41 protein-coding genes, 1 pseudogene and 1 riboswitch are annotated in these 51,380 nt (G+C 44.0%); of the genes and pseudogenes, 12 read left to right on the top strand and 30 right to left on the bottom strand.

The window, feature by feature from the left end:
* Window positions 1-105 precede the first annotated feature (105 nt).
* The gene (locus JGK14_RS12790; protein ID WP_293190291.1) at window positions 106-3,774 is read left to right on the top strand and encodes a PAS domain S-box protein; all 3,669 of its coding nucleotides are present in this window, start codon (window positions 106-108) and stop codon (window positions 3,772-3,774) included.
* Between the two features lie 215 nt (window positions 3,775-3,989).
* Here the strand turns inward: JGK14_RS12790 and JGK14_RS12795 are convergent, their stop codons facing one another.
* From JGK14_RS12795 to recQ, 7 genes are all read right to left on the bottom strand, one after another.
* Entirely contained in the window at window positions 3,990-5,381 is a 1,392-nt protein-coding gene (locus JGK14_RS12795) for a hypothetical protein (protein WP_293229463.1), read from the bottom strand.
* Between the two features lie 172 nt (window positions 5,382-5,553).
* Complete coding sequence (locus JGK14_RS12800) at window positions 5,554-6,657, bottom strand: site-2 protease family protein (protein ID WP_293182447.1); 1,104 nt, start codon at window positions 6,655-6,657, stop codon at window positions 5,554-5,556.
* A 344-nt stretch (window positions 6,658-7,001) separates the two neighbouring features.
* Window positions 7,002-8,642 (bottom strand): AAA family ATPase, encoded by a 1,641-nt coding sequence (locus JGK14_RS12805; RefSeq protein ID WP_325315144.1) that lies wholly within the window; start codon window positions 8,640-8,642, stop codon window positions 7,002-7,004.
* Between the two features lie 261 nt (window positions 8,643-8,903).
* Entirely contained in the window at window positions 8,904-9,143 is a 240-nt protein-coding gene (locus tag JGK14_RS12810; RefSeq protein WP_325315145.1) for a DUF2470 domain-containing protein, read from the bottom strand.
* Between the two features lie 349 nt (window positions 9,144-9,492).
* Window positions 9,493-10,206, bottom strand: coding sequence for a hypothetical protein (locus JGK14_RS12815; protein WP_325315146.1), 714 nt, complete (start codon window positions 10,204-10,206; stop codon window positions 9,493-9,495).
* Window positions 10,203-11,336 (bottom strand): AAA family ATPase, encoded by a 1,134-nt coding sequence (locus JGK14_RS12820; protein ID WP_293182453.1) that lies wholly within the window; start codon window positions 11,334-11,336, stop codon window positions 10,203-10,205. Before JGK14_RS12820 ends, JGK14_RS12815 begins: the two co-directional genes overlap by 4 nt.
* A 60-nt stretch (window positions 11,337-11,396) precedes the next feature.
* Window positions 11,397-13,592 (bottom strand): DNA helicase RecQ, encoded by a 2,196-nt coding sequence (recQ, locus tag JGK14_RS12825; RefSeq protein ID WP_325315147.1) that lies wholly within the window; start codon window positions 13,590-13,592, stop codon window positions 11,397-11,399.
* Window positions 13,593-13,689: 97 nt separating this feature from the next.
* Here recQ and JGK14_RS12830 point away from each other — a divergent pair, with 97 nt between their 5' ends.
* The gene (locus JGK14_RS12830) at window positions 13,690-13,974 is read left to right on the top strand and encodes a DUF427 domain-containing protein (protein WP_293182457.1); all 285 of its coding nucleotides are present in this window, start codon (window positions 13,690-13,692) and stop codon (window positions 13,972-13,974) included.
* 288 nt (window positions 13,975-14,262) lie between these two features.
* Here JGK14_RS12830 and JGK14_RS12835 read toward each other — a convergent pair whose 3' ends face one another.
* Entirely contained in the window at window positions 14,263-14,928 is a 666-nt protein-coding gene (locus JGK14_RS12835; RefSeq protein ID WP_293182459.1) for an L-threonylcarbamoyladenylate synthase, read from the bottom strand.
* A 75-nt stretch (window positions 14,929-15,003) separates the two neighbouring features.
* Between JGK14_RS12835 and larC the strand changes: the two genes are divergently transcribed.
* Entirely contained in the window at window positions 15,004-16,488 is a 1,485-nt protein-coding gene (larC, locus tag JGK14_RS12840; protein WP_293313285.1) for a nickel pincer cofactor biosynthesis protein LarC, read from the top strand.
* Between the two features lie 221 nt (window positions 16,489-16,709).
* Here the strand turns inward: larC and JGK14_RS12845 are convergent, their stop codons facing one another.
* From JGK14_RS12845 to JGK14_RS12860, 4 genes are all read right to left on the bottom strand, one after another.
* Window positions 16,710-17,558 (bottom strand): energy-coupling factor ABC transporter ATP-binding protein, encoded by an 849-nt coding sequence (locus tag JGK14_RS12845; protein ID WP_293190295.1) that lies wholly within the window; start codon window positions 17,556-17,558, stop codon window positions 16,710-16,712.
* A gap of 233 nt (window positions 17,559-17,791) precedes the next feature.
* Window positions 17,792-18,940, bottom strand: a complete 1,149-nt coding sequence (locus JGK14_RS12850) for an SAM-dependent methyltransferase (protein ID WP_293185353.1) — start codon at window positions 18,938-18,940, stop codon at window positions 17,792-17,794.
* Window positions 18,941-18,978: 38 nt separating this feature from the next.
* Window positions 18,979-19,533, bottom strand: a complete 555-nt coding sequence (locus JGK14_RS12855) for a hypothetical protein (protein WP_293185355.1) — start codon at window positions 19,531-19,533, stop codon at window positions 18,979-18,981.
* The gene (locus JGK14_RS12860; protein WP_293185357.1) at window positions 19,530-19,901 is read right to left on the bottom strand and encodes a hypothetical protein; all 372 of its coding nucleotides are present in this window, start codon (window positions 19,899-19,901) and stop codon (window positions 19,530-19,532) included. Before JGK14_RS12860 ends, JGK14_RS12855 begins: the two co-directional genes overlap by 4 nt.
* Before the next feature lie 429 nt (window positions 19,902-20,330).
* On the opposite strand from JGK14_RS12860, the gene JGK14_RS12865 reads away from it, so the two are divergent.
* From JGK14_RS12865 to JGK14_RS12875, 3 genes are read left to right on the top strand one after another with little or no spacing between them, the layout of a single operon-like run.
* Window positions 20,331-21,395, top strand: a complete 1,065-nt coding sequence (locus tag JGK14_RS12865; protein ID WP_293185359.1) for a metal ABC transporter substrate-binding protein — start codon at window positions 20,331-20,333, stop codon at window positions 21,393-21,395.
* Between the two features lie 41 nt (window positions 21,396-21,436).
* Window positions 21,437-22,213, top strand: a complete 777-nt coding sequence (locus tag JGK14_RS12870; RefSeq protein ID WP_293185361.1) for a metal ABC transporter ATP-binding protein — start codon at window positions 21,437-21,439, stop codon at window positions 22,211-22,213.
* Window positions 22,213-23,067 (top strand): metal ABC transporter permease, encoded by an 855-nt coding sequence (locus JGK14_RS12875; protein ID WP_293229459.1) that lies wholly within the window; start codon window positions 22,213-22,215, stop codon window positions 23,065-23,067. The genes JGK14_RS12870 and JGK14_RS12875 overlap by 1 nt, the downstream gene beginning before the upstream one ends.
* A 52-nt stretch (window positions 23,068-23,119) precedes the next feature.
* Here the strand turns inward: JGK14_RS12875 and JGK14_RS12880 are convergent, their stop codons facing one another.
* The 9 genes from JGK14_RS12880 to JGK14_RS12920 form a co-directional block, all read right to left on the bottom strand.
* Window positions 23,120-23,713, bottom strand: a complete 594-nt coding sequence (locus tag JGK14_RS12880; protein WP_293229456.1) for a Uma2 family endonuclease — start codon at window positions 23,711-23,713, stop codon at window positions 23,120-23,122.
* Between the two features lie 206 nt (window positions 23,714-23,919).
* Window positions 23,920-26,070: a leucine-rich repeat domain-containing protein gene (locus JGK14_RS12885; RefSeq protein ID WP_293252025.1), complete on the bottom strand. Its 2,151-nt coding sequence runs from the start codon at window positions 26,068-26,070 to the stop codon at window positions 23,920-23,922.
* 90 nt (window positions 26,071-26,160) lie between these two features.
* Window positions 26,161-28,257 (bottom strand): SPFH domain-containing protein, encoded by a 2,097-nt coding sequence (locus JGK14_RS12890; RefSeq protein ID WP_325315148.1) that lies wholly within the window; start codon window positions 28,255-28,257, stop codon window positions 26,161-26,163.
* A gap of 231 nt (window positions 28,258-28,488) precedes the next feature.
* A complete protein-coding gene (locus JGK14_RS12895) occupies window positions 28,489-29,541 on the bottom strand; it encodes a DUF2207 domain-containing protein (RefSeq protein ID WP_325315149.1) in 1,053 nt (350 codons plus the stop codon).
* A gap of 270 nt (window positions 29,542-29,811) precedes the next feature.
* On the bottom strand, window positions 29,812-30,006 hold the full coding sequence (locus tag JGK14_RS12900; protein ID WP_293185374.1) for a hypothetical protein: 195 nt from the start codon (window positions 30,004-30,006) through the stop codon (window positions 29,812-29,814).
* The gene (locus JGK14_RS12905) at window positions 29,924-30,814 is read right to left on the bottom strand and encodes a DUF2207 domain-containing protein (protein ID WP_293185375.1); all 891 of its coding nucleotides are present in this window, start codon (window positions 30,812-30,814) and stop codon (window positions 29,924-29,926) included. Before JGK14_RS12905 ends, JGK14_RS12900 begins: the two co-directional genes overlap by 83 nt.
* A 194-nt stretch (window positions 30,815-31,008) precedes the next feature.
* Window positions 31,009-31,809, bottom strand: coding sequence for a cobalt ECF transporter T component CbiQ (gene cbiQ / locus JGK14_RS12910; protein WP_325315150.1), 801 nt, complete (start codon window positions 31,807-31,809; stop codon window positions 31,009-31,011).
* A complete protein-coding gene (locus JGK14_RS12915; RefSeq protein WP_325315151.1) occupies window positions 31,806-32,138 on the bottom strand; it encodes an energy-coupling factor ABC transporter substrate-binding protein in 333 nt (110 codons plus the stop codon). The genes cbiQ and JGK14_RS12915 overlap by 4 nt, the downstream gene beginning before the upstream one ends.
* Window positions 32,139-32,142: 4 nt before the next feature.
* Window positions 32,143-32,901 carry an energy-coupling factor ABC transporter permease gene (locus JGK14_RS12920; protein WP_293199114.1) on the bottom strand — a complete coding sequence of 253 codons (759 nt, stop codon included), beginning with the start codon at window positions 32,899-32,901 and terminating at the stop codon, window positions 32,143-32,145.
* 22 nt (window positions 32,902-32,923) lie between these two features.
* Window positions 32,924-33,087, bottom strand: a riboswitch (cobalamin riboswitch).
* A 194-nt stretch (window positions 33,088-33,281) separates the two neighbouring features.
* Here JGK14_RS12920 and JGK14_RS12925 point away from each other — a divergent pair.
* A complete protein-coding gene (locus tag JGK14_RS12925; RefSeq protein WP_293185379.1) occupies window positions 33,282-33,956 on the top strand; it encodes a Uma2 family endonuclease in 675 nt (224 codons plus the stop codon).
* 249 nt (window positions 33,957-34,205) lie between these two features.
* On the top strand, window positions 34,206-35,780 hold the full coding sequence (locus JGK14_RS12930) for an FAD-dependent oxidoreductase (protein ID WP_293220847.1): 1,575 nt from the start codon (window positions 34,206-34,208) through the stop codon (window positions 35,778-35,780).
* Between the two features lie 203 nt (window positions 35,781-35,983).
* Here the strand turns inward: JGK14_RS12930 and JGK14_RS12935 are convergent, their stop codons facing one another.
* Both JGK14_RS12935 and JGK14_RS12940 read right to left on the bottom strand, forming a co-directional pair.
* The gene (locus JGK14_RS12935; RefSeq protein WP_293199119.1) at window positions 35,984-38,140 is read right to left on the bottom strand and encodes a pentapeptide repeat-containing protein; all 2,157 of its coding nucleotides are present in this window, start codon (window positions 38,138-38,140) and stop codon (window positions 35,984-35,986) included.
* 25 nt (window positions 38,141-38,165) lie between these two features.
* Window positions 38,166-38,480, bottom strand: a complete 315-nt coding sequence (locus JGK14_RS12940) for a hypothetical protein (RefSeq protein ID WP_293185382.1) — start codon at window positions 38,478-38,480, stop codon at window positions 38,166-38,168.
* Window positions 38,481-38,764: 284 nt separating this feature from the next.
* On the opposite strand from JGK14_RS12940, the gene JGK14_RS12945 reads away from it, so the two are divergent.
* On the top strand, window positions 38,765-39,214 hold the full coding sequence (locus JGK14_RS12945; protein WP_293193162.1) for a hypothetical protein: 450 nt from the start codon (window positions 38,765-38,767) through the stop codon (window positions 39,212-39,214).
* A 50-nt stretch (window positions 39,215-39,264) separates the two neighbouring features.
* On the opposite strand, the gene JGK14_RS12950 is transcribed toward JGK14_RS12945, so the two are convergent.
* The 4 genes from JGK14_RS12950 to folK form a co-directional block, all read right to left on the bottom strand.
* Entirely contained in the window at window positions 39,265-39,912 is a 648-nt protein-coding gene (locus JGK14_RS12950) for a Uma2 family endonuclease (protein WP_293210994.1), read from the bottom strand.
* Window positions 39,913-40,474: 562 nt separating this feature from the next.
* A complete protein-coding gene (locus JGK14_RS12955; RefSeq protein WP_293220841.1) occupies window positions 40,475-41,926 on the bottom strand; it encodes an FAD-binding domain-containing protein in 1,452 nt (483 codons plus the stop codon).
* Window positions 41,927-42,206: 280 nt separating this feature from the next.
* Window positions 42,207-42,755 (bottom strand): NUDIX hydrolase, encoded by a 549-nt coding sequence (locus JGK14_RS12960; RefSeq protein ID WP_293152783.1) that lies wholly within the window; start codon window positions 42,753-42,755, stop codon window positions 42,207-42,209.
* 202 nt (window positions 42,756-42,957) lie between these two features.
* A complete protein-coding gene (gene folK, locus JGK14_RS12965) occupies window positions 42,958-43,446 on the bottom strand; it encodes a 2-amino-4-hydroxy-6-hydroxymethyldihydropteridine diphosphokinase (protein WP_293185390.1) in 489 nt (162 codons plus the stop codon).
* 134 nt (window positions 43,447-43,580) lie between these two features.
* On the opposite strand from folK, the gene JGK14_RS12970 reads away from it, so the two are divergent.
* Window positions 43,581-44,048: a hypothetical protein gene (locus tag JGK14_RS12970; protein ID WP_293220838.1), complete on the top strand. Its 468-nt coding sequence runs from the start codon at window positions 43,581-43,583 to the stop codon at window positions 44,046-44,048.
* 254 nt (window positions 44,049-44,302) lie between these two features.
* Window positions 44,303-46,654 carry a PhoX family protein gene (locus JGK14_RS12975; protein ID WP_293193160.1) on the top strand — a complete coding sequence of 784 codons (2,352 nt, stop codon included), beginning with the start codon at window positions 44,303-44,305 and terminating at the stop codon, window positions 46,652-46,654.
* A gap of 124 nt (window positions 46,655-46,778) precedes the next feature.
* Here JGK14_RS12975 and JGK14_RS12980 read toward each other — a convergent pair whose 3' ends face one another.
* Entirely contained in the window at window positions 46,779-47,120 is a 342-nt protein-coding gene (locus JGK14_RS12980) for a DUF5615 family PIN-like protein (RefSeq protein WP_293185393.1), read from the bottom strand.
* A gap of 3 nt (window positions 47,121-47,123) precedes the next feature.
* The gene (locus JGK14_RS12985; protein WP_293185394.1) at window positions 47,124-47,465 is read right to left on the bottom strand and encodes a DUF433 domain-containing protein; all 342 of its coding nucleotides are present in this window, start codon (window positions 47,463-47,465) and stop codon (window positions 47,124-47,126) included.
* Window positions 47,466-47,705: 240 nt separating this feature from the next.
* Between JGK14_RS12985 and JGK14_RS12990 the strand changes: the two genes are divergently transcribed.
* Window positions 47,706-49,859 carry an SPFH domain-containing protein gene (locus tag JGK14_RS12990; protein ID WP_293185395.1) on the top strand — a complete coding sequence of 718 codons (2,154 nt, stop codon included), beginning with the start codon at window positions 47,706-47,708 and terminating at the stop codon, window positions 49,857-49,859.
* A 156-nt stretch (window positions 49,860-50,015) separates the two neighbouring features.
* Here the strand turns inward: JGK14_RS12990 and JGK14_RS12995 are convergent.
* Window positions 50,016-51,282: pseudogene (locus JGK14_RS12995) on the bottom strand (IS5 family transposase); the annotation flags it as partial.
* Window positions 51,283-51,380: the final 98 nt, after the last annotated feature.

Raw genomic sequence — 51,380 nt, forward strand, 5'->3', positions numbered from 1 at the left:
CCGTTGGTGCCGCACCCTTAGAAGTATTGAAAGAGTATATTAGAAATCAAGAAAAGCCGTCCTAAAAGGACGGGGCTTGTATCCCATTTTCTTGGTCACCAGCCTATGCCGTTGTCCCGATTCGCCTTTCAAACTGTCCGACAACCCACAAAAATACCTCTGCGCTGCGTTCTAGTCGGCTCTTTTGTGGTGCAAATCGTCGCAGCAGTCGGGATGGTCGGATATTTTTCCTTTCGCAACGGACAAAGAGCAGTCGAAGAGCTCGCCCAGAAATTGATCGGGGAGACGGGGAAAAGAGTTGAAGAAAAGCTGAGTGGTGTTCTCGAAAATACTCACTGGGTAAATCAACTCAACGCTGAAGCGATCGATCGCAAGGAATTAAACTTACAGTTAGAAAGCCGCCAGCCTCGGGCAGAAAAGTTCCTTTGGCAGCAAATGCAATCGTTTAAAAGCATTCAGTGGATGTCCCTCGGTTCTGAAAAATCAGGAGAATGTCTCGCCATTTGGCGCAACCCTAAGGACAAGAGCTTGCAAATTGTCGTCGCTAACAAATCTACCAACTCTCAGAACATTTACTACGCTACAGACAACAGAGGAACTCGCACGGTTCAATTAAAAGTAGAAGCAGGAACCTACGATGCTCGCCAGCGCCCTTGGTACAAAGAAGCTGTCGCAGCTAACAAACCAATTTGGACGAGCATTTACCCCGGTTTTACTCCGGGGACTGTGTTTATTGCTGCGAGTCAACCGATTCGCGATCGCAATGGTAAATTGCTGGGAGTTAGTGCGGTAGACTTTTCGATCTTGGAAATTCAGCAATATCTCCATCGCCTCAGGTTTAGCAAAACGGGGGAAATTTTCGCGATCGAACGATCGGGCTTGCTGGTTGCCAGTTCGAGTCAAGAATCACCCTTTAGAAAGTTGTCGGGAAAGCACCAGCCGGAGCGGCTGAATGTTTTAGACAGCCAAACTCCTGTTATTCGTACCGCAGCTAAGCATTTGTACGAATACTTCGGGGGCTTTGGCGAGATTAAGCAGCAGCATCAACTGAAATTTAACCGAGACGGGCAGGATTATTTTGTGGCAGTGGTGCCTTTTTCTGATAGTTACGGTTTGAACTGGCTGATTGCGATCGCAGTTCCCGAATCCGATTTCATGGGGCAAGTTAACAGAAATACCCGCAATACGATTGTACTTTGTGTGGCCGCGCTACTGCTATCGACCATTGCCGGAGTTCTGACAGCTAGGTGGGTAACGCTGCCGCTGCTGCGTCTCAACGCAGCAGCTAAAGATATTGCCCAAGGAGAATTCGATCGCACTGTTGGTGTGAGCAGGCTGGATGAAGTCGGTAAATTAGCCCAGTCTTTTAATGAAATGGCCGCTCAATTGAAAAAATCTTTTGAAGCTTTGGCGTCTAGTGAAGAAAAATTTGCCAAGTTGTTAGAAAGCTTGCCCGTTGGAGTCACAGCCCTGACTCCCACAGGTAGCACTATTTTTATGAATTCGGTGGGAGAAGAGCTCACTGGCAAAAGGGCAATGCCAAGTACAACCGCAGCAGGGCTCTCAGAAACTTATCAGCTTTATGTAGCAGGCACCGATCGGCTGTACCCGATCGATAAGTCCCCGTTTGCACGGGCTGTGAGGGGTGCAACAATGATTGTTGAAGATATGGAAATTCGCCTCGGTGGGAAAATTATTCCTTTGCAAGTGCGATCGATGCCGGTGTTTGACGCTCTTGGCAATGTCCTGTATGTGATTATTGTTTTTCAAGATATCACCGATCGCAAACAAGCAGAAAAAATATTGGCTGACTACAACCGGACTCTGGAAATTGAAGTAGCTTCGCGCACAACCGAGTTAGCCGAAATCAATGCCCGCTTGGAAATCGAAATTGAGGAGCGCAAGCAAGCTACAAAAATTATCCGCAAAGAGCGCGACTTTAACTTCAAGATTATCGAAAATTCTCCGATATTTTTTGTGGCGATCGACTGTGAGGGTAAAATCCTGCGGGTGAATGACTGTATGCTGCAAGCTGTGGGCTATACTGCCGCAGAAGTTATCGGCAAAGATTATTTAGCTATATTTGTACCCGAGGGCGATCGAGCCGGATTGCACTCGATTTTTAAGGCCGTCAAAGCCAGCCCGCAAACGGTTAATGAGCACCGGATTGTCACCAAGTCGGATCGGGGTTTGTTAGTCGAGTGGCACGGTACGCCCGTTTTGGATGAAAATGGCAATTTTGACTTTCTTTTTGGATTTGGGATTGATATTGGCGATCGCAAACAAGCACAATTAGCCTTGCAAAAAAGCGAAGCTCTGTTTCACAAATTAGCGATCACGGTTCCCGGAGAACTTTACATATTCGTGCAACATCCCGACGGCTCAGTCAAGATGGAATATATCAGTCCTATGTGCCGAGAAATTCAAGAATTAGAGCCGGAGGAAGTCAAAAACAACTCTGCTTTACTCTACGAACAAATGCACCCGGACGATCGCCCCAGCCACTTCGAGGCAATTGTCAACAGCGCCACAAATCTTGAACCATTTTCCCACGAGTGGCGGATTGTGACAGCATCGGGAAAACTCAAATGGCTGCAAGGCTATTCTCGCCCAGAATTGCGCGAAAATGGAGATATCGTCTGGCACGGCATAATACTTGATATTAGCGATCGCAAACAAGCAGAACAAGAACTCAAACAAGCCAAAGAAGCCGCAGAAGCTGCCAACAAAGCTAAAAGCATCTTTCTTGCCAACATGAGCCACGAATTGCGAACACCCCTCAACGCCATTCTCGGCTTTGCTCAATTAATAGAACCCAGTGCTAATTTAACTTTGCAGGAACAAGAGAATATTAAAATTATTCGTCGCAGCGGAGAACACTTGCTTCAACTCATTAATCAAATATTAGACTTATCTAGAATTGAAGCTCGACGCATGACACTCAACCCAAAAAACTTTGACTTGTACCGTTTGCTGGGCGACGTGCAAAATATGTTTCAACTTCCCGCACAAAATAAAGAATTGCAATTAATTGTCAACCGCTCGCCCGATGTTCCTCAGTACGTACAAGCTGATGATGTTAAGTTGCGACAAGTGCTGATTAATTTGTTAGATAATGCCGTTAAATTCACCCAAAAAGGCTCAATTTCAGTAACAGTAAGACCCAGAATAGAAGTAGCTATATCTCCAGAACCAAATAATAATATCAATCTATCAGAAGCTCAAAAAAATAATGCTTTTATTTACTTTGAAATTGCCGATACAGGGTTAGGAATTATCCCCGAGGAATTAGACAGTATATTTGAATTATTCGTGCAAAGTTCATCTGGTCAAAAAGTTCAAAAAGGTACAGGTTTAGGATTAAGTATCAGCCGCGAGTTCATCAAATTAATGGGCGGTGACATTACCGCCCAGAGCGAAGTTGGACGCGGCACAGTCTTCAAATTTGATATTCAAGTTGTGACGGGAGTCGGCCCTGTTGAACTTATCAATAAATATGTTACAGTAAATAATGTATCGGAGAGTTCAACTATTGTTACCGAAAAAATATCTGATAGTGCTGCAATATTTACGTTGGACTCTAAGCCGCAAGTTTCCCCAGAATGGACGCGCAATCTCAAACAGGCAGTCCATCAGGCTGACTTCGATTTTATTGCCAAAACAATTGAGGAAATTCGCAGCGATAATCCTATTTTTGCCGAAGTTATGATGAATTATTTAGATAATTTTGATTATCAAAAGATACTGGATTTGATTGCAAAATTTGAGCTGTAGGGTACACCTAATGACTAATGACTAATACCAGTTCTCCCCGAAAAAATCAACATTTGCTCTCCTCTACTTTACCATGTATGAGCGTGTACCTTCATAGTGAATTGGTATAAGGTGCGTCGCTATCAGATTGCCGATTAAGTTTAGGGATTTTTCATGGCGACGCACCCTACGAATACATCGCTAATAATGTTCGCGAGCGGGGACAGCGCTAATGACTAATCTCGATTTTTGGGTGTTTGTTTGTGTTGAGAAAAAACTCGACAGTTATTGAGGTCGATAAACAAATGTTCCTCTTGATTGTTGTCTGACATATTCACTAGATTGTATTGAACATTGTCTCCATAAATAGTTAGAGCAATCTGGCAAACTTCTAAAAATTTAATTAGCCACTGACATTCAGCAGCGGAGTTATCTTGATAGTATTCAATTAATCGAGCAAAACAAAGTTCTAAGTAGGTTTGGGAATACGGTGAGATTAAAATTATCTTTAGCATCAAAATCGCTAGCGTTAAAGGATTTAGTTGAGTCACGAAAATTAGAAATAAGGCGGTTGGTTCCCCAGAATTTTCCACTGTCAAACATTTGATTAGATAATTGCAAGTTCTGAGCAACAGGCTACTGTTCAAACTTTCTTCGTCATTCTGGGGATGAAAATTATCTAAAATATTGATGAGTTGTTGGTGATAAATATCAGAACTATTTTTTTTTTCATTGTAATAACATAAATACTTAATCAGAGATTCCTTGAACTGCTTGTAGGTAATATTTTGACTGTGACTGATAAAAAGATTGGCTAAGCTGCGATAGTTCAACGAGCCTCGGTTGACCAAAATTATTTTGATTAAACGCAGGGCTTCCTCTCCTAAAAGTGTGGGATTATGATAATTTTTAAATTTGAATGTGGCTGACTGAGAGCGAGATGTATACATTGCTAGGTCAAACTTATACTTGTCTTTTAACTTCTGGGACAAGAGTTTGGCAGTTTGGCGTGCTTCGAGGGTGTTTTTAGTATCGAGATATTGAGTGGCTAGCAAATAAGGCTGATAGCGAGAAGTCCAGTGCTTTTCTACGGGCCGGTAGTCGCCGTACTTCAATACAAATAATTTGATGTTTTCATAGTCTTGGCTGCTGACAAAGTTTGTCAGCCACACTTTCAGTCTTTTGAGAATATTGTCTGCGTGAGGCTCGCTGAGGGTTCTCTCGCTAATAATTGTAATTAATTTCCGAGCAAGTTCGTATTGTTTGTTGGATATCCAGTTATTTAATAAGATGTAAGAGCAGCGTTTAAATAAGTTGTTAAATTCTTGTTGACTGTTAAATTCAATTATTATGTATAGGGATTGAATTAATTTAGGGTTAACTGGAGCAATTAGTTCTATAAAGATTTTTTTGAATTCCTGGAGACTAACTTCTGGTTCCGAGTTGTTGATGTGATATATGAAAAATTTGTAAACGATCTCTTGAGCTGCGAAAACTGTCAGCTCTGATTTTTGTAATTGAGCTGTTGGTTGAGACGATCGCGCCTCGGGCAATATATTGTTTGTTAGAGTAGGTAGAACTTTTGACTCTTGGGTTTCGGATTGAGAGGTAACGTTCTGAGATGGCATACCGTCCTCGCTCAGATGATCAATACACTATTATAGTTATTTATTGCTGCTTTGCAGCTAATAATTTAGTATTTTACTTGACTTTTGGGTAGCTACAGTTAAGCCCCCCGATCGCCCTTTTGGTAAGGCAAATCGAGGGGGTTAACTGTTATTTGTCAAGTATCTGAGGGTGTCAAGCAGGGTTTGCTTGAGCTCGTCTTTGCAGGAGGCGGGCAATCTCAGCTTTTTCTACAAGCCCGACTAGGACGCCGTTTTCGCCTGTGACGGGGAGTTCTTGGACTTTGAGTTGTTCGAGGAGGGTGACGACTTCGAGGAGGGACAATTCGGGTTTGACGGTGGTGGAAAATTCGATCGGCTTCACGAGCTCTTTAACTTGAACTTGGGGCCAGCTTCCGGTGGGGATGGTTTTCATGTCGTCAAGGTCGATCGCACCTACCAATTGTCCGGCATCATCGGTAACTAGGAACCGGCGCCAGGTGTGAGTGCTACCGATGACGTAGTTGTTGGCAAATTCTCTGAGGGATAAGTTTTCTGGGACGATCGGGCTTTCGGCAGTCAAAGCATCTGCGGCTGTGAGTCCTGCGAGTTCATTTTGGACTGTGGCATACTGTGCAGACTGACCGGCATTTTGCAGCAAGAACCAACCGATTACTAGATTCCAAATATTGCCGAAGATGCCTGTAGCAATGGCAATCCAGCCAATGATTTGACCGACGCGGCTGGCAAAAATTACGCCTTTGTAAGGGTTGCCGGTAATCTTCCAGACGATCGCTTTGAGGATGTTACCACCATCGAGGGGCAAGCCGGGAATTAAGTTAAATAAGGCTAAAGCTAGGTTGATGGAAGCTAAAAGTTGAACGATGGCTGCGGCTGGGCCTGTGAGGGCTGCACCGACGCCGATAACTGTTAACAAACCAGCCAAAAATAAGCTGACTAACGGGCCTGCAATGGCGACCCAAAATGCTTCGGCTGGGGTTTTCGATTCTCTTTCTAAATTAGCCAGTCCGCCAAACAGAAATAGCGAAATCGATTTCACGCCAATTCCCTGTTTGATAGCTACCCAACTGTGTCCTAATTCGTGGGCTAAGACGGAAGCAAATAACAGCAGGGCTGCGAGTAATCCTAGCAGCCACGGCGCTACGGGGCCTAATGTGGGAAACAGGGCTGCTAGTGCGCCGCCGTATTGCCAAGTTACTAAACCCAGGACTAAAAACCAAGAAGCGTTGACAAAAAAGGGAATTCCAAACAGGTTGCCGACGCGAAATGTACCGTTCATAATGGCTACCTCTGATATTATGGGTGAGAGTTTTTTGCTCTCTGTTTCCTTATCGTAACGAAATGTAACTGAGATGTTAATGGTTGAATTAGGGTGTTATCCGTCTGGGGAGGTTCGGTTTGCGGAATAATCACCGTCGAGTAAGGTTCGTAGGGTGCATCTCCATGCAAGCGAATATATCCGTAGGGGCGAAGCATGACGGCAGAAAATATGGGATTATAACTAATAATTTATATGCGGTCATGCTTCTTCAGGCTTCAAAAACCAGATGCACCCGGTTTGATCGTTCGGACTTCAGTCCTCTGAATTAAGGACTAAAGTCCTTACTACGAACCGAAATTCAGTTAATTATCGATCGCATCTTCACCCAGCGGCCGGCTGTAACGCTTCAATTCATCAATCAATCGAGTATCGTTAGAAGCTGTTCTCGCACCTGCTTCGGCAGCCCAGTGCTTCAAATCTTCAATTTGCGATCGCGCGATCGCAGCTAATGGTACTGTATCCTCGATCGACCTCAAAACATCCTCCGTCATCAAATCCCGGCGCTGCCCGTTCACAAAAGTGCCAAAAGCCCGGTACAATCCATCAATCACCACTTGCTCAATTTCCGCACCGCTAAAATTCTCAGAAGACTTCGCCAAAATTGCCAAATCAAAGTCGCGGAATCTAGTGGGGCGCAAACGCTGTAAATGCACCTTAAAAATATCTTGCCTTTCTGATTCCGAGGGTAAATTCAAAAAGAAAATCTCATCAAACCTGCCCTTTCTCAGCAACTCAGCGGGCAAAATCCGCACGTTATTTGCAGTTGCGACGATAAACACTGGGCTAGTTTTTTCCTGCATCCAAGTGATCAAACTGCCGAATACCCGGCGCGAAGTTCCCGAATCGCCGTCGCCGCCGCTGATGATGTTGCCGAAGGCTTTATCTATTTCATCGATCCATAAGACGCAAGGTGCGATCGCCTCTGCCAATTGTATCATTTGCCGAACCCGGCTTTCGCTTTCCCCGACAATGCCGCCGAACAATCTGCCAGTATCCAAGCGCAGCAGCGGCAAACGCCATTCACAAGCAATAGTTTTCGCCGATAAAGATTTGCCCGTTCCTTGAATTCCTACTAACAAAACGCCCTTAGGATTGGGTATACCGTAGCGGCGGGCTTCGTCAGTAAAAGCATCTTGCCGCATCTTTACCCACTGCTTCAAATTCTCCAATCCGCCGACACTTTTTAAGGATTCTCGGGAGTTGCAAAACTCCAAAATTCCGGTTTGGCGAATTGCTTGCTGTTTCTCTTCCAAAACTCCGTCAATATCTGACTCGTTAATTTGCTGTTTGGCGGCCAAAGCTTTAGCTAAAACCCGCCCGATGCGAGCGCGGCTCAAACCTTGACAAGCTTTAACTAATTGTTCCTTTACTAAGCCGCTAACTTGCAACTGTTCCGGCTTTTCCACAACGTGGGAAATTAAATGATTGATTTCTTGGATGTTGGGCAAAGGGAAATCAATTACTGTTACTTCTTCTTTCAATTCCTCCGGCAATTCTAGCGCGTGAGAAGTGAGGACGATCGTTTTTTTGCTGCGCTTCAATTCCCTGGTTAAATTACGTAATTCCCGGATTACAGGAGCACTTGTACTGCTGTAGGGATATTTCAAGATTGGGTGCAAATCTCGGAGTACAAATAGAGTATATTCTTCGACAGCGGTCTTGCCGATGCGATCGAGCGCTGCCATTACTGAACCTTTTCCAGAACCGTTATCTTCCCAGCCGCGCACGATATCCCAGAACAATACTCGGCGCGCGGGTGTTACTTGCAGCGCTACTTGGGCAATTACAGCTTCGACTGGTTCTTCTTCGGCGCCGACAATGTACAGCAGGGAGTACCGGGCGCGAATCATCAAATCCAGTCGCTTGATTAGGGCATCGAAAGGGTTATTTTTACTGCCATTTCGGGCATCTAATTCTTTAGAATTGGGGTATTTTTCTGTCATTTTATTTGATATCTTAGATGTAAATTTAACTTGATTAAATATTTTGTTTGGAGTAAGGACTTTAGTCCTTATTAATCATTTCACCAGACTCAAGGTTTGTAGTAATGACTTTAGTCCATATCAAGGATTTAAACGGACTAAAGTCCGTACTACGAACGAACTTTGAAATTATAACAGAATAGGGATAATTTGGCTACTTAGCAACTTTTCGGGCTTGTTTCACCATGTCAATGAGAGTGTGGTGAGCATCTTCGGCGTCTACTAAAGTGCGATGGCTACGCCCCGGCTTACGCCTACGAACTTTACTCTGACTGGCACTATTTCGTCATTGACTTGAGCGGTTAAATCCATACCGTTGGCATCAATAGCGAGCATTTGAGCTGATGTCGCCTCGGGTTGGCCACCGTAGGCTTGAGCGTACAAAACTACGGCGCTAGCGTGATCGTCGTTCATGTGAGTGCAGATGCGATCGCTAATTTCGGTGGAAAACTTTTCTGACATAGGGATTCCTCATATGCAATATTGCGATCGATTGTACTGTGAATCGGAGTTGACAAGATACTTCGCAATTTGCTAAGATTAAATTCAAATGATTTTAGCGAGTCAAATCGATGCGTAAATTTGTTTGTTATCCACGAACTGTATGCACGTTATCTCTCAATCCGCGGGATTATATGACTGTATGCGATTTAAGGGCGATCGGGTAAATAGCTAGTTTCACAAAAATTCGAGAGTTAACAACACATTTTATAAATTCTGTCAATATCCTGAAGATATATTGTTTGATAGTTAAGAGAGCGATCGGTGCGATCGACTAGATGTTCTGCGTAATTTCTGTAATTATTGCGATTTAATGCTGCAATTTAGATTTAACTCTATTACAAAAATCGACAAAATGACGAAAAGTAGTCAATTGTTCTGGCTTCTCTTCAATTCTTTTCAATAGCTGTTCCAAATAAAAGGGCTTGAGTGCATCTCCGGGTCTTGTTTTAGAATATGTGGTATGTTTAGCTACCAATAATGCTCTCAAATAAGCTCCGTGAAACTGAGCGTGAGTATGAAATTTGTGATATCTTCCCATCTTTTCAGGACACTCAATGGAAACATCGTAATACTTATTATAATCTAATAAATCTAATAAAAGTTGGCTTTGATGATCTCTTAAATGTTGAGGATGTCTTGAATAAATATTGCGATTGCCCAGAAGCCAACTTTCCAAGCAGCGATTTTGAACAATTAGCACAAGTTCTGTATTTTTTAATACTAGCTTTTCCTGATTTAAAAAATCATAAATTTCTGCGTACCTTTCCGCAACAGTATTTTCTTCCGCATCAAAGCACACTACAAAATAGTTGTATTTTCCACTTAAGTTAATTTCCTCAATCGAAGGAGGAATAAAATCATATAATGATGGATATCCTTCACCACTAATCAGGTAATAATTTTTTTCATTCACCTCATCGTAACTCTGAACTCGTGTTAATTCAGGCAACAGATGACTTAGCCAAGCTGGATAAATTTTTCTCTCCGATTGCATCCCTTCGACTAAAAAATATAAATTCATTCAACTTTAATTCCTTCGCTATATTCTTCGAGATTAATCAATTGTGTAAAAGCCTGATGCCTAGATTTTCCCAGGTTCAAATCTTTCGCATCAGTTACCGTTACTACACCTCCCTTGCGAGTTACTATTTTCCAGTATTCCATGCTGATATTGTTGATTATGTACGGGTGATGACTGGTGAGGATAAATTGAATATTTCGGTTTTCCGTGAGCAAATCGGTAACAACATCGATACAGTTAATCCCCAAGCTGTTTTCAAATTCATCGATCAGAATTACAGTTCCTTGTGGCGACAAGTACAGTTCGCTAATGAGAATTAGCGTTTTCAACATTCCCGACGAAATGTTATTTTGCAAAATCCAATCATTGATACTTTTCTCTTTGATCTGAATCGGAAAATTCGGAAATAATGGATTGTCATCATTTTCGACTGCTTCTATTTTAATATCTTCAATTTGAGGAAATATATCTATAAATTTGCGTTTGATTTCATGAAAAGTATCTGGGTGATGGCGAGCAATTAAAGCAATTTTGATTAAAATTGGTAAATTACTTGATTTGATATCATCTAGTGAGAAAATATTAGTTGAAAATATCGATATTACCCTGTGAGGCATACCAAAAACTTCATTAAAAGAAACACTAAGATTGTCACTATAAATGATTTTATTAAAACCTTGCTGAACAGGTAAAATATCTTCCTCTTGATTTAAGATTTGTACTGCGCTTTGAAAAGGTGATAATTTGGGCGTTGTGTTACCTTTAAACTTGATTTCAGTAGAGTTTCTTTCGATAATTGTATCTCCATTTCTAGATAAATGCTCGCGGACAATCCTAAAGTTACTGGCTTCGTCTGCCTGATTAGGAATTATGACAGGATTTTTTTTCGTTTCAAACTCGCCTTGCCATTGGTACTCCACATCATCATCTATTGTCGAAAATGTGATATCCCACGCTAAGCCATTTAATGAAGCACCATTTGCTATCTCTTTTAACCTCGAAATTCCTTTGAGTATTTGAGTTTTGCCAACGCCAGATACCCCAACTAGCAAGGCAAGATTGGAAAAATAGATTGGTTCAAAACGCCACTCTAATACACGATCGCAAAAAGCTACTTTCTTAATTCTCATTTTCCGCTCCTATCTATTAATCATCTGCGTCCATCAGCGTTAATCCGCCGACATCTGCGGTTAAAAGCTGACATAATTTTGCCGCCACCAAGCGCGGACAAACTTAATTTCCTCAAACGTATAACGTTCTTGCAAATACTCATAAATTACTCTCAATCTCTCATCTCCAACAACTTCAATTGCTTGTACAATTGCCTGTTGGCTTTCCGATTCTACTAACAAATTTATATCAACTTCCCGACCCATATCCATCAATTCTACCAGATGTCCCGCAATAGTAGTCGGACTCATGCCCCGCGCATTGGCTATGGCTTGAACCGTCAAACCTTGGCGGTATAATTCCCAGGTTTGCATCTGCGAATAAGATGGAGCATTAGCAAGAGTGGGAAGATTTGCGACATCAGCAGATGCTGTACCGATTGGCAATCCTTGTTCTTTGCAAAAAGTGTGAATAGCCTCTAAGAAAACTTTGCCGTACTTATCTCGCTTGTTGCTACCAACGCCGTAAACTTCCTCAAATTCGGTGAGATTTTGCGGGCGTTTTTCTGCCATGTCTCGCAAGCTTCTATCGGCAAAAACTACGTAAGGCGGTACAAATTGTTCGTCGGCAATTTGTTTGCGGAGACTTCGCAATATGGAAAATAAGCCTTCTACTTCTACTGCTAAAGAGCGAGTTCTTGCCTGTACTTCCCGCGGCGCTTCAATGGCGATTTCAACTGTGCGCTGGCGTTTCATGATTTCCCAACTTTTTTCGTTGAGTTTTAAAATGGGAAAGCCGTCTGTTTTTTCGTCTAAAAAACCTTGGTTGATCAGCGAACGACTTAACTTTTTCCACTCGTCTGCACTTCTATCTTTGCCAATGCCGTAAGTAGAAAGTTGGTTGTGCTGGTATTGCAATATTTTTTGACTTTTGGAACCCCGCAGTACGTCTATAATGTGATTCATCCCGAATTTTTCTTGACATCTGGCGATGCAGGAAAGAAATTTCATGGCTTCAAGCGTCCAGTCTTCTACTGGTTTTTTGTTGCAACAGTTGTCGCAGTTGCCGCAATCGCCGGGAAATGAATCGCCGAAATAACTTAATTGGACTGTGCGGCGGCAATCGCTGGATTCTGCGTAGTTGATTACTCGCCGTAGTTGTTGGCGGGCTATTCTTTGTTCTTGTTCGTCGGGTTTTTGTTCGATGATGTATTCGATGGTTTTGACATCGCCGAATCCGAAAAATAAGGTGCAGTGGGATGGTTCGTTGTCTCTGCCTGCGCGGCCTGATTCTTGATAGTATCCTTCTAGGTTTTTGGGTAAGTCGTGGTGAATTACAAATCGCACGTCGGGTTTGTTGATTCCCATCCCGAAGGCGACTGTTGCTACCATTACTTGTACGTCGTCGCGGATGAATCGGGTTTGGTTGGTCGATCGATCTACATCGCTCATTCCGGCATGGTATGGTAGGGCTTGGATGCCACTTTGCTGCAATTTGTAGGCAACTTCGTCAACTTTTTTGCGACTGAGGCAGTAGATGATTCCTGAACCGCCTTTTTTTTGGATGATTTGCAAGACTTCGGCAAAACTGTGCTTGGTTTTTTGGCGGACTTCGTAGTATAGGTTGGGGCGGTTGAAGCTGGCGACGTGGATGTAGGGATTTCGCAGGTTTAGCTGCTGGATGATGTCTTGGCGGACGCGCTCGGTGGCGGTGGCTGTTAGTCCCATAATGGGGATGTCTGGGTAGCGATCGCGCACTCGCTCCATTTGCCTGTATTCTGGTCGAAAGTCGTGTCCCCATTCCGAAACGCAGTGGGCTTCGTCGATCGCAAATGCCGAAATTCCTAACTTAGAAGCTACTATATCTAAAAACGGTAAAAATCTCTCGCCCAGCAAGCGTTCGGGCGCAACGTACAGTAGTTTAATTTTACCTTCGAGAATTGCTGTTTCGCGCGATCGGGTTTCCATCGCGCTCAAAGTGCTGTTGAGAAAAGTCGCCCCAATCCCATTATCCTGCAAAGCTTCCACCTGGTCTTGCATCAGGGCAATCAGCGGCGAAACCACCACCGTCAATCCCGGTTTCAACAAAGCCGGTAATTGAAAACACAAAGATTTGCCACCGCCAGTCGGCATGACAATCATCATATCGCGTTGTTGTAAAGCAGCTTCGACAATTTCCCGCTGGCCCGGGCGGAAAGAGTCATAGCCAAAGAAATGTTTGAGGGATTGTTCGAGGGATGAGGGCGCGAGAGATGTTGGCGGATTCGACCCTGACATTTGCAGTAATTGGTTGTTGACTTCAACCTTATTCTAGGTCTTTTGAGCACAAATACAGTTACAATATTTGAGAATCTCAATTTAAGCAGATAAACCGATGCCGAAAGCAATTTGGAATGGTGCCGTTTTGGCCGAGAGCGATAAGTGCGAAATGGTAGATAATAACTATTATTTCCCGGCGGATGCCATCAACCGCGAGTATTTCAAGGATAGCAGCACTCACACTACTTGCGGTTGGAAAGGTGTTGCCAGTTACTATAGTGTTGAAGTCGGCGGACAGGTTAATAAGGATGCTGCTTGGTACTATCCTACTCCGAAAGATGCTGCTAAAAATATTGCAGGATATGTTGCTTTTTGGAAAGGAGTTAAGGTGGAGGCTTAGGTCTTTTTCGCAGGTTTCTTAGCCACGATTTAGACAAGTCAAGATAGAGGACACAACGTTGTTGTGTCCCTACGGGTTATTTGAATTAAATTTGATATAATACCGGGCGGTTGAAACCGCGTCTATACAAACCAAACCCACCTCCGTGGGTTGAAGAATGATATAATACCGGGCGGTTGAAACCGCGTCTATACAAACCAAACCCACCTCCGTGGGTTGAAGAATGGACGGAGATTAATTCAAGATAATTTGCGAGTTTTGCAATTCAAGTCTAATTCCTCTTAATTTTTAATCTTGTTCCCAAGCGGCGGCCGCTTCCCATCCCAAACCGCGACGAACGACAATTGGTTTGTTTTCAGTTAAATCGAGAATGGTAGAAACTTGATATCCTGGATCGGAATCATCATCGACAATGATATCTACTAACTTTAAAAAACAGTCAAATAGTTCAGCTTTGCCAAAGCTTTCTGCTTTTGCAGCAGGTACTGGTGCAGCACCTTCATCATCAGTGGTAATGTGAGCAGATGTGGAAATAATCGGATTTCCCAAAGATTCTAGAAGTGTAAAACAAAGCGGGTGGTTGGGAACGCGAATTCCCGTGGTTTTGCGTTTTGGGTTCATTACCAATTTGGGCACTAATTTGGTAGCTGGTAGCAGAAATGTGTAGGGCCCGGGGATTAACCGCTTGATGATTCTGTATGCTTCATCGGTGACGGCAGCATACTCGGTGATATTTGACAATGAGGAACACATAAATGTTAAAGGCTTATCATTGGATAGTTGCTTGATCCGCCTGACTCGTTCTACGGCAGATTTGGAGTTGAGATCGCAGCCGATCGCGTAAACTGTATCTGTGGGATAAAGCATCACGGCCCCATCTTTGAGAGCTTTTGTAATCTTCTCGATTCGGTCTTTCTGGGGTGCAACTGGATGGAGTCCGTAAATAATTGCCATGTTAATATATTCCAGGCTAAGTGGGCGATCGACAAATGTGCTAAAACAATCAATGTTGAAAATTAATTGTTAATAATGAATAAAATAGCTTATTTTGACTGCCCAACCGGCATTGCTGGCGATATGTGCCTCGGAGCTCTTGTACACGCGGGCGTTCCCTTAGAGTACCTAATCGAAAAACTCCATTTACTAGGCATTTCGACTGAGTACCAATTGCGGGCCGAATTAGTTCACCGGAATACTCAACAAGCAACTAAATTTTATGTCGATTTAGCTGCGGATTTGCCTTTAAAATCAAACAATCTGGCTGCTGACTCCGCCCTCGATCCCTCGGAAACTGAATCGCCGACTTTCGATGCGCGCCACCACCATCACGGGGAAGAACATTCTCACACTCACGGCGAAGCAGATGCGGAAATTAGCCACACTCATCACCGCCACTTACCAGAAATTGAGCAAATTATCGTCGCTGCAAAATTGCCTCCGCGGGTGGAAGCTTGGAGTTTGGCCGTATTTGGCAAGTTAGCAGATGCAGAGGCTGCCGTACACGGTATTCCCCCCAGTGAGGTTCACTTCCACGAGGTGGGGGCTACGGATGCACTTGTTGATATTGTCGGTACTTGTTTGGGTTTGGATTGGTTGGATATTGATGAGTTTTACTTTTCGCCGATGCCGACTGGTGGGGGTACGGTGAAGGCGGCCCACGGTAGGTTAGCTGTACCTACGCCTGCTGTGATGCGGTTGTGGGAAACGCACCGAGTACCGGTTTATAGTAATGGAATCGATCGCGAATTGTGCACTCCTACAGGAACTGCGATCGCCTGTACTCTCGCCTCTGCTTTTGGCCCGCCGCCACCGATGCAAGTTCAGCTAATTGGTTTGGGTGCAGGTTCGCGAAATCTGGCAATTCCTAATATTTTGCGCCTCTGGATTGGTAGGAAGGAAGAAGGAAGAAGGGAGAAGGAAGAAGGAAGAGGGAAGAAGGAAGAAGGAAGAGGGAAGAAGGAAGAAGGAAGAGGGAAGAAGGAAGAAGGAAGAGGGAAGAAGGAAGAAGGAAGAGGGAAGAAGGAAGTATTTAACCAATTTCCAATGCCCAATGCCCCATCCCCAATGCCCCATTCCCAAGAAACAGTCTGTGTTTTGGAAACGCAAATTGATGATTTAAACCCGCAGGCGATCGGCTATGTTTTTGATGCTTTGTTTCTCGCCGGAGCTCTGGATGTTTTTACTACACCAATTGTGATGAAAAAGTCGCGGCTGGGGGTTTTGTTAAGTGTGATTTGTCATCCCGAATTTCAGGATGCTTGCGAAGCTGTGATGTTTCGAGAGACTACTACTCTGGGAATTAGGCGATCGACTCAACAGAGAACTATTTTGGATAGAGAAATCCAGAAAGTTCAAACAGAATACGGCGAAGTGCAAATAAAAGTTGCTAAGTCGGGAGAAACGATTGTTAACGTACAGCCGGAATACGAAGATTGTGCGGAAATTGCCAGACTTAAAAATGTTAGTTGGCGCGAAGTTCATCGGTTGGCGCTGCAACTTTGGTACGATCGTTAAACAGTTGACAGTTGACAGTTGACAGTTGACAGTGGGTGCAGCGACCTGTGCAAGGCAAATATATCCGTAGGGGCGAAGCATGACCGCAGTCAATATGGGATTATAACTAATAACTTATATACGGTCATGCTTCTTCAGGCTTCAAAAACCAGATGCACCCTTGGCAGTTGATTTGAGTAGGTACACAATGGACACCTTACATAAAGGTTTTTTACAGGTTTTTACAGCAGTCTGCGGGTTTGTAAAATTTGTTGTTGCAATTCCTCGAAAGCGGGCAGTTTTGAGTTAGGATTTTTGTCAATGAGATCCTTTATTTGGTCGATTAGCTCGATCGCCAGCGGTACGCCAAGTTGCAATTGTTCCAAGACATCCCGCTGGGCAAAAACGGCTTCGGGTGTGCCTTCTAGAATCAGTTTTCCGCAATCCATCACAAACACCCAATCGGCCCAGCGATAGATGAAATCGAGGTCGTGACTTGCTAAAAGTATGGTGGTTCCGGCTGCGTGAATTTGTTGCAGCAAACCGATCAGTTGTTTGGTGTGGCGCGGATCGAGATAGGCGGTAGGTTCGTCTAGCAGCAGCAGTTTGGGTTTGAGTACCATGATATCGGCGATGGAAACGCGCTTTTTTTGTCCTAAACTAAGGTTGTGGATTGGTTCGCGGGCGAGTTCGCTTAAGTTGAATTGCTCGATCGCCTTTTTTACCTGTTGAGCAATTTCGGATTCTGGCAATCCTAGATTGTACAATCCGTAGGAGATATCCTCTTCGACTGTGGAAGCAACTAACTGATGTTCGGGATTTTGAAAGACGAGTCCGATTTGTTGGCGCAGTTTCATGAGAGATTTGCGATCGTAACGAAACGGTTCGCCTTCCCAGCGAATGATTCCCTGTTGCGGTTGGTACAAGCCATTTGCTAGCAGAAACAAGGTGGTTTTGCCGCAGCCGTTTTGACCGATGAGCCCGCAGCGCTTCCCGGCGGGGATTTTGAGGCTTAAATCGTGAATTGCTACTCGCGAAGTGCACGGATATGAGTAAAAAGTGCGATCGAATTCTAGAATTGATTGAGACATATATTGGTAATTGGTAATTGGTAATTGGTAATTGGTAATTGGTAATTGGTAATTGGGATTTGTGGGGTGGGCTTCTAGCCCGCACAAAAATTAAATTTAAATACTGTCATACGTTAATATGTCATTGCGAGCTCTTAGCGAAGCAATCCCCGAGATTATGCGATTGCTTCGCTAGGAGCTCGCAATGACAATGACAGCAATTTGTATAGACGCGGTTTCAACCGCCCAATCTTCTATTTGCTGCGTTCATCTTTTTCTCTCAACTGCCAAAGTTGAATCTCATAACAAAGATGCTTTTCAAATAGTTGACTCGCCTCCAATCCTTCAACCACCAATTTCTTAAACCAGCGGCGAAATATCCAACGCAGAATTTTATGAATCGGCGGAACCGCGATCGAAATTAAATCTGCAACATAAATCATTGTGTTCAGTCCATACCTGCGGAAAGTATCGACATACAAATCAATTGTTGGTACAATATGAGCAGAAATATCCTCAGCTTTTACTAAATTAAACCCCGCTTGCATCAATGCAGATTCCAGTTCTTCCACAACATGACAGTTAGAAAACATTCCTTCTGTATAATCACGATTAGAGCGCAACATATCCGCAAGCAGTACGTATCCTCCAAGATTGAGCACCGCCGCCGCACCTTTAGCTATATCGACAGCAGACATATATTGACTGCTTTCGCTAAAGAGGACTAAATCGTAGGAATGGGTGGCTTGGAAGTCTTCAAATTTGGTGAGGTGGAAGATGGCGCGATCGCCTGTACACTTCAGAAAGCGCTGTTGTTGGAACGGATCGGGCGCTAGTCCTTCGACTCCAAAAGCGCGATCGAGCAAATAAGCCGCATTTCCCCCAATCCCGCATCCTACATCTAGGACAGTCTTAATGTCTTTCGGGATAAAATCTAACAACTTATCCGTATAAGCTTGCTGGGCGATGCGTAGCCGCGCGAGTGTTAGTTCATCAGCGGGCACAGGTAAGGTTTCCCAATAGCCATAGTGAAGATAGGGAGATTCTGTCAAGCCCAAATAGTAATTCAGCGCTGCATTTTGGTAGCGAGTTACTTTGGAAATTTCGATTGATGGTGATTTCGGCATAGGGAGAATTGAATAAACTTTAGGATTTCCGGGAGGGTTAAAATTCTTCCCAGTGCTTGCATATATGTTAATAGCACGCGAACCGCATAAATTGCCAACTTTTGCCACAAAATCCCAAATTTTCTTGTCATTCGTGATCGACAAAAACACAATTACATAGTTGAGTTCGTAGGTGGCAATGATTTCGAGCAGACTTGAAACAGTATTTTCCTCTAGTTTTAGCTGTTGCAAATAAGCATTAGCCTGCAACCAGGAAGTGAATCGCCAATCATACAATATCTATACTCAAATTAACAAAGTTATTAATTAGAGTATTATAAAGTAGCTGCTACTGTTTCACGTACAGAATCAAGAAAGTGAACAATCTCCTGCATAACTGAAGACGATCGCAAAATCTCAATATCTTCATTAGTCAAATGATCGATTATTTGTGAGCGATCGTGAATATTTTCTGATCGGGCAATCAATTCTTCTAAAGCTTTTCTAGGTTGACAAACTGCCAAGTCAAGTACATCTTGAGGAGGAATGTATCCTATCAACCGCGAAAGCAAAGAGACATCTTGAAAAAAGATAATTTCTATTTCAGGAACAGCAGAAACTACTTTAAATGGTGTCTTACCCGCTACAAATTCAAGTATTTCTTCAATATCGTTGCGACGTAATTCAACTAACTCCGGTACTACTGAATCTGCATCAAATACGATCAGAACTGGTACTCGCCGCCGCACAATTAAAGACATAGCTAGTGACTTAATATTATATACTTTACCACCAACAACAACTCCCACATCAGTGAGTAAATTTTCTGGTAGCACAGTTTTAAGTAGTTGTGCATCAAAAGCCCCTTCACAAAGAATGTAAGTAATCATTGAATATCTCCCTCGATAACGTTGTAATTAGGCAATCCTTCTTCTACACAGGCACGGTATTTTAAAGTTAATAGTTCGCAAATTTTTTCCTGTTCTAAGGCATATTTTAGTTCTGCTCCATTCCACATCAGAATCGCCTGTGGCAGCGAAAAGTATGAAAGGCTAACAGCCGCATTGGTGAACCCAGTACGACTAAAAATTAATCCAACTGTACCTGCGGGACGACGTAAAAGTTGATTGCGAAGTTTAGCAATAGGAGTAAGATCAACTGTTTTGTCTGCAAAATCTTTGCTTTCAACTAAACAAGAAAGTCCCACACAATGGACAGCGCCATCAATTTGTTCGACTACCTCATCAAAAAGTGTCACGCTGTAAGGCCATTTTACCTCTGCACCATCAAGTTGAAATGCTCGGATAATCAGGTACTCAAAGGCTTTACCCGCGTCCCATCCTGGAGTGCTACGATTCTCGATATTGTTCCATAGAGTTCGTAACTCATCCCAAAGAATGATTGAATCATTCTTTGGTAATCTTTTTCCGCAACCAACTATAATACCTCAGCAATTATACACTTTTCAATCAGCGATCTATTTAAGTTTATCATATTCAAAACTTGTGGGTAGGCATCGCGTCTCCCCAAAACAGGCTTCTCACTGAAGAGTCTATTTTGCTGATCCGATCGCCTATTTACCCTCACTGTTCATGCTTCTTTCATTTTCCCCGATTCTGTGATAAATTTAAATAATGAAAAGATTATGAAAATTAGCGATAGTCGATCGGGCTGTCTGCCGTAATCTGTGGCAAATTTAGCTAGCATTTTGGAATATATGCTCAAAAAGCGTCAAATTATGACTCCATCTCGCCCTTTCCCCCTATCTCTCCTCTCCTCTCCCGTTTGGAAACAATATCAGATGATTGGATTGGGGCTGTTGCTGGGAGTGTGCGTCACCGCGTGCAACACTCAGACGACGGTAGAGCCTCAAACCAATCAAAATCGAGATTCTAGCCCTACTGCCACCGATTGGTTCCGAAAAGACAAAAAAGTCATTCTCACCACCTTTACGGTGCTGGCAGACATGGCGCAGAACGTCGCTGGTGACAAGCTAACTGTTCAATCCATCACAAAGCCTGGGGCGGAAATTCACGGCTATGAAGTCACTCCTAGCGACTTAAAACGAGGGCAAGGTGCTAGTCTAATTTTGGATAACGGATTGAATTTAGAACGTTGGGCAACTCGATTTTATAACAGTTTGCCAAAAGTTCCTCGCATTACTGTCAGCGAAGGAATCAATCCCATTAATATTGCCGAAGATTCCTACAAAGGTAAACCGAATCCTCATGCTTGGATGTCACCTAAAAATGCCTTAATTTACGTTAGAAATATTCGCAGAGCTTTATCAAATGCCGATCCAGCCAATGCTGCAACCTATGAAGCGAATTCGACAAAATACAGTCAGCAAATTGAAGCGATCGATGAAAAGCTCAAACAAGCTATCTCAGCGATTCCGCCAGAAAAACGCTACATAGTAAGTTGTGAAGGCGCCTTTTCTTACATTGCGCGCGACTACGGCTTGAAAGAAGTTTATATTTGGCCTGTAAATGCCGAACAGCAATCTACACCGAAACAAGTTGAACGGGTGATTAATACAGTCAAAGCAAACAAAATCCCCGCCGTATTTTGCGAGAGTACCGTCAGCAACGAAGCACAGCTTCAAGTAGCAAAGGAAACCGGGGCAAAATTTGCCGGGGTGTTTTATGTCGATTCCCTCTCTCCATCGGAAGGCCCTGCATCAACCTACCTTAAGATGCTTGAATACAACGTCAATACTTTGATAAAAGGACTACAGGGTAATGGGGGATAGGGCATTGGGCATTGGTAATTTGGTAATTTGGAGAAATTGGTATGGATAGAATCAGTATTGACATTGAAAATGTCACGGTTGCTTATCATGGTAAAGTAGCCTTGCACAGAGCCTCTCTGCAACTTAAAGCGGGGACAATTTGCGGTTTGGTGGGGATGAATGGTGCGGGAAAATCAACCCTGTTTAAGGCAATTATGGGGTTTGTGAAGCCAAACACCGGACGAATTTTAATTAATGGCTTGCCGATCCGTCAAGTGCAAAAAAGCAATCTGGTTGCCTATGTGCCTCAGTCGGAAGAGGTAGATTGGAATTTCCCGGTGAACGTTTATGATGTGGTGATGATGGGGCGCTACGGCTACATGAATCTGTTGCGGATTCCGCGTTCGATCGACAAACAAGCGGTGCGAGAAAGCTTGGAAAGGGTGGAAATGTGGCCCATGCGCGATCGCCAAATCGGAGAGTTATCCGGGGGACAAAAGAAACGCACCTTTTTTGCGCGGGCTTTGGCGCAACAAGCAAAGGTTTTACTGCTAGATGAACCCTTCGCCGGAGTTGATATCAAAACCGAGAAAATGATGATTGATTTGCTGATGGAATTGCGTCAAACAGGCCATACAATTCTGGTTTCAACTCACGATTTAGAATCGATTACTACATTTTGCGACCAAGTAGTATTAATTAATCGCAGTATTCTCGCCTACGGCAACACCTCAGAAGTGTTTACAGAAGAAAATCTTTCCCGCACCTTTGGCGGTTCGGTTGGTGATTTTTCGTCTGCAAAAAGTCGGTTAACTCAAGTGAATCGGGAGAAGCAATAATGGACTTAATTCAGTGGTTTACCGCACCGTTGCAGCATGAATTTATGGTGAAGGCGATTTTAGTCAGCGCCTTAGTAGGGATTGTTTGTTCGGCGCTTTCGTGCTATATGACTTTGAAGGGATGGGCTTTGATGGGCGATGCGGTTTCCCATGCGGTGATGCCGGGGGTTGTGATTGCTTATGTGCTGAATATTCCTTTGGCGGTGGGGGCGTTTTTGTTTGGCGTGGGCTCCGTAATTGCGATCGGCTTTATCAAAGCAAAAACTCGCGTTAAAGAAGATACAGTGATTGGTTTAGTGTTTACTGGATTTTTTGCCTTTGGTTTGGTGTTAATTTCTAAAGTCAGAAGTTCGATCGACTTAACGCATATCTTATTTGGCAATGTCTTAGGTATTTCCGATTCAGATATTGTTCAAACTGTGATTATTAGTGTCATTACCTTAGTGACGCTGGCAATTTTACGCAAAGATTTAATCCTGTTTTGTTTTGACTCGACTCACGCGCGATCGATCGGTTTAAATATCACTTTCCTTTATTACGTGTTGCTGTCTTTGCTATCGCTGACAGCAGTTGCGGGACTTCAGACAGTCGGGATTATTTTAGTAGTAGCAATGTTGGTAACTCCGGGGGCTACGGCGTATTTATTGAGTGATAATTTTGACCATATGACGCTAATTGCGATGACTTCGGGAGTATTTTCTAGCGTAATGGGAACTTATATCAGCTATCACATTGATGGTTCGACAGGCGGATGTATTGTGGTGCTGCAAACGCTGCTGTTTGTGTTGGCGATGGTTTTTGCCCCGAAATATGGTTTGTTGGTGAGATCTAGGGACTCAGGGGCGATCGATTAATCAGAGTGGGCGGTTAAAACTGCTCCAATACAAACCAAATCCGCCTCGATATTTAAGCCGGATTTGGTGTCACATCAAACTCAATATTTTCATACAAATCTGCCACAGAAAATTCCACAGGAATAGAAGTTAATGCAACTCGATCGCCCGCACAGCTATATTCCGAAAAAATCCACTTATTCGCGTCAGTTTTAGAATATTGCTGCACCTGTAGCCGATATTGGTCAATTAACAAATACTCCTGAAAACTCGGAATACTGCGATAAGCAGCAAACTTATCATCGCGATCGTAAGCTCTAGTACCTTTAGATAGCACTTCAGCAATCAGCAGGGGATTGGTAATTGTATCAGTGCGTCCAGATTGAAGTTCGATCGGTTTCGCCGCCACTATCAAATCCGGGTAAGTGTAATTATTAAGCTGGGGAACCCAAAGCCGTTGATCCGAACTAAAAGTCCGATATGGTTTCCCTTTTAACGCCAGTTTCAGCGCCCCACCTAAATTAAGGGCAATTTCATTGTGATCCGGTGAACCGCCAGCCATCAGAATAATCTCCCCATTGATAAATTCATGCCGATCCACAGAATTGACTTCAGCTTCTAGATATTCTTCAGCCGTGTAGGTTTTGGTTTCAACTTGCGCGATCATACACAACTCTCTCCTTAATCGACTGATTCCAGTTTATCATAAAAATTATTCTAATTCAATGTAAAAGTCCATAGATATTTGACCCTAGACTGCTTAAATAATTCGGCAATGTCGATATTACCATATTGTTTCGAGGCCTAGCCTCCAGATAGGTATTCCCAGGCTCTGCCTGGGAACGAGAGAAAGTTTTATGGTTTAGTTGATGATTACCACTTGCAGATAGACTCTGGCTTGAGAGGACAAGTTTTGGGGGCGATCGGATTTCCGCTAAGTCGGAGTTTTGTCAGTTTAGTCAAAGATTGCAATGGTTTGATGTCGCTGATTTTATTGTCATCAATGTGTAGCCAATCTAGTTTAGTCAAGAATTGTAAGGGCTTGATATCGCTGATTTTATTGTGATTAAGGATAAGATCAGTCAGATCTGTCAAAGATTCTAGCGGTTTAATATCGCTGATTTGATTGTGATCAAGGATGAGAAGAGTCAAATTATTCAAAAATTTTAGCGGTTTGATGTCGCTAATTTGATTGTTACTTAGATCTAGATTAATCAGCTTAGTTAAAGATTCTAAACTTTTAATGTCGCTTATTTTATTATCACTGAGTCTGAGTACAGTCAATTTAGTTAATAATTGCAATGGTTTGATATCGCTGATTTTATTGTTGCTGAGACTGAGCATAGTCAGGTTAGTCAAGGATTGTAATGGTTTGGTGTCGCTGATTTGATTGTTGTCGAGACCGAGTTCAGTGAGGTTAGTCAAAGATTGCAATGGTTGGATATCGCCGATCCTATTATTGTAGAGACCGAGATTAGTCAGCTTGGTTAAAGATTGCAATGGTTTGATATCACTGATTTTATTATCGCTGAGACCGAGATTAGTCAGATTAGTCAAGGATTGCAACGGCTTTATATCGCTGATTTGATTTTTGTGGATTAAAAGTTTAGTCAGGTTAGTTAAGGATTGCAAGGGTTTGATGTCAGTGATTTTATTGTCGCCCAGATCGAGTTCAGTCAGTTTAATTAAAGATTCTAGCGGTCTGATGTCACTGATTTGATAGAATCTGAGTTCGAGTTTGGTAAGACTCAAAAGTTTTTGATTAGCGGAATTGCACTCAGTAGTCCCTGCTTTTTTTAAAAGTACCTCAACAGTATGTTTATCTTTGGGACTCAAAAAAGGTTGAGCGCGGCACCAATCTGCAAATGTGCGTAGAGTATCTTTTGGTTGCTTCTGGGTAATTGACGGGGAAGGTCTATTTCCAGATAATCCTAGAAGGGCAACGGCATTTGAACCCAGTTTGACCTGAGTCAGTTTAGTCAAAGATTCTAAAGGTTTGATATCGTTGATTTGATTTTTTTCGAGGTCGAGTTCAGTCAGTTTAGTCAAATATTGCAAGGGCTTAACGTCACTAATTTTATTGTTATTGAGGTAGAGTTTAGTCAGTTTAGTCAAAGATTGCAATGGTTTGATATCGCTAATTTTATTGTTGTTGAGATCGAGTTCAGTCAGTTTGGTCAAATATTTTAAGGGTTTAATGTCGCTTATTTCATTATTTTTGAGAAAGGCTCCTTTCAGTTTAGTCAAAGATTGCAAGGGTTTAACGTCGCTTATTTTATTATTTACAAGCCTTAAGTAACGCAGGTAAGTCAAAGATTGTAAGGGTTTAATGTCAGCGATCTTATTGTTTTTGAGATAGAGCTGATCCAGTTCAGACAAAGATTGTAATGGTTTGATATCGCTAATTTTATTATTATCAAGGTCTAGTATCATCAGGTAAGTCAAAGACTGCAATGGTTTAATATCGCTGATTTTATTGTCGCTGAGGATGAGACAACCCAGGTTAGTCAAAGATTGTAATGGTTTAATATCGCTGATTCTATTGTTGTTAAGAGTGAGCCACATCAGGTTAGTCAAGGATTGTAATGGTTTGATATCGCTGATTTGATTACCACTAAGCCTGAGTTCTGTTAGGTTGGTCAATGATTGCAATGGTTTGATGTCAATAATTTGATTATTGCTAAGTTCGAGGTCAGTCAGTTTAGTCAAGGATTGTAATGGTTTGATATCAGTGATTTTATTGTCGCCCAGATCGAGTTGCGTGAGACTCGAAAGTTTCCGATTGGCTGCATTGCACTCAATAGTTCCTGCTTGTTCCAACATCACTTCAACAGTAATTTGAGTTTCAGGACTTAAAGAATCTTTTTCGCGACACCAATCACCAAATGTTTTGTTTCCCGATCGCATCTGTGGAAATGACAAAGAAGATATATTTCCGCATGATGATAGACCGATCGCACTAAAAGCAACTACCGCCACCAACCTTGACAAATTCACGTATTTCTGCATAACCATAAACTTCATAATTTTGCACCTCTAATTCCCTAAATAGTAAAGTTTTAGACAAAAAGCCTTCAGAGAGGACAGTCGTCCTCTCTACCAATTACACTCAACTCAAATATCTAACAATTCACCAAATGCTGCATCAATATCAGTCTCAGCAACAGCCACAGACTGAGCAACTGGCGAATGATTAGGAGACTCCGGCGACTCCACCGAATGCACTTTTACTACTGGTGATTCGGCCACATGTTCCACAACAACAGACTTAGACTTCTTGACATTAATTACGGGTGATTGTGCTCCATTTTCTTCATTTTTACTGGTTTCATTCCGCAGCAACATTGCCATCAAACCGTCCAACAAACCCCCACTACCGCCGTTACCATTGACTGTGACATCGGGAACAACGCGAACGCTACCATCCGAAACCGCTTGCATCAATTGCAATAGCGTGTAACTCTGCGTACCGAGAGCGTTGACACCAACTTGATAAGCATCCGCTTTTGCTTGTCCCATTAACCGAATCCCTTCTGCTTCACCACTTGCGTGTTCGATCGCAGCAGTTGCACTCAATTGAGCAATTTTCACCCCTTGTTCCGCCGCTACCACCTGATTTTGAATATTGGCGATCGCAGTTGCGCGCACCAATTCTTGACGCTGATACTCTGAAATCCGCTGTACTTCGTAGGTTTTTTCCTGTTCCTGAGCAATTTTGCGATCGGTCAATGTTTGCATCAACTCTGCTGGCGGCGAAATCAAACCGATCAGCGTGTCCACAGCCTGCACGTCATAGGCACGTAGGGCTTGACGGACGTGTTCGGCGGCCTCTGCTTGGCGTTCGCTGCGTGCGATTAAAAAGTCGAGAATCGTATATTCTTGAGCCGAATTCCGAAAGTAATTGCCCACAATTGGACGCAGCACTTGGTCAATCAGATTTTGCATCGAACCTTGCCGCGAAATGACTCTCGGTGCATCCAAAGTACCGATATGAATGATTTGAAAAACTTCTAACTCAAAGGTAAATCCGTCAAAAGAAAGCAATTTCAAAGCGCTTAATTTCGAGTCGTAGCCGTGTTCTCCGCTGAACCGTGTTGTGAAGTTTAAAACTACATCAGTAGTGGGAACAAGTTCGACTTTCATCACCTTTGTATTGATCGGATGTTTGCCTGGGTAAAGCGGTTCTACCCACACGCCTTTATCACCTTTGTTGACAAGATTTCCGTGGGTGAAAGCCACACCACTTACATCTTTGTGCGATTCTCCCACATAGGAAATGACTACGCCGACATAGCCGATCGGCACTTCGGTCATTTTGACCTCTTCAACTTTCACAAACCAAGGGTTCAGGTTCCAAGAACCGGATAAAATTACCTGTTCTTGCAAGCCCCTGCGCCCGCCACCTTTGATGAAGGATTGCGCTTTTTGGAAGTTGTCGTGACCGGGAATAATCGGCCCAGCGATTTCACCTTCATCAATCGGAACCCCGTCGAGCACGTTGGCGATTCCCACGAGATCCGGAGCAAGTTTGTATAGATGAAGTTCTGATGGCTGCATACCTTTTGCAGCGGCATTAGCTGAAGTAATCACCTCAAATACAGCCGTATTGATTCGATAAGTACCAGTAGTGAGAATTGCTAGTTGCCGTCCTTTTTCGCCACCGTCGGTGAGGAATTTGCGAGCATTTTGGTAGTTGTCGCAATCGACGACTTTGCCTAAAATGCGATCGGAAGGAATGGTGGCTCCGTCATTAGCAATAATTAAACCAATTTCATCTTGAGGGACTACAACAACAGGTTCTTTGCGAACGCTATATTGCCAGGGAAAATAACCAAAATGCCAGCCGGGAGGAAGGGTATCTGCTTGCAAACCTCCTTCGCCATCGAGTGCAATTAATCTACTGGATGGCAAGTTTTTACTGGAGAATTTCTTGGTAACAATGCCTACTTCTCGTTCGCCGATCGCAATTAAGCCCAAAGTCCAACCAATTTTGGGGATAAACATGAACACAAGGAACATTGCGCCTACGGGAAAGATCCAAATCGGGATGGTAAAACCTTCTTCTGTCGCTGGTTGGACTGGTTGGGGTTGGGGAGGTGGCGGATTGGTTTGTGCGGGAGTTGGTGGGGCAAAAGTGCCTGCTAGTGCGATCGTGGTTGCGAAAGATGCTGCTAAGGGTAAAAGCTTGCGAAGCCAACGTGATTTAGTCATAGTTTTTAAGCTGCTTTAAGCGAAAAGGTACGGGAAATTTGTTTACTACAATCAGTATTCAATAGATTTCTGTTGGAGTCAATTCATTAAAGTCATGAGTTATGCTCATAAAAGTCATATTTGGAATATGGGTGGCCAGAAACCGGGTTTTTTCCGAAAGACTTCGTTTATAATCCATAGATTAGCTAAAAACCCGGTTTCTTTGGTTGTGATGCGTAACTCCTGTTGATATCAACCACCACCACCACCACCGCCGCCACCGCCACCACCGCCACCACCGCCGCCACCGCCGCCACCACCGCCATCACCACCGCTACTAATGATAATGACTGGAATTACTTCTTCGTACTCCTGATGGTAAGAGCAGTTTCCACAGTGATGGGTAACATACCTGTTTCCTGAAGTGCTAGTAGTTGCAGGAATCAAAACTTGATAAGTCCGTTTAAGATTGAACGTTTTGCACTCAGGGCATTGTCGATCATTGATTGATTTCTTGATTCCTTGGTAAATAATGACGCTGAAAGTCAACACAAAGAGAAGAATCATCAACGGAAAAAACACTACGGACATAAACAATACCAAACCAACTAGCAAAAAACCGATTACACCCATTATGTTATTTATGAAAGAGCCTTCTCCTCCCTGGTTGCCACTTTGTTGCCAACCAGGTGTAGGTACATTCAGAATCGCCTGCGGAAATGTAATCTGCACTTCTAATTCTTGTTCGGGTTGAATAGGCTGACTTGCCACAAATTCAAAGGTTTTCGGATCTACTTGACGAGGAACTGCTGCTGCACCAAAATTCGTAAACGAGAGAACTTTGCCTGACAAAGCATCTGGTAAATTCACCGTAACTTTTCCCGTATTAACTGGCGCTTTGCGACCCGCTGCAATCGCTTTCCAATAAACTAGAGTATTCCCACCATCTAACTGCAATCCACCTACCACACGATATTTGATGACAAAAGTATGTGAGTCTGGTGGTTTTAATTCATGTTGCCAGCGAATCCAAAGTTGATTGTTTTCAATTCCCGTGCTGCTGGCAATTATTTGATTATTTTCGGCAACGGTCACATCTTGAATTGCATCGACTTTATCTAACGGAATATAGCGATACCGTTCATTGTTGTATGCTGCTGTGAATACATATTTTTGCGTTTCCGTAACTAACATATCTCCGTTGGTCTGAACATCGATCGCAACATTGATGTTGTCCCAGTAGAACGGTAGTTGTTGGGCTGCTGCATGAGTTACTGTGACTAACAGTAGGCTTAATGAAGCCATTAAGCAAAAAACTATTTTTTTGAGGAGTCGTTTATTTATCATAGGATTTCCACAAGATAAGTGTTGACTACAATTATTCAACAGTTATCTTGTGGAGTCAATTCATTAAAGTCATGAATTATGTTCATAAAAGTCATATTTTGAATATGATTTTGTAGGGAGTGCGATCGGTTTATCTCAAAATCAAGCAAATTCGGACACGGAAATGCCATTTCCCTACCCGATTATTTGTAGGGAAACGGCACTGCCGTCTCCTAAATTTGGGTGATATCAATATATCAACGGATAGTCAGAAACCGGGTTTTTTCCGAAATACTTCGCTATAACCCACAGATTAGCTAAAAACCCGGTTTCTTTGATTGTGGCGTAAGTCCCGTTGACATCAACCGCCACCACCGCCACCACCGCCACCACCGCCACCGCCGCCACCGCCACCGCCACCGCCACCACCGCCGCCACTGTCATAGTCGCTACCACCGCTACTAAGACTATCACTGCGAGCACTGCCACTAATCGAAAACATCACAAACCCGAACCAAAACATTACAAAAATCATGGGAAAGCCCGCTTTTTCCGAAGTAGATTGAGATTGATTACCATTTTGTTGCCAAGTAGGTTGACGTATATTCAGAATTGCCTGGGGAAATGCAATCTGCACTTCTAATTCTTGTTCGGGTTGAATAGCCTGACTTGCGACAAATTCAAATGTCTTAGTATCTACTTGACGAGGAACTGCTGCTGCACCAAAATTCGTAAAGGAGAGAACTTTCCCTGACAAAGCATCTGGTAATTTCACCGTAACTTTTCCAGTATTAACTGGCGCTTTCCGACCCGCTGCAATGGCTTTCCAATAAACTAAAGTATTCCCACCTTCTAGCTGCAATCCACCTACCACGCGATATTTGATGACAAAAATATGTGAGTCTGGCGGTTTTAATTCATGTTGCCAACGAATCCAAAGTTGATTGTTTTCAGTTCCAGTGCTACTCGGAATTATTTGATTGTTTTCGGTAACGGTCACATCTTGAATTGCATCGACTTTATCTAAAGGAATATAGCGATATCGTTCATTGTTGTAGGCTGCGGTGAATACATATTTTTGCGTTTCGGTGACTAACATATCTCCGTTTGTCTGAACGTCGATCGCAACATTGATGTTGTCCCAGTAAAACGGTAGTTGTTGGGCCGCTGCATGAGTTACTGTGACTAACAGTAGGCTTAATGATGCTAGTAATGAAAAAGCTATTTTTTTGAGGAGTCGTTTATTTATCATAGGATTTCCACAAGATAAGTGTTGACTACAATTATTCAACAGGTTTCTTGTGGAGTCAATTCATTAAAGTCATTGATTATGTTCATAAAAGTCATATCTTCAGTCAGGATAGAGGAGACGGCAATGCCGTGTCCCTACCCAAAATCATATTGTAGAGACACGGCACTGCCGTCTCCTCATTTCTTTATTTATTTTCAACTTTGAAATAACACACTTAACAAAGTTAAAACCGTGCACCCAAACACGGCTTCAAATGTATATCTTCGCGAAGTTTTGTAAGGGGAAGAATGCCAAACCCGCAATTCTCCATTAAAGCCACGCGATGCTAAACTCAACGAAACTTGACGGTAATTTACCAAAGTTCGCTGAAGTAATTGCCCGATTAAAATGCCTAAACTACGCATTCCCAGTTTCCAAGTGCGATAGCCACAGCGCGAGTTTTGGGCGATCCAAAGTTCATCTGCGATCGCCAATAAGCTAAAAATAAACCGATACATCAACAACAAAAGTTCTGTCAACAACGGCGGAAAGCGCAATTTTCTGAGGATTTGCAAGGTTTCTGTGAATGGCACCGTCAACAGGATGAAATACATACAACTTGTCGATGCCAAGGTGCGCGGGAATAACAGACTCACTTGGTATAAGCCAGTGCGACTCACATACAGATACAAATTGCCGATGCTAATTCCCCAACTTTGCCAAATATCCCACTGCATTGTCTGGATTTGATTTAACTCAATTCCATTAATCGCCAAAGCAGGCAAACTCGTCAACAAAAACATCAACGGTAGCGACAACAACCGCAGATATAGTTTCCCCGGAATGCCCGCGTAGATGATGATCCAGACTGCTAACCAAAGGCCGATCGACAATTGGACGATCGCCCCAGACAGCAGAGATAGAATCAAAAGGGCGATCGCAAACGATAATTTGTGAGTTGGCGGCAACCCACGCAAACGATTGGTGTAAGCCAGACTATCAATCTGATGATTCATTCCAGCGGCGATTTATCATCAGATTGCTGAGATTGCGATCGACCTTTATAAAGCCCGATCGCATATCCGATCACACCAGCCCCCAGCGCCGCTTGAGTCGCAAATAATAAACTGGCAATTTCAGCGCTAGGCGGTTCAAACAAATGATTAAACCAAGGTTTATAGCCCGGTTGAATTTCCGTAATTGCTTTCTGTGCGCGATCGTCCGATCCGCCGTATTCACCCCGCACAAAAACTAGGGGAATCACCGCAAGGGCGACAACTGCAATTACTAACATCCAATTTTGTTGCGAACTAGCTTGCTGATTTTTTGTAGGTTTTTGATTCACGACTTTATGACTCCTGTTTCAATAATTTCAGAATTTCTAACTCTGGTTTTCCGTAAGAATGCAGCCAATTCCAAACCAATAAAGTCAGCAATCCCTCACTAATCGCCAGAGGTACTTGAGTAATCGCAAAGATACTAGCAAACTTGAGAAACGAAGCCATAAAACCGCCACTCGCTGCCGGAAAAGCCAATGCCAACTGCATCGAAGTCACCACATAAGTCAGCAAATCTGCCAAAGCAGCCGCACAAAAAATTGCCAACCTTTGTTTACCAGTTCGCATCAGCAATTGATAGATAAAATATGCAGCAAACGGCCCAACAATCGCCATCGAAAACATATTCGCCCCCAACGTTGTCAGCCCGCCGTGCGCTAACAATAACGTTTGAAACAACAGCACTAAAGCACCAAGTACAGCCATCACCGAAGGGCCGAACAAAATTGCACCCAAACCCGTACCCGTTGGGTGAGAACAACTCCCCGTTACCGATGGAATTTTTAAAGCAGAAAGCACAAAAGTAAACGCACCCGCCAAAGCTAGTAATAATTTAAGTTCCGGGTGTTCTTTGGTGATGCGAGTAATTTCACGCAAACCCAACACAAAAAAAGGCAAAGCCACCATCCACCAAAACGCAGCCCATTGTACAGGCAAAAAACCTTCTGAAATGTGCATAGCAGCGGCCGGTGTTGCCGAACCCAAGACAAGATAACAACTCAAGCCAGCCATCAATCCCAGGCTGACTAATTTCCGATTTCGCGCCTTCATCAAGTACCTCGCGGATGAGACTATGTGAACCAACACATCGGCGGGCGTTCTGACTTGAGAGGTAGAGGACTGAAGTCCTTACTACAAACCTCATTACAGTTGCGGGACAGCGTTGGATTTGCACCAAACTTTCCCCGTTTCCTCTAATGGCTGTTCCCCATTAGAACCGACTGCTTAGACATAGTTTAGTCGATCGCGCAACTCTGGGCCGATATTTTACAAAAATTAATTCAGATCAAATAAGTCAATATTACCTATCATCTTGCTTTTCTTCCTTTTCTTACTTAGCGTCTTTGCGATCCATAATATTCTTAATCAAATACAAAAGAACACCCAACAACTCAATGCTATAATATTAATGAGTTTTGAGAAAAGCCGCCATGTTAAATTACAACTTCCCGAAGCACTGGCCCTCAGCAGAAGAACTACCAGACTCAGATGAAACACCAGTGGATAACGAACTGCAAGAATTAATACCAGGATTGCTGAAAGCAATATTGCTCATAATTTGGGCAGAACGCATGGACTGGTTTTTTGGCATAGATATGGGTCTTTACCATCACCCTGACAAACCAGCTATTGTGCCAGATGCTTTCTTGAGTTTAGGTGTGGAAAGGTTTTATGACGAAGAATTGCGTCCCAGTTACGCGGTATGGGAGGAAAAAGTGATGCCAACTTTTGTCCTCGAAGTTGTTTCCCCAACTTATCGCAACGAATATACCGCCAAGTTGGAAGAATATCAAAGTTTAGGCATACTTTACTATGTCATTTATTCTTCTCGCCGCCGCAAACCCCGTTTGGAAGTACATAAGTTAGTCAATGGCAAGTATGAGTTACAGCCAGGAAATCTAGTTTGGATGCCAGAAATTGGTTTGGGAATTGGTTGTGAAAGGGGCAATTATTCTGGGGTGACAAGGGAATGGTTGTATTGGTACGATGCGGATGGCAAACGCTATCTGACTCCTGAAGAACAGGTGAAGGAATTAGCCCAGCGCGCCGATCGACTAGCTGAACGATTGCGCGAGTTGGGGATAGATCCTGATAATATAAGCTAATTGAGAGGAAAGAGTGCCAGAATGACGCAGCCTGCGGGCGATCGCCAACCGAGTTTTTTCACCGATCGCGATCGCCCTAAACGCAAGATTTTCCCGAAAATCCCGATTTTTGCGTCCCGAAATGTGTGAAAATTATCAAAAAAATTAGGAAAGATGCGGCCTTATTTGGAACAGACAGAGAGTTTGATGGCAAAAATTGAGATGCAGATCGACAAAATGGCGATCGGGAGACGTGATTAAATAATGCTCATGGATCTACGTTCTTACGATATCATCTGCTTTGGTGATGAAGTTCCAGGAGTTCTAGCTGTTATCTCAGCAGCCAGAGAATACCGCCGCCGGACAAAGCTTTATCCGCGAGTTTTGCTGATGTCTAAAGGAAGCTTGCAAGAAGGAATTGGCGGACATTTAGTCAGAGGCGGCCTCGCTTATTTAGATCGAAGTCAGGTTAGTCAAGAACTCCAAAAATCTTTAAATTTAGACCCCTTCGGTTCACCGCCGACAATCTATAAAGAATTCCTGCAAAAATCTGGTGTCAGCGCGATCGCCCTTGACCCCAGCAAAGCCACCGCAGCCCTGAAAGCAATGCTGGTACAAGCAGGAGTTGCACTCCTGGGCAAAGTAGAAATTAAATCAATCAATAAAGAAGGCAAAAAAATTACTAGCATAATTACCTCAAAAGGGACAGTTTATGTAGCAAAACAATTTATTGATGCCACTGTCAATGGCGAATTAGCTCAAGCCGCAGGTGTGCGAAAGCTGAATGGATTTGAAACCTTTGGTTTGCCTAACTCAGAACTTCCAGTCACCCTAGTTTTTGAAACTCAAGGACTCAGTGTCAGAAGACTGAAAGAACTCGATTATATTTATCTAAAACGCTTCACAAACCTTGCCGATTCTGAGGCTCAAAAATTTTTGCTGTCTGCTGCGGGGAAAGATGCCAAGCTAGCAGAAGAACTCCGCCTGGAAATGATCGACACCAGAGGAAATCTCAAAACTCTGTGGGCGGGCAACGATTACATTGATGTGCGATCGCCAGCTTTGTCTGTAGCATACCACTCTTTTAGAGGCAGAAAGCTATCTTTTTCTGAAACTGGCATAATTTTAGACGAAGGAAATATCGCCATACTTCCAGACGAAAGACTTTCGTGGAATGCGCTGTTATTTGCAGTCACTGGTAGCGAAGCAGAAGCCTTAGCGAGAAACGGGAGCAAACCCACAGCTAATATGCAAAAAGAGATGTCATTTCTGACCACTTGGCTGAAAAGTTTGGGGGCTACCTATGTTACTCCGGCTTCAGAACTTTATATCAGACACGCCGGGAATGTGACGGGAGTTGTAGAACCTTTAATAGGCGCACAAATGCTGCGTGGTGGCGTACCAGCTACTGAAGCACTGGGAACATTTAGCTATCATTTTGATGTCCGGGGAGGCATTCCGGGGATTGGCGACAAAGCAAAGAGTCGAGGGTGGTTTAAAAGTCTGATGTTCCAACAGCCTACCTTCAATATTGGCATCCGCCACGCATTAATGAACAATGTTCCTAACCTGGCAGTTGTCAGTCCCTGTTCTGGATTTGAAGGGCTAGCTTGTGCTGTGGGCAGAATTGTAGAATTCAATGTAGCAGTTGGTCAAGGTGTCGGTATTGCGGCCGTTAATGCCATTCTCAATAACAAAAATTTAGCCGATATATCTAACCGAGAAGTCAGACAAGTTCTAGTTGAAACAGGCCAGTTACCTAAAATTTTTGGAGTTGCAAACAATGCTGATGGAATGCTATTAGCACAATTCGAGACTCTTGTAAGTGCCGATGCCATTGCATAATAAAGCACTTCTCAAAAGGTAAGGCACGTTGTTGGGCTTCAGCCCTTCTTATAAGGTACGTTGTTGGGCTTCAGCCCTTCTTATCTAATTGGTAGTATGTGGAGCCATCCATCCTACCAAAAAAAGACAGAAAAATAAAGGTTCGTAGTGAGGGCTTTAGCCCGCAAAAAAGAAGGACTAAAGTCCTCACTACGAACCAAGTCTTAATTTTTTGGCGGGCACTTCGGATGAGTCCCTCCCTGCAAACAAATGTAAGCAATTTGACTTTGATCTAAATTCTTAACCTCCGCAAAATTAATACCTTGGAATCGACCTGATTTGCTACCAGCCTGACTTTGAATAAACTGATCCGAAGTCCCCTTCCCCAGGAAAACAGCGCCTTGAAAATTAGCTCCCGCTAAATTCGCACCTCTAAAATCAACCGAACTCACGTCCGCATTCCGCAAATTAGCATCTTGCAATCGAGCATCTTTTAAATTCGCGTTGGCAAGTTTAGCCGAACTTAAATCAGCATTTTGTAAATTTGCGCCGCTCAAATCAGCACCGGACAAATCAGCACCTTGCCATTCCGATTTAGACAAATTTGTTAAAGATAACTGAGTGCCTTGAGCCTTGACTTTGCCCAAACGCGCACTTTCTAAATTGGCTCCCGAAAAATTGGCGCTGCCGATATCTGCCCCGGTAAAGCTTGCCTCTTTTAACATTGCTTGCTGCAAATTCGCCCCAATTAAAAGACTGTTGCTAAGATTAGCTCCATTCAAATTTCCGCTTGACAAATTAGCTTTGTTCAGAACAGCGCGCACAAAAGTAGTGCGGTTCATTACGGCGCTGTTAAAAGATGCTCCGGTTAAATTTGCTCCTTCAAAATTAGCTTCGCTTAAGTCAGAAATCCAATCGTCAAATGTGCCAGGACGCCTGTCTTCGCCGGTGCCATAAAAGCGAATTCCCTGCAAGCTGGCATTTGTTAAATTGGCTTTTCTCAGCTTAATTCCTGATAAGTCAACTTTGTCTAATACTAAAGTAAACTGACCCGGGCCGGCAGGACTTTGACCTAAATCTGTGCGGCTCAGATCGGCGCCGTTGAGCTGGCTGCTATACACTGTGAGAATTTTGCCGATCGCCCTTTGCACTGTTCGCTGGCGGGTAGCCGCTAACTCGCGTTCCGGAGTCTTTCCACCGTAGCGCAGGGATTCGAGGTCATTGCTGAGGGCTTGGTTCAACCGCTGCAAATCAGGTAAAGCTTTCGGCCCGGTACTGACTAAAGCTTGCTGGATCGCGTCCAGCATCGCCTTGCTTTCTTCTTGAGCCAGCAAATCCGCTAACAGGGGTACGGCGCGGGAGTCTTCCACCGCCCCCAAAGCCAAAATAGCCGATCGCCTCCCCGATGTTCCGCTAGCCGAAGCAGGAGACAATTTGCTAACTAAAGCTACAAATAACTCGTCATTCCGCTGCCGAGAATCCCGCAAATTAGCTTGACTTTGAGTGTAGATCAGAGTGCCAACAAACAAACTTAAAATCAATCCCGCACTGCCAATAGTAACTATCACTAAAGTTGTCCCCGGATGTTGGCGAATCCAATTCCACAGACTGGGATCTTCTTTCATATTGGTTTCTGGAGTCAAAACCAAAGCCGCAATTTGCGCGTCTTCCTCAGTCCAATCTTGACTCTGGACAGGATTGGGTGACAGTTGGTGCGATTCCCTACGGGATAGCTTCGCTTCACGACTATTGACCACCAAAGTATTCGCAAGGCGATCGTGCCCCGATTGCCGTTTGTAGCGCAATCCAAAAGCGCCATCTGCCAGCACTGCCAAGCCGCTCAACGCCCCTAAAATGATTAAATCTGGAAACGCGCCAGTCAAGCGCCAAACCCCGTAAGCGACGCCCAGAGGCACTCCCCAGCGCCCCAAACTTTCGCGAACCAGCACCCGCGCCCAACCCGGAGGAGTACCCGAGGCTGTGACAACTTTCACTCCGAACCAGCGTTTCGGGAGAGTTTGACCGATTCTGGCGAGCAAAAACAACTGCCACGCCGCTAAAGCTGCCGGCGCCAGCAGCGCCCCCGACCAGAATAGATTAGTTAGGGGTGCAACTCTGGGGTTGCGATCGCGCACGGGGATGGCCAAAACACGGGCAACAGTTTCCGATGCTGCTGCTACCGAGGGATTGAGTGGCACGGTTTGAGCTTCTTTGTTAACCAGTGCCCCGATACTGAAGGGAACCAGGGCGCTAGCTGCGATTAACGAAATTTCAACAGTCCAAGCGCCACACCGGCGAACCAGCAGTGGCATTGGCTGGGATTGTCTTTGCCAAGACGGATCGGGTTGATTAATATCACCGGGTGCAGTTGGGTTAGACATATTTATAATTTCCTATTGTTAATCCTTAGTTGGAGGAATCAGGAGATATTGCCAATTTATACGCTATGTAGATTAGCACTCCGAGAACGCCAAGAGTCATCACGGCGGAAAGTAGCTGTACGATACTATTGAAGACTGTCAGAACAACGATCGCTCCGACGGCAAAGACTGCCACCTGTCCCGGTTTGGGGAGTTTCTGAAACTTCTCTAGAGATTGATTGTAGAAGGTTCCGATCGCTTGATAGCTGTCTGGATTTTGTTGGATGAGAGGCGATCGTTCTAGTTTAGCTTTGAGTTCTCCGATCGCTTGCTGCCAATTGAAGTTATTTTGAGGATTCATAAAAAAAATCAGTAGTTAAGTAGAAGGAAGAAGTCATTAGTCATTAGTCATTAGTCATTAGTCATTAGTCATTAGTCATTAGTCATTAGTCATTGGTCATTAGTTAACTGTCAACTGTCAACTGTCAACTGTCAACTGTCAAAGACATACACAGCAAGCTTGTTAGCGATCTATATTTTACTTTAATTAGGTAGATTTTACTTGATTGAGATCCACGTGTTTGGAACCGCAATTATCATCTATCGTCTAAAGAAGTAGGACTAAATGCCATTGTGTGAGGACATATGAAGATACACTGTGCGGGCGATCGCGACAAACGGTGGTTTAGCCCGATCGTAACCGTAGCCTTGGCAATGATTTTAGCGGATGCCGGAGCTATTCGGAGCCAACCGTTGCAAATTGCTCCAGGATTTCCCGAACCGCTGAGAGTTTCGGGAGTTTCCGGCGGCCCGAACAATAGTGGCGACTGCGGTTTCGTAGCCCAAAGCCCCAACCAAGTCATCGAAGTAACCCAGGATTTGCCTTACTGGCGGATTGCAGTACAAACTGCGGGAGCTCCCAGTTTGATGATTCAGGGGCCGAGGGGTCGTTTCTGCGTCCTACCGGCGAATGCTGCTGCGGGGAATGTAGAATTTTCTGGTTATGGAGACAAGGGGACTTACGTGATTTTCGTGGGCGATCGATCGCAAGGTCAACACCCTTATTCTCTCTCAATTTCCCAACAGCGAAATTAACAATATAACGGGATGATAACGCTTGGTGTCAAAAAACAGAAGATTTCATATCAATTTTGTACTTGCTCTCTAACCCATTTGCGAAACAATCGGAGAGTTTGACTCGTCCCCGCGGTTTGACTTTGTTCGCAATATTGAGAAATCGCTTCAATAATTGGCAGATTGGGAAATATCGGACTAAATTCCGATTCAACATATTTCCCATCTTCAAGAACATTAATCTCAAGCCTTTTATTTTCATAGCGCCAGATTTCCGGGACTCCCAGCGCCTCGTAAGCATCCAGTTGAGTCTTGGAAGTGAGATCGACTTCAATTGCTAAATCCGGCGGCGGATCGACAGTTAAGTCGATGCGCTTTTTGCCAATCATTCGAGCGTAATTCTGGATGTAAAAACATTCATCAGGCTCAATTCCTTGCAACATACTTTTTCGTTTGAAAGTCGTCGAACCAAATGGTTCAAAGTCAATTTCAAGTTCCTCAAACAAAATTTTTACTAAATAGCCAATAATAATTTTAGCCTTCTCATGTTCTGGTAGGGGCATCCTAATCTCCAAAGTTCCTTGACTGTAAGCTATTCTAGAGCCACGGTGTTCTCCCAACTCCTCTAAAATCGCCTCAAATTCCTGCCAGTTGACATCGTTCAACAGCAGTCTATGTCCTGGCGGCACACTGATTTGCCTTAATTGCAGCGTTACCATTTCAACCTCCGATTTATTTAAATTTATTATAACTTGTGCATTAAGGTATGTTGTTGCGCTTCAGCGCTCTTTCTTATACATCAAGCAGTACGGTTCACTTAAGATTGGTAGTCAAAGGTACGTAGTTGCGCTTCAGCGCTCTTTCTTATATATAGAGCAATACAGTTAACTGAAAACTGGTAGTCAAAGGTACGTAGTTGCGCTCAGCGCTCTTTCTTATATATAGAGCAATACAGTTAACTGAAAACTGGTAGTCAAAGGTACGTAGTTGCGCTTCAGCGCTCTTTCTTATATATCAAGCAATACAGTTAACTGAAAACTGGTAGTCAAAGGTACGTAGTTGCGCTTCAGCGCTCTTTCTTATATATCAAGCAATACGGTTCACTTAAGAGTGCTACTCGTGAAACTTCTATGAAAAATAGATACAGTTTGCTTCGTTCCTCTCGAAGGAAAATCTTAAGTAAACCTCATTGATAGATAAAGAGCGCTGAAGCGCAACAACGTACCTAATAATGAACACCTATTAAAAAAACTAAAGTCCTCACTACAAACAAAAAATCATCTACTCAACGATTTTTTGCTGTTTAAAAAGTTCCTTAAACTTGCGCTGCTGTTGGTTGTGATCTACAATCGGATCGGGATAATGAAGCAGCCGACGTTCTATAGGCGAAATATTTCCAGTTAGCAAAAGCTTAGTATCCACTCGGCGCAATTCTGGAACCCAGTGCCGAATATATTCCCCTTCCGGGTCAAATTTTTGAGCTTGACTGGCGGGATTGAATATTCGCAAAGGTTTCGGATCCATGCCACTCGATGCACTCCACTGCCAGCCGCCATTGTTAGCAGAAAGGTCGCCATCAATCAATTTTTGCATGAAGTATTTTTCGCCCCACTGCCAGTTAATAATTAAATCTTTGGTGAGGAAACTAGCAACTATCATCCGACATCGATTGTGCATCCAACCTGTTTGATTTAACTGCCGCATTGCCGCATCAATAATTGGATAGCCAGTTTTGCCCCTGCACCAAGCTTGAAACAGCTTTTCATCGTTCTCCCAGGGAAAGTCTTTGAATGCTTTACGGTAGGGGCCATCTGCTAATTCAGGGAAGTTATACATCGCGTGTTGGTAAAATTCCCGCCACGCTATTTCCTGTTGCCAAGTGCGGATACTTGTGCAGGCTTCTTCGCTGCGGCAAGTGTCCATTACTATCTGGGTAGCTTGCCAAACAGTGCGGATGCCTATTGCACCAAATTTGAGGGCGGCGCTGAGTTCTGATGTACCCTTATTTGCGGGGAAATTGCGCTGTTCTTGATATTCGTAAATAGCGTTCTCGCAAAATTCTTCTAATTTTTTTTGCGCGGCACCTTCTCCGGGTTCTATTACTAATGGATTTTCCCAAATGAATCCCAAACTCAAGGCCGTTGGCAGTGTTTTCATGGCACCTGTTTGGTTGGCTATTTCTTGTTCTTCTGCGGTTAATCCCGTCATTAATTGCGGATAATTTATCGGCAGTGTCTCTACAGCTTGGGCTTTTGGTTGGCTATTCCATTTTTTCCAAAATGGTGTATAAACTGTGTAGGGATTCCCTGTACCAGTCCGTATTTCGTCCGGGGCGTGCAGAACTTGATCCCAGAAGTTTTTAACTTTTATTCCTGCTTGTTGGAGGGCGTTTGATACGGATATATCGCGCTCATTTGCATAGGGTTCTACATCTCTGTTCCAAAATACTGCTTTAGCATTAAGTGCCGTGGCTAATTTCGGTATTCCCATACGCGGGTCATCTTGAATTATTAGTAATTGGCTGCCTGCTTCGCTGTAACGTGAGGAGAGTTTTTCCAAGCAACCTATCATGTAGGTAACTCTGGCTGGCGCTACGTCATCGCGATCGAGTATATTGCGATCGAGACAAAAAATCCCGACTACTTTCGGACTTTGCTGGCGTGCTGCTGCGAGTCCAATGTTGTCAGAAATACGCAAGTCGCGACGGTGCCAAAATAAAATTAAATCAGACATTCGATTTTAGATTTTAGATTTTAGATTTTAGATTTTAGATTGACTCCCACGGATCGAGCCGGGGATTGTTAGAATGCAGAGCTTTTCATAGTCTCTATCCCGCTCATTCCCCCGGTTCAAGATGCGAATCAATGAATCCGGGGGCTGGTTACCAGAAAGAATTGGTTGAAAGCCTCTCCCCGATCGGGATAAATTAAAATCAGACTATTTATTACTCCAATCCTCTTCCTTCCTCAACTGTCAACTGTCAACTGTCAACTGTCAACTGAACAACTTTGCTTTAAGTCAAAAAAGGACGCGCTAAGAAGAAGCTAGAAATAGATTTCGCATCAATTGGTTCCCCGGCTAAGATAGCTTTTTCTAATTCTTCTGGAGTGAATAAAACTGTCTCCATGTCTTCATCATCGTCTTGTTCTGGCGGCTGTTCTAGTTTGACCAAATCTTGTGCTAAAAAAGCATAAATGATTTCGTCAGAATAACCGGGTGCTAGCATAAATTTGCCTAATTCCCGCCATTTTCCGGCGCGATATCCGGTTTCTTCTTCGATTTCCCGTTTGATAGTTTCGGCGGGGTTTTCATTGATTTCGACTGTACCTGCGGGAAATTCTAAAATCCGCCCTTTGGCGGCGAAGCGGTATTGTCGCACCAAGACGAGTTTACCTTCGGGGGTAACGGGAACTGCTAGTGCTCCGCCTGGGTGGCGAATACATTCCCAGTCGCCTTCGGAACCGTTGGGAAGGCGGAGGCTGGCTACGTCAAAGTTGAATTTGCGCCCTTGGTAAAATAGACGCTGTTTGAGGAGTTGGGGTAGTTCTTGACCGATCGACATAAGTGAGAAGCGAATAATGTTTGATTGCACCGATTTAAGACATGATATCGTTTCCGGTGGCATCGGAATAATAATTTGGATGCTGTCAGTGCGAGCGTCCCGCTCGCTACCCAAATCGCGAGCGGGACGCTCGCACTACATAATTCCGATGCCAACGGATTTGACATCATAGGCGATCGCAGCCCGGAATTTTGCTCATTTTCTACACTTTCATTTTTTGCACTCCGGAGCAGTCTGCGGTTTTCAGGATTTGGCCGATCGCACTTTTCGTCACAGGATGCGCCCAATCCGGCGCAATTTCTACCAAAGGTACTAATACAAAAGCTCTTTGGGTCATCCGGGGATGAGGTAAAGTCAGTGTCGGAGTTTCTAGGATTAAATCATCGTACAGCAGCAAATCCAGGTCGAGGGTTCTCGGCCCCCATTTTTCGCGGCGAATCCGATTAAATTTTATTTCAACTTCTAATAAAGTTGCTAGCAATTGTTGTGGTTGTAGCGTAACTTCTAGGATGGCACAGGCGTTAATGTAATCGGGTTGCGGCGGCCCTACGGGGGCGGTTTGATACCAGCTAGAATGGGATTTTACGGCGATTCCGGGGGTGTTGTTGAGAGTTGCGATCGCGCTTTTGAGCGTGGCGAGGGAGTCGCCTAAATTGCTGCCAAGGGCGATCGCACATTTTGTTGATTTCATTGGGAATTGGGAATTGGGAATTGGGCAAACAGGTCATTGGTCATTGGTCATTGGGAATTTAATCAAAGCTTAATAGACTTTTAATTGTTGTTGATTATAATTGATAAATCTTTCAGTATTTAATTTAAAAATTAATGAGTTTACACCGTCGGCTTTTCTCTGCCATTATGCTAGTAACTATCAATTTAACAACAAGTGTATCGATCGGTTTAGCAGAAGCTAAGGAAACGTACCTTACCTTAAATTCGGACGATAGTCAATCTTTCGCGGGTTTAGTTCAGCAGGCGGAAGATTTAGCCGCATTGTCGATCGCCCGCGAGTTTCAAGAAAATCCGGCGTTAACAGAAGTTACCATCATCATTACAGCCGATCGCAGCCGACAAAGAGTTCCGGTTTTGCGATCGAGAGTATCCCGCAGCCAGTGGCAGAAAGATTCGAGAATCGAACAGTGGACTAGATATTTTGCTGATTCTCAATACCTGTTGGGATTCAGAGATAGCTATATTTCGTCGGGAAATTCAGGGCGATCGCAAACTATTAACGTGCCCGCCCCCAGCCGGCCTGCATCCCGACAAAACGATCCGGCTTTTCGAGATGATTGAAGAATTTGGGCATGGGGCATGGGGCATGGGGCATGGGGCATGGGGCATTGGTTATTGGTTATTGGTTATTGGTTATTGGTTATTGGTTATTGGTTATTGGTTACTACTGACAACAGTTAACAGACAACAGTTAACCTTTTGTTAACCTAAATATCTCCCAATTTTAATTAACCTTAAGGTTAACTTCCCTTAATTTAACAGTGATAAATTTCTAGGTAAATCATGATTAGGGATGTTGGGTTGAATAGGAATTTATGTCTAAAATAACTCGCCGACAACTGTTAATTTTCTTCGGTAGCAGTGCAGCTACGACTGTGCTTGCGCCTCAACTCACTGAAAAACTATTCGGCATCAATTCCACCTCGGCCGAAGCTGCCTTAAGTCCTCTATCTTTCACTCCGTTAAGACTACCTCATCCACTGCCAGTTTATAAAGAATTGTCGAGCTTTATGCCTACTGCATTGAACGGACAGGGTACGGTAATGGCGGCCTCGCAAAATACTAGATTAACCAGCTACAACGTAGTTGACGATGTGGTTGTCCCGCCGGAATACGAACGGTACGTGATTCTTCGCTGGGGCGATCGAGTTTTCCCCGATTCGGCAGACTATTTTGGCTACAACAACGACTACACCGGCTTCGTAGAGATTCGCGGCAGCAATGACGATGGCTATCTCTGGGTTAACCACGAATACATATCCTTCCCGATGTCGAAAGTGGCACCGGAAGCGCCGGCAGATGTGGCATCTTTCCCCGCAACCGATCGCGCTGTCCTCGGTTTAGACTTATCCGTAAAAAATCGCGCTACCCTCGGCGAATTTCTATACAATCTCGGTGGATCGATCGTCCGCATCACCAAACAAGCTGATGGACGCTTTAGGGCGATCGCCCGCGATTCCCTCAACCGACGCATTCACGGACTTTCCGGCCTCGGAATCAACAGCCAGCGTGCGGACAAATACAAAGATGTCACCTCCTGGGGAACCAGACGAGGCGACGACAAATATCTCACAGGTACGGGCCCCGCAGCCACCCAAGTCTTCGCCCAAGTCAACAGCGACGGGCTCGGAAACCGGATCGTCGGTACAGCCTACAACTGTTCCGGCGGCACAACCCCGTGGGGAACAATCCTCTCCGCCGAAGAAAACTTCCAAGGTAGCGAACTATTCTTCGTCGGAGTTCAGGAAAACGTCAAACCCAACGGCGGCCAAACGGGCTACGCCAAGGGCACGACGGGCGAAGAATTCGGCTTAGTCGGCGAAAAATACGGCTGGATGGTAGAAGTCGATCTCCAAGATCCGAATTTCCGCCCCCGCAAACACACCGCTTTAGGCCGTTTCCGCCACGAAAACGTCGCGATTCGCGCCGAAGCAGGCCGCAAGTTAGTAGTGTACATGGGAGACGATCGGCGCGGCGGACACACCTGGAAATTTGTTAGCAACGGTACTGTCACCAATCCCGCAGATAAAAGCAACAGCCGCTTGTTTGAAGATGGCACTTTATACGTCGCCCAATACAACCGTAACGGTGCTGGAAGATGGTTGCCACTAGCATTAAATAGCCCGACGAATCCGATACGTCCTAGTAAACTTGGCGAAGCGGAATTAGCAAGTTTTGGCAAAGCTCAAAGAGATGCTAATACTCGCTTACCCAAACGCGCCGGAATTGCAGGTCAAACTGAAGATGGTGGTTCATTTGTAGCGGATATAACTAATGAAGCAACAACACTTGCTGGCTACAGAAATAAAAGTCTGGCTAATTTCTATACCAGCCAAGGTGCAGTTTTAGTTGATGCCTTTTTAGCTGCTAATTTAATTGGTGGCACTCCGACGGCGCGACCGGAAGATTTGGAAATTAATCCTACTACCAAGGAAGTTTTCATTGCTTATACTGACGCCGCACCGGGTAGCGACGGTTATCCAGATTCTCGCATTTTTACTGTTGCTAAATACACTGCCGCGCTCAATAGCACCCAGCAGTCTGGAGGAATTTACAAAATTATTGAAGATAGTTCCGACGGTGCGGGTTTGACTTTCCGCTGGCAGCGTTTTGCTCAAGGTGGAGAGGCCGGTGCAGTAGCTGGGGCGGGATTTGCTAGTGTAGACAATTTGGCTTTTGACACTCAAGGTAATATTTGGGGTGTCACCGATATGTCTACTAGCACGCACAATGGTTTTGATGTCGGTGCTGCGGCAAAACAAGCGACGATCGACCACAAAAAGACGGGTAATGTGTCGGAGTTTACTGGTGTTTTTGGCAACAATTGGCTGTTTTACATTCCAACGAACGGCCCGAATGCAGGAACTGTAATTCCTTTTGCTCAAGGCCCGAACCGATGCGAAATCACTGGGCCGACTTTTATCGGAGATACCCTAGTAGTTGCGGTGCAGCATCCGGGGGAAGATTGCCCGATCGATGATGGTACTGTACTCAGCCGCCAAATTGAAATGTTGGATTTGAGTGGTGCTGTTTTCAATCAAACTCGGACTGTTGCTCGCGGCAGTTTGTGGCCGAGTAATATTGAGAATGACAGGCGCCGATCGCCGATGCCTTCGGTGATTGGGATTCGCCGCGTGCGATCGACGACAAGCGGTCAATTTGTTTAAATAGGACTTGCGCGTGAAGCCCTAGAAACCGGGTTTTTGCCCAGATATGTCGTCGCAGCCGACAGATTCGATAAAAACCCGGTTTCTTTTCTCAGCGACGCACCCTACAAATTAGTAACTACCGTCACACAGCAGGACGAACAACACGAATCAGTTTACCTTCCAAAGATTCTGCTGCTGTAATAGCCGCATTGATTCGGTTAGCCAGCGCTTCCCAATTGCGATCGTTCGTACAGGCGATAATGCCAGCATGAAGGGGCTGTATGCGATGCAACCGAAAGAAATCTTTACGGTTTTCAGTAATCACGGCACGTTTTTCGCTACTGGCAAAAGCTAAAACATCCGAGTCAGGAATTCCTTGATTAGCTCTGCCTGCTTCTTGGACAGTCAAAATATCGTGACCTAAAGCTCGCAGTAATTCTACAACAGGATAGGGGTATTGCTCATCGGCATAGAGACGTGCCATCTGCTACAAATCCTCGTACATGACTTCATCGTTTTCCCGAATTTCGGTTTCGATTTCATCGGGAAAGGCTTCAGCATAAGCCCAAGCGTTGGCAATATCAGTAGCAGATAGCGATAAATAGCTTGTGAGTAAATCGGCTTCGCTATAGCCAATCCGACGAGCTTCTACAAGCCCCCAAACGGTGATGCGAGTTCCAGCAATGCAGGCACTGCCACCACAAACACCAGGCGTTTTTTCAATACCGCGCCAAGGACTAATTTTCCCTTGGGATAGCAGTTGAACCACTTGAGCTTTTTCGTCGTCAGAGAGTGCCAGCAATTGAGGCTCTAATTCTTTCAGCGTCATGGCAAACAATAGAATTGCGGTTACTTTCTATCTTATCAAACAACTTTTAAGAAAGTCATCTTAAAAAAGAGCGATCGCCCGAGAGTCAAGCGATCGGCTGGTATTATCAAACAGTCTGTATTGACTGGAAAACCTGTTTTCGCACAAAAATAACCGCAGAATTTCAATAAGTTTTATGTACCCACTTTGGAATCAAGGCTAAGCTGGATGTAATAAGACTCTACAGCTTGTATGAAAAAAATGCTTTATTCACTTTTGCCTAAATCTCAACTCAACATTCGGGTTTTAAAACATTTAGCAGCCGCTGTTTCTGCATCTTTAGCTCTCAGTGCAATTACCACTTTGAAACCCTCGCCAGTAACGGCTGCTGGCGATATCCCCCTAACACAAACCTCGACTCAGCTAGCAGCAAAACCTGATTCTAGGTTGCAGCTAGGGCAGTTGCGTACCACTGTTCCCGTGCAGAGAATGCAGCTCGATGGGGGTGGATTTATCCCGATCGCGATCGGCGGTATGATAGTTATTCTAGTGCTACCGCTATTTTTTGGCGGATTAGTCGTAATTGGCGATCGCGAAGTCGGAATTGTCAGTAAAAAGTTTAGCTTTGGCGGCAAGTCTTTACCCCCAGGCGATTTAATTGCCTTAAACGGAGAAGCTGGATATCAAGCTGATACTTTACCCCCCGGTTGGCATTGGGGTTATTGGCCTTTGCAGTACAACGTTCGCAAAGAATCTCTGACGATAGTTCCCCAAGGCGAAATTGGTCTGGTGATCGCAGCAGGCGGCGAGTCAAATCCACCGCAGCGCATTCTCGGCAAAATCACAGAATGCGACAATTTTCAAGATGCTCGCAAATTCCTCAAAGGCGGCGGCGAAAAAGGGAGACAACTCGGAATTTTGACTGGTGGCAGCTATCGAATTAACACGGCATTGTTTACCGTAATTACAGCAGCAAATTCTCCCAAACACGGGATGACAGCCGAACAGTTAAAACTGTACACGATTGCCCCGGATAAAGTAGGAATTGTCACCACTTATGACGGCGTTCCGATTCAAGATGGCGAAATTGCCGGCCCGATCGTTCCGAATCATGACAACTTCCAAAACTCACAAAAATTTATCACTGCTGGCGGGCGGCGCGGTTTGCAGGAACAGGTTTTGCTTTCCGGTTCGTGGAACTTAAATCCTTGGTTTGTCGGGGTTGACCAAGTGCCGATGACCGAAATCCCGATCGGCTATGTCGGCGCCGTGATTTCCTATGTGGGTCAAACCTCGGAAGATGTCAGCGGCGCTGCTTTCACTCACGGCAACTTAGTAAATGTCGGGAATAAAGGGGTGTGGGTAACTCCGCTTTATCCGGGCAAACATCCGCTGAACACTCGCATTTTGAAAGTAGAATTAGTACCAACTACCAATATTGTTTTGAATTGGTCGAGCAAAATAGAAAGACACAGTTACGATTCTCAACTTTCATCTTTAACAGTACGTTCTAGAGATGGTTTTGCCTTCGATTTAGAAGTAGCTCAAATCATTCACGTCGGCGCTTTAGATGCTCCGAAAGTCATCTCTCGCGTCGGTTCGATGCAGAACTTAGTTGACCACGTTTTGCAGCCGACAATCGGCAATTATTTCCGCAATTCGGCTCAATCTTATTCTGTGTTAGATTTTCTCTCCGCCCGGAGCGATCGCCAAGCGGAAGCAGCCGAGTATATCAAAGCAGCTTTGCGTACCTACGACGTGCAAGCAATTGATACTTTGATCGGGGATATTTTGCCACCCGCAGAGTTGATGCAAACTCAAACCGATCGCAAAATTGCAGAGGAACAATGCAAGACTTATGAAGTGCAGCAAATAGCACAAACTCAGCGACAACAATTGGTGCGGGAAACTGCTTTAGCTGAGATCCAGCAAGAGATGGTGAAATCGGAACAAGGTGTGATGATTTCTGAGTTAAAAGCGAATTCTCAGGTGAAACAAGCTCAAGGCGAAGCTGAATCTATTCGAGTGAAAGGAAATGCTCAAGCTGAAGCTTATCGCGCGGGTGTTGTGGCTTTGGGCGGTTCCGGTTATACGGCTTTGCAGTTAATGCAAATTATCGGTGACAGTCATGTGCGAGTTGTACCGGATGTTGCGGTTAGCGGCAACGGTAGCGGCGGCGGTTTGGTTGACGGTTTACTGGGAATGATGATGTGGAATCAAACGGGGAAAAATGGCGAAAATGGCGGGGAGTTACCTGTAGTTAAGTTACAAAAATCTGAATCTGTGGCCAAGTTACCTGTAGCAAAGGTGAATTCTGTTAAGTCCCCGGAATCTCGCCCTAATTCGCCCCCTGTTGCGAATTCGGATAGTGATATTGATTCGCTGTTTGATGAATTGCCATTTGACAATTCATAAAGGTATGTAGGGCTTGCTGAAAAAGTCAGAAAACAGCATTTAGAAAGATAAGTCAATTCGAGATCGCCTCGGTAATATAAGTTTTGTCAATTTTATGATGACGAAACATAGCTTTTACCAATGATTGGAGCCCAAAAATATCCAAAAAGGTTTTTGTTATGAAATAGACAGAAAAAAAGCCAAAAAGCCTGCCTTCTTCTGGGCAGAAAGATTCATCACCAGAAAAGTTATAGCGATACTTGTTTCAGAAGTATTATTAAGTTTAGCCATCACTCTAGCGAGGCTAAATCTTCTTTTAGCTTCTCCAAATTTTCCCTCAATTAAGTTACGAATTCTCTCGTCTGATTGAGCTTGTTTTTTTATTGATTTGCTCAGATCTTTGGGAGGTCTTCCTAGACGGACACCGCTCATTCTGATGCCGAGTTATTTGCACCAAATTCTATTTTCTTCCGTTCGATATATCCGATCTACATGAATTGATTCAGGGTAAAATCCGGTGAATCGTTTAAATGCTTCTACTTGTGTCTTTAAGTCTCCTGATTCGTTGAAATTATCCCAACTAAGTAGGTCTAAAAATACGTACCCATTTCGACAACTAGCTGACTGTTTTGCCCCAAATTCAACGGATTTCCCGGCTTTCCCTCTAACAATGGGGCGGATCTGTGGTTGCTTTAAACTTACTATTCTGTCGGGAATACTATGTTCTTTCTTTTCATACATTGACAACTGTTGACGGTAGACTGCTGCAACTACTAACAGCATTTTATAATGAGATTTACTCAGCAACTGTAGCTCACCCATTCGCTCTATATTCGTCAAATTTCTTTGGATGTATTGCAGTTGTTTTTTAATTGCTTTTCTTCTTGATTTTCGTCGTGGCTTTCGTTGTTTGGCTATGGTTAGGTATTCTTTTCTGGCTCTGTTTCGATATGTCAAGAGGCTTTTTTTTACGGGTGACTTAATTTGATTGTGTAGAGCATCTATGATTTTTTCAGTATGCTCTCTTGCTTGATTTAATAGTCCTAAGTCCGTCGGATATTTAAGGTCGGCTGGCGCACAGGTTGCATCTAATATTAATTTTCCTTGATTTTTGGGTTCACTTATTTCTGATGATTTTTTTTCAACAAGAGTCCCTGGAGCTTCGGTCTGCTCTTTGACCATTTTTTCGTTAATTTTATTGACTAAGCTGACACCTATTCTCTCCCTAAAATGAACGAACATGGATGAATCAAATGGTGATTCATTACTATAGGCTTTCATGCCTATAAAGTATTGTAGGTATGGGTTTTCTCTTATTTGTTCTACTGTTTCACGCTGAGCTAGTTCCCAGCCTTTCTTTAATTATTAATGCCCCCAATGCCATCCTAAATGATTTGGTCGGAGCTCAATTAGATACTGTAAAATTTTGGGCATATTCATCTTCAACCCACATTCCGCAGATATTCGATCGGATTTAATTTCAAAAGAATTCAGAATTCTCAAAACCTCAAATAATTGCTCTGCAATCATTTGAGGCTTTTT

The sequence above is a fragment of the Microcoleus sp. PH2017_28_MFU_U_A genome (assembly GCF_020738035.1).
GTDB lineage: Bacteria > Cyanobacteriota > Cyanobacteriia > Cyanobacteriales > Microcoleaceae > Microcoleus.

Excerpts from the sequence above, each read along its gene's own strand:
- JGK14_RS12790 (WP_293190291.1), top strand. The coding sequence starts at position 106 with ATGCCGTTGTCCCGATTCGCCTTTCAAACTGTCCGACAACCCACAAAA.
- JGK14_RS12795 (WP_293229463.1), bottom strand. The coding sequence starts at position 5,381 with ATGCCATCTCAGAACGTTACCTCTCAATCCGAAACCCAAGAGTCAAAA.
- JGK14_RS12800 (WP_293182447.1), bottom strand. The coding sequence starts at position 6,657 with ATGAACGGTACATTTCGCGTCGGCAACCTGTTTGGAATTCCCTTTTTT.
- JGK14_RS12805 (WP_325315144.1), bottom strand. The coding sequence starts at position 8,642 with ATGACAGAAAAATACCCCAATTCTAAAGAATTAGATGCCCGAAATGGC.
- JGK14_RS12810 (WP_325315145.1), bottom strand. The coding sequence starts at position 9,143 with ATGTCAGAAAAGTTTTCCACCGAAATTAGCGATCGCATCTGCACTCAC.
- JGK14_RS12815 (WP_325315146.1), bottom strand. The coding sequence starts at position 10,206 with ATGAATTTATATTTTTTAGTCGAAGGGATGCAATCGGAGAGAAAAATT.
- JGK14_RS12820 (WP_293182453.1), bottom strand. The coding sequence starts at position 11,336 with ATGAGAATTAAGAAAGTAGCTTTTTGCGATCGTGTATTAGAGTGGCGT.
- recQ (WP_325315147.1), bottom strand. The coding sequence starts at position 13,592 with ATGTCAGGGTCGAATCCGCCAACATCTCTCGCGCCCTCATCCCTCGAA.
- JGK14_RS12830 (WP_293182457.1), top strand. The coding sequence starts at position 13,690 with ATGCCGAAAGCAATTTGGAATGGTGCCGTTTTGGCCGAGAGCGATAAG.
- JGK14_RS12835 (WP_293182459.1), bottom strand. The coding sequence starts at position 14,928 with ATGGCAATTATTTACGGACTCCATCCAGTTGCACCCCAGAAAGACCGA.
- larC (WP_293313285.1), top strand. The coding sequence starts at position 15,004 with ATGAATAAAATAGCTTATTTTGACTGCCCAACCGGCATTGCTGGCGAT.
- JGK14_RS12845 (WP_293190295.1), bottom strand. The coding sequence starts at position 17,558 with ATGTCTCAATCAATTCTAGAATTCGATCGCACTTTTTACTCATATCCG.
- JGK14_RS12855 (WP_293185355.1), bottom strand. The coding sequence starts at position 19,533 with ATGATTACTTACATTCTTTGTGAAGGGGCTTTTGATGCACAACTACTT.
- JGK14_RS12870 (WP_293185361.1), top strand. The coding sequence starts at position 21,437 with ATGGATAGAATCAGTATTGACATTGAAAATGTCACGGTTGCTTATCAT.
- JGK14_RS12875 (WP_293229459.1), top strand. The coding sequence starts at position 22,213 with ATGGACTTAATTCAGTGGTTTACCGCACCGTTGCAGCATGAATTTATG.
- JGK14_RS12880 (WP_293229456.1), bottom strand. The coding sequence starts at position 23,713 with ATGATCGCGCAAGTTGAAACCAAAACCTACACGGCTGAAGAATATCTA.
- JGK14_RS12885 (WP_293252025.1), bottom strand. The coding sequence starts at position 26,070 with ATGAAGTTTATGGTTATGCAGAAATACGTGAATTTGTCAAGGTTGGTG.
- JGK14_RS12890 (WP_325315148.1), bottom strand. The coding sequence starts at position 28,257 with ATGACTAAATCACGTTGGCTTCGCAAGCTTTTACCCTTAGCAGCATCT.
- JGK14_RS12895 (WP_325315149.1), bottom strand. The coding sequence starts at position 29,541 with ATGGCTTCATTAAGCCTACTGTTAGTCACAGTAACTCATGCAGCAGCC.
- JGK14_RS12900 (WP_293185374.1), bottom strand. The coding sequence starts at position 30,006 with ATGACAGTGGCGGCGGTGGTGGCGGTGGCGGTGGCGGTGGCGGCGGTG.
- JGK14_RS12905 (WP_293185375.1), bottom strand. The coding sequence starts at position 30,814 with ATGATAAATAAACGACTCCTCAAAAAAATAGCTTTTTCATTACTAGCA.
- cbiQ (WP_325315150.1), bottom strand. The coding sequence starts at position 31,809 with ATGAATCATCAGATTGATAGTCTGGCTTACACCAATCGTTTGCGTGGG.
- JGK14_RS12920 (WP_293199114.1), bottom strand. The coding sequence starts at position 32,901 with ATGAAGGCGCGAAATCGGAAATTAGTCAGCCTGGGATTGATGGCTGGC.
- JGK14_RS12925 (WP_293185379.1), top strand. The coding sequence starts at position 33,282 with ATGTTAAATTACAACTTCCCGAAGCACTGGCCCTCAGCAGAAGAACTA.
- JGK14_RS12930 (WP_293220847.1), top strand. The coding sequence starts at position 34,206 with ATGGATCTACGTTCTTACGATATCATCTGCTTTGGTGATGAAGTTCCA.
- JGK14_RS12935 (WP_293199119.1), bottom strand. The coding sequence starts at position 38,140 with ATGTCTAACCCAACTGCACCCGGTGATATTAATCAACCCGATCCGTCT.
- JGK14_RS12940 (WP_293185382.1), bottom strand. The coding sequence starts at position 38,480 with ATGAATCCTCAAAATAACTTCAATTGGCAGCAAGCGATCGGAGAACTC.
- JGK14_RS12945 (WP_293193162.1), top strand. The coding sequence starts at position 38,765 with ATGAAGATACACTGTGCGGGCGATCGCGACAAACGGTGGTTTAGCCCG.
- JGK14_RS12950 (WP_293210994.1), bottom strand. The coding sequence starts at position 39,912 with ATGGTAACGCTGCAATTAAGGCAAATCAGTGTGCCGCCAGGACATAGA.
- JGK14_RS12955 (WP_293220841.1), bottom strand. The coding sequence starts at position 41,926 with ATGTCTGATTTAATTTTATTTTGGCACCGTCGCGACTTGCGTATTTCT.
- JGK14_RS12960 (WP_293152783.1), bottom strand. The coding sequence starts at position 42,755 with ATGTCGATCGGTCAAGAACTACCCCAACTCCTCAAACAGCGTCTATTT.
- folK (WP_293185390.1), bottom strand. The coding sequence starts at position 43,446 with ATGAAATCAACAAAATGTGCGATCGCCCTTGGCAGCAATTTAGGCGAC.
- JGK14_RS12970 (WP_293220838.1), top strand. The coding sequence starts at position 43,581 with ATGAGTTTACACCGTCGGCTTTTCTCTGCCATTATGCTAGTAACTATC.
- JGK14_RS12975 (WP_293193160.1), top strand. The coding sequence starts at position 44,303 with ATGTCTAAAATAACTCGCCGACAACTGTTAATTTTCTTCGGTAGCAGT.
- JGK14_RS12980 (WP_293185393.1), bottom strand. The coding sequence starts at position 47,120 with ATGGCACGTCTCTATGCCGATGAGCAATACCCCTATCCTGTTGTAGAA.
- JGK14_RS12985 (WP_293185394.1), bottom strand. The coding sequence starts at position 47,465 with ATGACGCTGAAAGAATTAGAGCCTCAATTGCTGGCACTCTCTGACGAC.
- JGK14_RS12990 (WP_293185395.1), top strand. The coding sequence starts at position 47,706 with ATGCTTTATTCACTTTTGCCTAAATCTCAACTCAACATTCGGGTTTTA.